59 protein-coding genes and 1 tRNA gene (2 of these 60 cut by a window edge) are annotated in these 55,192 nt (G+C 68.1%); 39 read left to right on the top strand and 21 right to left on the bottom strand.

Annotated features, from left to right (window positions below):
* The 9 genes from CD928_RS13510 to mfd all read left to right on the top strand — a co-directional run.
* Positions 1-402, top strand: the 3' portion of a protein-coding gene (locus tag CD928_RS13510; RefSeq protein ID WP_095387630.1) for an Rrf2 family transcriptional regulator. It extends 30 nt beyond the left edge of the window; the window shows 402 of its 432 coding nt (coding positions 31-432); its start codon lies off the left edge, out of view; the stop codon is at positions 400-402.
* A gap of 43 nt (positions 403-445) precedes the next feature.
* Entirely contained in the window at positions 446-1,060 is a 615-nt protein-coding gene (locus CD928_RS13505) for a thymidine kinase (RefSeq protein ID WP_095387629.1), read from the top strand.
* Complete coding sequence (locus CD928_RS13500; protein ID WP_095387628.1) at positions 1,053-1,589, top strand: GNAT family N-acetyltransferase; 537 nt, start codon at positions 1,053-1,055, stop codon at positions 1,587-1,589. The genes CD928_RS13505 and CD928_RS13500 overlap by 8 nt, the downstream gene beginning before the upstream one ends.
* 51 nt (positions 1,590-1,640) lie before the next feature.
* Positions 1,641-2,072, top strand: a complete 432-nt coding sequence (locus tag CD928_RS13495) for a DUF6491 family protein (protein ID WP_255247165.1) — start codon at positions 1,641-1,643, stop codon at positions 2,070-2,072.
* Positions 2,073-2,104: 32 nt separating this feature from the next.
* Positions 2,105-3,064, top strand: a complete 960-nt coding sequence (gene truB / locus CD928_RS13490; RefSeq protein ID WP_095387626.1) for a tRNA pseudouridine(55) synthase TruB — start codon at positions 2,105-2,107, stop codon at positions 3,062-3,064.
* Positions 3,065-3,089: 25 nt separating this feature from the next.
* Positions 3,090-3,359, top strand: a complete 270-nt coding sequence (gene rpsO, locus CD928_RS13485; RefSeq protein ID WP_095387625.1) for a 30S ribosomal protein S15 — start codon at positions 3,090-3,092, stop codon at positions 3,357-3,359.
* Positions 3,360-3,552: 193 nt separating this feature from the next.
* Positions 3,553-5,859: a polyribonucleotide nucleotidyltransferase gene (gene pnp, locus CD928_RS13480; protein ID WP_095387624.1), complete on the top strand. Its 2,307-nt coding sequence runs from the start codon at positions 3,553-3,555 to the stop codon at positions 5,857-5,859.
* A gap of 280 nt (positions 5,860-6,139) precedes the next feature.
* Positions 6,140-6,400, top strand: a complete 261-nt coding sequence (locus CD928_RS13475) for a succinate dehydrogenase assembly factor 2 (protein ID WP_095387623.1) — start codon at positions 6,140-6,142, stop codon at positions 6,398-6,400.
* Positions 6,397-9,891 (top strand): transcription-repair coupling factor, encoded by a 3,495-nt coding sequence (mfd, locus tag CD928_RS13470; RefSeq protein WP_095387622.1) that lies wholly within the window; start codon positions 6,397-6,399, stop codon positions 9,889-9,891. Before CD928_RS13475 ends, mfd begins: the two co-directional genes overlap by 4 nt.
* A gap of 104 nt (positions 9,892-9,995) precedes the next feature.
* On the opposite strand, the gene CD928_RS13465 is transcribed toward mfd, so the two are convergent.
* Positions 9,996-11,192: a GGDEF domain-containing phosphodiesterase gene (locus CD928_RS13465; RefSeq protein ID WP_095387621.1), complete on the bottom strand. Its 1,197-nt coding sequence runs from the start codon at positions 11,190-11,192 to the stop codon at positions 9,996-9,998.
* Positions 11,193-11,252: 60 nt separating this feature from the next.
* Between CD928_RS13465 and moaA the strand changes: the two genes are divergently transcribed.
* The 19 genes from moaA to phhA all read left to right on the top strand — a co-directional run bounded on the left by moaA (position 11,253) and on the right by phhA (position 29,214).
* Entirely contained in the window at positions 11,253-12,263 is a 1,011-nt protein-coding gene (gene moaA / locus CD928_RS13460; RefSeq protein ID WP_095387620.1) for a GTP 3',8-cyclase MoaA, read from the top strand.
* Positions 12,264-12,292: 29 nt separating this feature from the next.
* Positions 12,293-13,063, top strand: a complete 771-nt coding sequence (locus CD928_RS13455) for an NAD kinase (RefSeq protein WP_095387619.1) — start codon at positions 12,293-12,295, stop codon at positions 13,061-13,063.
* A gap of 81 nt (positions 13,064-13,144) precedes the next feature.
* A tRNA-Asn gene (locus CD928_RS13450) sits at positions 13,145-13,219 on the top strand.
* A gap of 52 nt (positions 13,220-13,271) precedes the next feature.
* Positions 13,272-14,006 (top strand): peptidylprolyl isomerase, encoded by a 735-nt coding sequence (locus CD928_RS13445; RefSeq protein ID WP_369679308.1) that lies wholly within the window; start codon positions 13,272-13,274, stop codon positions 14,004-14,006.
* A 69-nt stretch (positions 14,007-14,075) separates the two neighbouring features.
* Entirely contained in the window at positions 14,076-14,870 is a 795-nt protein-coding gene (locus CD928_RS13440) for an outer membrane protein assembly factor BamD (protein WP_095387618.1), read from the top strand.
* 47 nt (positions 14,871-14,917) lie between these two features.
* A complete protein-coding gene (gene recN, locus CD928_RS13435; protein WP_095387617.1) occupies positions 14,918-16,585 on the top strand; it encodes a DNA repair protein RecN in 1,668 nt (555 codons plus the stop codon).
* A 136-nt stretch (positions 16,586-16,721) separates the two neighbouring features.
* Positions 16,722-17,099 carry an endonuclease domain-containing protein gene (locus tag CD928_RS13430; protein ID WP_255247164.1) on the top strand — a complete coding sequence of 126 codons (378 nt, stop codon included), beginning with the start codon at positions 16,722-16,724 and terminating at the stop codon, positions 17,097-17,099.
* A complete protein-coding gene (locus CD928_RS13425) occupies positions 17,096-17,785 on the top strand; it encodes a GNAT family N-acetyltransferase (protein ID WP_095387616.1) in 690 nt (229 codons plus the stop codon). Before CD928_RS13430 ends, CD928_RS13425 begins: the two co-directional genes overlap by 4 nt.
* The gene (locus CD928_RS13420) at positions 17,782-18,177 is read left to right on the top strand and encodes a putative quinol monooxygenase (RefSeq protein ID WP_369679307.1); all 396 of its coding nucleotides are present in this window, start codon (positions 17,782-17,784) and stop codon (positions 18,175-18,177) included. Before CD928_RS13425 ends, CD928_RS13420 begins: the two co-directional genes overlap by 4 nt.
* A complete protein-coding gene (ligA, locus tag CD928_RS13415) occupies positions 18,174-20,318 on the top strand; it encodes an NAD-dependent DNA ligase LigA (protein WP_095387615.1) in 2,145 nt (714 codons plus the stop codon). Before CD928_RS13420 ends, ligA begins: the two co-directional genes overlap by 4 nt.
* 111 nt (positions 20,319-20,429) lie before the next feature.
* Positions 20,430-21,599: a sterol desaturase family protein gene (locus CD928_RS13410; protein WP_095387614.1), complete on the top strand. Its 1,170-nt coding sequence runs from the start codon at positions 20,430-20,432 to the stop codon at positions 21,597-21,599.
* 61 nt (positions 21,600-21,660) lie between these two features.
* Positions 21,661-22,062 carry a DUF2946 family protein gene (locus CD928_RS13405; RefSeq protein WP_095387613.1) on the top strand — a complete coding sequence of 134 codons (402 nt, stop codon included), beginning with the start codon at positions 21,661-21,663 and terminating at the stop codon, positions 22,060-22,062.
* 70 nt (positions 22,063-22,132) lie between these two features.
* Positions 22,133-24,133: a TonB-dependent receptor gene (locus CD928_RS13400; RefSeq protein WP_095387612.1), complete on the top strand. Its 2,001-nt coding sequence runs from the start codon at positions 22,133-22,135 to the stop codon at positions 24,131-24,133.
* A 13-nt stretch (positions 24,134-24,146) separates the two neighbouring features.
* Positions 24,147-25,493: a PepSY domain-containing protein gene (locus tag CD928_RS13395; RefSeq protein WP_095387611.1), complete on the top strand. Its 1,347-nt coding sequence runs from the start codon at positions 24,147-24,149 to the stop codon at positions 25,491-25,493.
* A gap of 56 nt (positions 25,494-25,549) precedes the next feature.
* A complete protein-coding gene (locus tag CD928_RS13390) occupies positions 25,550-26,215 on the top strand; it encodes a Crp/Fnr family transcriptional regulator (protein WP_095387610.1) in 666 nt (221 codons plus the stop codon).
* Positions 26,216-26,221: 6 nt separating this feature from the next.
* Entirely contained in the window at positions 26,222-26,986 is a 765-nt protein-coding gene (gene modA, locus CD928_RS13385) for a molybdate ABC transporter substrate-binding protein (protein WP_095387609.1), read from the top strand.
* Positions 26,986-27,681 carry a molybdate ABC transporter permease subunit gene (modB, locus tag CD928_RS13380; protein ID WP_095387608.1) on the top strand — a complete coding sequence of 232 codons (696 nt, stop codon included), beginning with the start codon at positions 26,986-26,988 and terminating at the stop codon, positions 27,679-27,681. The genes modA and modB overlap by 1 nt, the downstream gene beginning before the upstream one ends.
* Positions 27,671-28,291, top strand: coding sequence for an ATP-binding cassette domain-containing protein (locus tag CD928_RS13375; RefSeq protein WP_095387607.1), 621 nt, complete (start codon positions 27,671-27,673; stop codon positions 28,289-28,291). Before modB ends, CD928_RS13375 begins: the two co-directional genes overlap by 11 nt.
* A 50-nt stretch (positions 28,292-28,341) precedes the next feature.
* Entirely contained in the window at positions 28,342-29,214 is an 873-nt protein-coding gene (gene phhA, locus CD928_RS13370) for a phenylalanine 4-monooxygenase (RefSeq protein WP_095387606.1), read from the top strand.
* Between the two features lie 32 nt (positions 29,215-29,246).
* Here the strand turns inward: phhA and CD928_RS13365 are convergent, their stop codons facing one another.
* The 4 genes from CD928_RS13365 to CD928_RS13350 all read right to left on the bottom strand — a co-directional run bounded on the left by CD928_RS13365 (position 29,247) and on the right by CD928_RS13350 (position 33,311).
* The gene (locus CD928_RS13365; RefSeq protein ID WP_095387605.1) at positions 29,247-30,218 is read right to left on the bottom strand and encodes a 50S ribosomal protein L11 methyltransferase; all 972 of its coding nucleotides are present in this window, start codon (positions 30,216-30,218) and stop codon (positions 29,247-29,249) included.
* The gene (gene bla, locus CD928_RS13360; protein ID WP_176473580.1) at positions 30,215-31,117 is read right to left on the bottom strand and encodes a subclass B3 metallo-beta-lactamase; all 903 of its coding nucleotides are present in this window, start codon (positions 31,115-31,117) and stop codon (positions 30,215-30,217) included. Before bla ends, CD928_RS13365 begins: the two co-directional genes overlap by 4 nt.
* Entirely contained in the window at positions 31,107-31,796 is a 690-nt protein-coding gene (locus tag CD928_RS13355; RefSeq protein WP_095387604.1) for an SDR family NAD(P)-dependent oxidoreductase, read from the bottom strand. Before CD928_RS13355 ends, bla begins: the two co-directional genes overlap by 11 nt.
* Before the next feature lie 165 nt (positions 31,797-31,961).
* Positions 31,962-33,311 (bottom strand): methyl-accepting chemotaxis protein, encoded by a 1,350-nt coding sequence (locus CD928_RS13350; protein WP_095387603.1) that lies wholly within the window; start codon positions 33,309-33,311, stop codon positions 31,962-31,964.
* Positions 33,312-33,520: 209 nt separating this feature from the next.
* Here CD928_RS13350 and ald point away from each other — a divergent pair, with 209 nt between their 5' ends.
* Both ald and CD928_RS13340 read left to right on the top strand, forming a co-directional pair.
* Positions 33,521-34,636, top strand: coding sequence for an alanine dehydrogenase (gene ald, locus CD928_RS13345; RefSeq protein ID WP_095387602.1), 1,116 nt, complete (start codon positions 33,521-33,523; stop codon positions 34,634-34,636).
* Between the two features lie 21 nt (positions 34,637-34,657).
* Positions 34,658-34,885, top strand: coding sequence for a hypothetical protein (locus CD928_RS13340; protein ID WP_095387601.1), 228 nt, complete (start codon positions 34,658-34,660; stop codon positions 34,883-34,885).
* Positions 34,886-34,908: 23 nt separating this feature from the next.
* Here the strand turns inward: CD928_RS13340 and CD928_RS13335 are convergent, their stop codons facing one another.
* Positions 34,909-35,397, bottom strand: a complete 489-nt coding sequence (locus CD928_RS13335; RefSeq protein ID WP_095387600.1) for an Lrp/AsnC family transcriptional regulator — start codon at positions 35,395-35,397, stop codon at positions 34,909-34,911.
* A 92-nt stretch (positions 35,398-35,489) separates the two neighbouring features.
* Between CD928_RS13335 and CD928_RS13330 the strand changes: the two genes are divergently transcribed.
* The 5 genes from CD928_RS13330 (at position 35,490) to CD928_RS13310 (ending at position 39,839) form a co-directional block, all read left to right on the top strand.
* The gene (locus CD928_RS13330) at positions 35,490-36,458 is read left to right on the top strand and encodes a DMT family transporter (protein ID WP_095387599.1); all 969 of its coding nucleotides are present in this window, start codon (positions 35,490-35,492) and stop codon (positions 36,456-36,458) included.
* A 117-nt stretch (positions 36,459-36,575) separates the two neighbouring features.
* Entirely contained in the window at positions 36,576-37,019 is a 444-nt protein-coding gene (gene sdhC / locus CD928_RS13325) for a succinate dehydrogenase, cytochrome b556 subunit (RefSeq protein ID WP_095387598.1), read from the top strand.
* Positions 37,012-37,416, top strand: coding sequence for a succinate dehydrogenase, hydrophobic membrane anchor protein (gene sdhD, locus CD928_RS13320; protein ID WP_095387597.1), 405 nt, complete (start codon positions 37,012-37,014; stop codon positions 37,414-37,416). The genes sdhC and sdhD overlap by 8 nt, the downstream gene beginning before the upstream one ends.
* 1 nt (position 37,417) lies before the next feature.
* On the top strand, positions 37,418-39,220 hold the full coding sequence (gene sdhA, locus CD928_RS13315; protein WP_095387596.1) for a succinate dehydrogenase flavoprotein subunit: 1,803 nt from the start codon (positions 37,418-37,420) through the stop codon (positions 39,218-39,220).
* Between the two features lie 31 nt (positions 39,221-39,251).
* Positions 39,252-39,839 (top strand): hypothetical protein, encoded by a 588-nt coding sequence (locus tag CD928_RS13310; RefSeq protein WP_141237154.1) that lies wholly within the window; start codon positions 39,252-39,254, stop codon positions 39,837-39,839.
* A gap of 1 nt (position 39,840) precedes the next feature.
* Here the strand turns inward: CD928_RS13310 and CD928_RS13305 are convergent, their stop codons facing one another.
* From CD928_RS13305 to leuC, 5 genes are all read right to left on the bottom strand, one after another.
* Positions 39,841-40,134, bottom strand: coding sequence for a hypothetical protein (locus tag CD928_RS13305; RefSeq protein WP_255247163.1), 294 nt, complete (start codon positions 40,132-40,134; stop codon positions 39,841-39,843).
* Between the two features lie 64 nt (positions 40,135-40,198).
* A complete protein-coding gene (locus tag CD928_RS13300) occupies positions 40,199-40,417 on the bottom strand; it encodes a DUF167 domain-containing protein (RefSeq protein ID WP_255247202.1) in 219 nt (72 codons plus the stop codon).
* A 68-nt stretch (positions 40,418-40,485) separates the two neighbouring features.
* Positions 40,486-41,481 carry an NADPH:quinone oxidoreductase family protein gene (locus CD928_RS13295; protein WP_095387594.1) on the bottom strand — a complete coding sequence of 332 codons (996 nt, stop codon included), beginning with the start codon at positions 41,479-41,481 and terminating at the stop codon, positions 40,486-40,488.
* A 111-nt stretch (positions 41,482-41,592) separates the two neighbouring features.
* On the bottom strand, positions 41,593-42,183 hold the full coding sequence (gene leuD, locus CD928_RS13290; protein ID WP_095387593.1) for a 3-isopropylmalate dehydratase small subunit: 591 nt from the start codon (positions 42,181-42,183) through the stop codon (positions 41,593-41,595).
* Complete coding sequence (gene leuC, locus CD928_RS13285) at positions 42,180-43,610, bottom strand: 3-isopropylmalate dehydratase large subunit (protein WP_095387592.1); 1,431 nt, start codon at positions 43,608-43,610, stop codon at positions 42,180-42,182. The genes leuD and leuC overlap by 4 nt, the downstream gene beginning before the upstream one ends.
* A 185-nt stretch (positions 43,611-43,795) precedes the next feature.
* Here leuC and CD928_RS13280 point away from each other — a divergent pair, with 185 nt between their 5' ends.
* On the top strand, positions 43,796-44,314 hold the full coding sequence (locus CD928_RS13280; protein ID WP_095388048.1) for a sterol desaturase family protein: 519 nt from the start codon (positions 43,796-43,798) through the stop codon (positions 44,312-44,314).
* Between the two features lie 6 nt (positions 44,315-44,320).
* On the opposite strand, the gene CD928_RS13275 is transcribed toward CD928_RS13280, so the two are convergent.
* The 6 genes from CD928_RS13275 to CD928_RS13250 all read right to left on the bottom strand — a co-directional run bounded on the left by CD928_RS13275 (position 44,321) and on the right by CD928_RS13250 (position 50,263).
* Entirely contained in the window at positions 44,321-45,001 is a 681-nt protein-coding gene (locus CD928_RS13275) for a glutathione S-transferase family protein (protein ID WP_095387591.1), read from the bottom strand.
* 24 nt (positions 45,002-45,025) lie between these two features.
* Positions 45,026-46,327, bottom strand: coding sequence for a serine hydrolase (locus CD928_RS13270; protein ID WP_095387590.1), 1,302 nt, complete (start codon positions 46,325-46,327; stop codon positions 45,026-45,028).
* A gap of 82 nt (positions 46,328-46,409) precedes the next feature.
* Positions 46,410-47,870 carry a S41 family peptidase gene (locus tag CD928_RS13265; RefSeq protein WP_255247162.1) on the bottom strand — a complete coding sequence of 487 codons (1,461 nt, stop codon included), beginning with the start codon at positions 47,868-47,870 and terminating at the stop codon, positions 46,410-46,412.
* A gap of 151 nt (positions 47,871-48,021) precedes the next feature.
* Positions 48,022-48,687, bottom strand: coding sequence for a CoA transferase subunit B (locus tag CD928_RS13260; RefSeq protein WP_095387589.1), 666 nt, complete (start codon positions 48,685-48,687; stop codon positions 48,022-48,024).
* On the bottom strand, positions 48,687-49,556 hold the full coding sequence (locus tag CD928_RS13255; RefSeq protein ID WP_095387588.1) for an HAD family acid phosphatase: 870 nt from the start codon (positions 49,554-49,556) through the stop codon (positions 48,687-48,689). Before CD928_RS13255 ends, CD928_RS13260 begins: the two co-directional genes overlap by 1 nt.
* Positions 49,553-50,263, bottom strand: coding sequence for a CoA transferase subunit A (locus CD928_RS13250; RefSeq protein ID WP_095387587.1), 711 nt, complete (start codon positions 50,261-50,263; stop codon positions 49,553-49,555). The genes CD928_RS13255 and CD928_RS13250 overlap by 4 nt, the downstream gene beginning before the upstream one ends.
* Positions 50,264-50,350: 87 nt before the next feature.
* Between CD928_RS13250 and CD928_RS13245 the strand changes: the two genes are divergently transcribed.
* Both CD928_RS13245 and CD928_RS13240 read left to right on the top strand, forming a co-directional pair.
* The gene (locus CD928_RS13245; RefSeq protein WP_095387586.1) at positions 50,351-51,253 is read left to right on the top strand and encodes a LysR family transcriptional regulator; all 903 of its coding nucleotides are present in this window, start codon (positions 50,351-50,353) and stop codon (positions 51,251-51,253) included.
* Between the two features lie 69 nt (positions 51,254-51,322).
* Positions 51,323-52,141 carry a universal stress protein gene (locus tag CD928_RS13240; RefSeq protein WP_095387585.1) on the top strand — a complete coding sequence of 273 codons (819 nt, stop codon included), beginning with the start codon at positions 51,323-51,325 and terminating at the stop codon, positions 52,139-52,141.
* A 3-nt stretch (positions 52,142-52,144) separates the two neighbouring features.
* On the opposite strand, the gene CD928_RS13235 is transcribed toward CD928_RS13240, so the two are convergent.
* Together CD928_RS13235 and CD928_RS13230 are read right to left on the bottom strand one after the other, a co-directional pair.
* The gene (locus tag CD928_RS13235; RefSeq protein WP_095387584.1) at positions 52,145-52,792 is read right to left on the bottom strand and encodes an HAD-IA family hydrolase; all 648 of its coding nucleotides are present in this window, start codon (positions 52,790-52,792) and stop codon (positions 52,145-52,147) included.
* Positions 52,789-53,892 carry a DUF2855 family protein gene (locus tag CD928_RS13230; protein ID WP_095387583.1) on the bottom strand — a complete coding sequence of 368 codons (1,104 nt, stop codon included), beginning with the start codon at positions 53,890-53,892 and terminating at the stop codon, positions 52,789-52,791. Before CD928_RS13230 ends, CD928_RS13235 begins: the two co-directional genes overlap by 4 nt.
* 62 nt (positions 53,893-53,954) lie before the next feature.
* Here CD928_RS13230 and CD928_RS13225 point away from each other — a divergent pair, with 62 nt between their 5' ends.
* Positions 53,955-54,338 carry a DUF488 domain-containing protein gene (locus tag CD928_RS13225; RefSeq protein ID WP_095387582.1) on the top strand — a complete coding sequence of 128 codons (384 nt, stop codon included), beginning with the start codon at positions 53,955-53,957 and terminating at the stop codon, positions 54,336-54,338.
* Positions 54,339-54,459: 121 nt separating this feature from the next.
* Here the strand turns inward: CD928_RS13225 and CD928_RS13220 are convergent, their stop codons facing one another.
* Positions 54,460-55,146, bottom strand: coding sequence for a VIT family protein (locus CD928_RS13220; protein ID WP_095387581.1), 687 nt, complete (start codon positions 55,144-55,146; stop codon positions 54,460-54,462).
* Between the two features lie 16 nt (positions 55,147-55,162).
* On the bottom strand, positions 55,163-55,192 hold the 3' end of the coding sequence (locus CD928_RS13215; protein ID WP_095387580.1) for an SMP-30/gluconolactonase/LRE family protein. The gene runs 888 nt beyond the window's last position; the window shows 30 of its 918 coding nt (coding positions 889-918); its start codon lies beyond the right edge, outside the window; its stop codon occupies positions 55,163-55,165.

The following is a 55,192-nucleotide window of genomic DNA, read 5'->3' as shown; positions in this document are numbered from 1 at the left end:
CTGCGCATCCTGATGGCGCTATCCGCGACCGGCCGCCAGATGTCGGTCGACGAGATCGCGGGCCAATATGGCATTTCGCGCAACCATCTCGCCAAGGTCGCGCAGCGGCTGCAGGCGCTCGGCTATGTCAGCGCGCAGCGCGGGCGCGGCGGCGGGCTGACGCTGGCGCGCGAACCCGAGGCGGTGATCGTCGGCACGGTGGTGCGCGAGTTCGAGAATCTGGAGGGGCTGGTCGAGTGCATGGACCCCGCGACCTCGACCTGCCCGGTGTGTGGCGGCTGCGGCTTGCAGGGCGCGCTCGGCGGGGCGCTCGCGGCGTTCCTCACGCATCTCGACGGCTATCGGCTCACCGATCTGGTGCCGCAGCCCGGGCGCTTCCGCGCGCTGCTCGGGGTCGCCTGATTTTCGATTTGCGTGGCGCGGCCAAGGCGGTATCGCTCGGCGCATGGCCAAGCTCTATTTCTATTATGCCAGCATGAACGCGGGCAAGTCGACGACGCTGCTTCAAGCGGATTTCAACTATCGCGAGCGCGGCATGGAAACGATGCTGTGGACCGCGGCGCTCGACGACCGCTACGGCGCGGGGCAGGTGACGAGCCGCATCGGATTGATGGCCGAGGCGCATAAATTCGACCCCGACAGCGACCTTTGGGCGGCGGTGCAGGCCGAGAACGCCGAGCGTCCGCTCGCCTGCGTGCTCGTCGACGAGGCGCAGTTCCTGTCGCGCGCGCAGGTGCTCGATCTCGCGCGGCTCGCCGACGAGGCGAATATTCCGGTGCTCTGCTATGGCCTTCGCACCGATTTCGCGGCGAATTTGTTTCCCGGCTCGGCAGCGCTGCTCGGCCTCGCCGACGCGCTCGTCGAGCTCAAGGCGGTGTGCGAATGCGGGCGCAAGGCGACGATGAACCTGCGCGTCGACGAACGCGGTCGCGCGGTGGTCGAGGGCGCGCAGACCGAGATCGGCGGCAACGATCGCTATGTCGCGATGTGCCGCCGGCATTTCATGGAAAAGCGGCGCCAGGCGGCGGAGGCGCCAAGGGAGGTGGGCGCCGATGCTTGACCGCCTCTACGCCGAACTCGTCGACGGCGAGTTGAGGCTCGTCAAGCTCGTCGAAGCGCATCGCGAGCCGCTTGGCGCGGCCTGCGCCGCCGATCCCGATATCTGGCCGATCTATGCGTCGAGCTTCGACCCCGGGCATTTCGACGCCACCTTCACCGCGCTGCTCGCGAACCCCGCGCGCATGCCCTATGCGGTATTCGCCGGCGACCGGCTGGTCGGCATGACGGCTTATCTGCGGGCCGATGTGTCGGCACAGACGATCGAGATCGGTAACAGCTATATCCATCCCGATGTGCGCGGCACCGGGCTCAACGGGCGATTGAAGCGGCTGATGCTGGGCCACGCTTTCGCGGCCGGCATCCGCCGCGTCGAATTCCGCATCGACGAGCGCAACCAGCGCAGCCAGGCGGCGGTCGCGAAGCTCGGCGCCATCAAGGAAGGCGTGCTCCGCGCCGAGCGCATCACCTGGACCGGGCATGTGCGCGATACCGGCCTCTGGTCGCTGCTCGCGGGGGAGTGGCGGGGGTAGGGCGCTCGCAAGTCAGCGCCCGTTCAGCCGCGCTGTGCTAGGCACCGCGCCATGAAACAGAAACTCGCACTCTCCCTGGCCGCCATGCTGCTTCCCCTTTCTGCAGCGGCGGCCGACGAGCCCGCCCCGAAACAGGCTGCGGCCGCGTCGCGCGAGATCGGCGCCGAGGCGAGCATCGTCTTCCCCAGCGACACGACGATCCGCAACTGGCGCGCCGACCGCGAGCGCGGCATCTGGGTGCAGGACCGCCGCGGCGACTGGTATTACGGGTTGTTCGCCGGAATTTGCCGCGATGTCGATTTCGCGCAGGCGATCGGCTTCGACACCCGCGGCCAATCGCGGCTCGACCGTTTTGCGACGCTGGTCGTGCGCGGCGAGCGCTGCCCGCTGGTGTCGTTCGTGAACTCGGCGCCGCCGCCGTCGAAGGCCGAACGCGACAAGGCGAAGGACGCGGCGAAGGCCGAAACGCCGCCGCGAAATTGACAAGCCGCGCCGCACCGGCCTAGCGGCGGCGGATGAACGGCTGGATCATCCTCGACAAACCCGTGGGCCTCGGCTCGACCCAGGCGGTGGGCGCGGTCAAGCGCGTGTGCCGCGAGGCCGGGCTGGGCAAGGTCAAGGTCGGGCATGGCGGCACGCTCGACCCGCTCGCGTCGGGGGTGCTGCCGATCGCGCTCGGCGAGGCGACGAAGCTGACCGGCCGCATGCTCGATGCGAGCAAGGTCTACGACTTTACGGTGGCGTTCGGCACCGAGACCGCGGGGCTCGATGCCGAAGGCGAGGTGGTCGCGACCAGCGACGTGCGGCCGACGCTCGCCGAGGTCGAGGCCGTGCTGCCGCGCTTCACCGGCGACATCGAGCAGGTGCCGCCTGCCTTTTCCGCGATCAAGGTGGACGGCCAGCGCGCCTATGACTTGGCGCGCAAGGGCGAAGCGGTCGAGATGAAGGCGCGCAGCGTGACGGTCTTCAGCCTTCGTCATCCCGGACTTGATCCGGGGTCCCGCTCAGCGGCGCCGGAAAGCGGGGCCCCGGATCAAGTCCGGAGTGACGAGAAGGAGGAAGGGAGGCTCGACAGCATCACCTTTACCGCCCATGTCTCGAAAGGCACCTATATCCGCAGCCTTGCGCGCGACATCGCGCAGGCCGTCGGCAGCGTCGGCCATGTCACCATGCTCCGCCGCACGAAAGCGGGGCCCTTCACGCTCGACGACGCGATTTCGCTGGACAAATTGAACGCTTTCGGCCAAGGGGCCGCGCAATCAGAGATTATTCTGCCGCTGGAGGCAGGGCTGGTCGACATCCCGGCTCTGGACCTTTCCCCGGAAGCGGCAGGGGCGATCCGCCAGGGTCGCGTCTGGACCGGGGCAAGCACGCACGACGGGCTCTATTGGGGACGGGACGGCGAATATCGTCCCATCGCCCTGATAGAGGTTTCGGCGGGAACGCTGAAGGTCGTGCGGGGCTTCAATCTGTAAGCAGGATGTTCGAAGGAAGTAGTACATGTCGATTACCGCCGAGCGCAAAGCCGAAGTCATCAAGGACAATGCCCGTGCCAAGGGCGACACCGGTTCGCCGGAAGTCCAGGTCGCGATCCTGACCGACCGCATCAACACGCTGACCGATCACTTCAAGGCGCACCACAAGGACAATCACAGCCGCCGCGGGCTGCTGATGATGGTCAACAAGCGCCGCAGCCTGCTCGACTATCTTCGCAAGAAGGACGAGGGCCGCTATCAGGCGCTCATCGCGAAGCTGGGTCTTCGTAAATAAGAATTTCTGGCGGCCCCGGACTTCCGGGGCCGCTGTCATATTGGCCGCCCGCCTATGTGCGCGGCCACAGGGCCGCTCCCGCATCCGGCGGGACCGCCATAGGGGCATCAAAGCGCCCCACACCGCCCCGGGCCGGATCGCCCGGAATCAGAGGCCCCGCCCGGCATAGGGCCCGGCGGGCGAAGGAAACATCATGTTCGACGTGAAAAAAGTATCGATCGAGTGGGGCGGTGAAACGCTGACCCTCGAAACGGGCAAGGTTGCCCGCCAGGCCGACGGCGCCGTCATGGCGACGCTGGGCGAAACGGTTGTCCTGTGCGCCGTGACCGCCGCCAAGTCGGTCAAGGAAGGGCAGGATTTCTTCCCGCTCACCGTCCATTATCAGGAAAAATATTCGGCCGCGGGGCGCATCCCGGGCGGCTTCTTCAAGCGCGAACGCGGCGCGACCGAAAAGGAAACGCTGGTTTCCCGCCTGATCGACCGTCCGATCCGTCCGCTGTTCCCCGAGGGTTTCTACAACGAGATCAATGCCATCGCTCAGGTGCTGAGCTATGACGGCCACAACGAACCCGACATCCTCGCGATGGTCGCGGCGTCGGCCGCGCTCACCATCTCGGGCGTGCCCTTCATGGGCCCGATCGGCGCCGCGCGCGTCGGCTATGTCGACGGCGAATATATCCTCAACCCGACCGACGAGCAGGTCGCCGAGGGCGATCTCGACCTGGTCGTCGCCGCGACCTACGATGCGGTGATGATGGTCGAATCCGAAGCCAATGAGCTGTCGGAAGAGGTCATGCTGGGCGCCGTCCTGTTCGCGCACGACGCGTGCAAGGAAGTCGTCAAGGCGATCGTCAAGCTCGCCGAACAGGCCGCCAAGGATCCCTGGGAGATGGCGTCGTCGGACGACAATGCCGCGCTCAAGGACAAGCTCAAGAAGCTGATCGGCAAGGACATCGCCGCCGCCTACAAGCTGACCGACAAGTCGGCCCGCTCGAACGCTTTGAACGAAGCGCGCGCGAAGGCGAAGGAACAGTTCGTCGCCGACGGGCTCGACCCGCAGAGCGTGATGGCCGGCATCAAGCTGATCAAGAAGCTCGAAGCCGAAATCGTCCGCACCGCCATCCTCAAGGACGGCAAGCGCATCGACGGCCGCACCACGACGCAGATCCGTCCGATCGTCGCCGAAACGCACTTCCTGCCGCGCGCGCACGGCTCGGCGCTGTTCACCCGCGGCGAGACGCAGACGATCGCGACCTGCACGCTGGGCACCAAGGAAAGCGAGCAGATGGTCGACGGCCTCAACGGCCTGTCGTACCAGAATTTCATGCTCCACTATAACTTCCCGCCCTATTCGGTCGGCGAAGTCGGCCGCTTCGGCGCCCCGGGCCGCCGCGAAGTCGGCCATGGCAAGCTCGCCTGGCGCGCACTGCACCCGGTGCTGCCGACGAAGGACGACTTCCCCTACACGATCCGCCTGACCAGCGACATCACCGAGTCGAACGGCTCGTCGTCGATGGCGTCGGTGTGCGGCGGCTCGCTGTCGATGATGGACGCCGGCGTGCCGATCAAGCGCCCCGTCTCGGGCATCGCGATGGGCCTGATCCTCGAGGGCAAGGACTATGCGATCCTCTCCGACATCCTGGGCGACGAGGATCACCTCGGCGACATGGACTTCAAGGTCGCGGGCACGTCCGAAGGCATCACCACGATGCAGATGGACATCAAGATCGCGGGCATCACGAAGGAAATCTTCGAGGCCGCGCTGACCCAGGCCAAGGAAGGCCGCGCGCATATCCTCGGCGAGATGAACAAGGCGCTCGGCGAGACCCGCAGCGAATTGTCGGCGCATGCGCCGCGGATCGAGACGATGCAGATCGACAAGGCGAAGATCCGCGACGTCATCGGCACCGGTGGCAAGGTGATCCGCGAGATCGTCGCGACCACCGGCGCCAAGGTCGACATCGACGACGAGGGCCTGATCAAGATCTCGTCGAGCGACCTCGACCAGATCGAGGCCGCGCGCAAGTGGATCGCCGGCATCGTCGAGGAAGCCGAAGTCGGCAAGATTTATGACGGCAAGGTCGTCAATCTCGTCGATTTCGGGGCGTTCGTGAATTTCATGGGCGGCAAGGACGGCCTCGTCCACGTCAGCGAAATCAAGAACGAGCGCGTCGAGAAGGTCGCCGACGTCCTGAGCGAAGGCCAGGACGTCAAGGTCAAGGTGCTCGAGATCGACCCGCGCGGGAAGGTCCGCCTGTCGATGCGCGTCGTCGACCAAGAAACCGGCGAGGAACTCGAAGATACGCGCCCGCCGCGCGAACCCCGCGAGCGCGGGGACCGCGGCGATCGTGGCCCGCGCCGTGACGGCGACCGGGGCCGCGGCGGCCGCGATCGCGGTCCGCGCCGCGACGGCGAAGGCCGGGGCGACCGCGGCCCGCGCCGCGAACGCAGCGAAGGTCCCGAGGATCAGGGCCATGTGCCCGATTTCCTGAAGGACTGATCGCCCGCAAAGCGAACTAGGAGAGGGGCCGCGAAAGCGGCCCCTTTTTTTGGCGCGATTGACTGTTTTGGGGTGGATTTGGGCCATTCCCCTCCCTTTTAGGGAGGGGTTAGGGGTGGGTGCGCGAGCGGAGCGAGCCCACGAAAGAATGCCGCCTTCGCGGCTACCTACCCCCAGCCCCTCCCTAAAAGGGAGGGGAGAAGGTATGGCCGCAATCGGCCGTTTTCTGCATGACCGCCATGACGGTTGATACCTCGCGCAACCGCTCTAAAAGGCCGCCATGCAAGATCGCCTGAAACGCCTGAAATTCCGCGCCTGGCATCGCGGCACGCGCGAGGCCGACTATATGATCGGCGGCTTTTTCGACCGTTATGCGCCCGAATGGAGCGAGGACGAGATTGCCTGGTATGAGGCGGTCGTCGAAGAGGATGATGTCGACATCATGGCGTGGGCGCTCGGCACCGGGCAGCCGCCCGCGCATCTCGACCGCCCCGAACTGATCGCCGCGATGCGCCGGCTGGACTATATTCCGCTGCCATGACCCGGACGGCCGCCGACATTTTCGCCGCGATCGGATCGGCGTCGGCGCCGCTGACGCTGGCGCGCGCGGCCGACGGCTTCCTGCCGCTGCTGCTCGCCGATCTGGCGCGGGCGAGCGACACGCGGCTGGTTTACGTGGCGACCGACGATGCGGCGATGCAGGCGGTCGCCGACGCCGCGCCCTTTTTCGCGCCCGACCTGATCGTCCATCGCTTTCCGGCGTGGGACTGCCTGCCCTATGACCGCGCGGGGCCGTCGATGCGGGTCAGCGCCGACCGGCTGGCGACGCTGTCGGCGTTGCAGGCGCCCGCGAAGCGCGGCGAACTGATCCTGACCACCGTCGCCGCGATCACCCAGCGCACGCTCACCCCTTTTCGCATCCGCCAACTCGCGACGACGCTCGCGCCCGGCCAGCGGATCGACCGCGACGCGCTGACCGAGCTGCTCGTCTCGAACGGCTTCAATCGCGTCGACACCGTCGCCGACCAGGGCGAGTTCGCGGTGCGCGGCGGCATCGTCGACCTGTTCCCCGCGGGCGAGGAAACGGGTCTCCGCGTCGATTTCTTCGGTGACGAGATCGAGAGCATCCGCCGCTTCGACCCCGCCGACCAGCGCAGCCTCGGCCCCGCCAAGGCGCTGTCGCTGCTCCCCGCCGCCGAAACTTTGCTCGATGAAGCGACGATCAAGCGCTTCCGTTCCGCCTACCGCGAAATCTTTGGCGCGCAGGCGACCGGCGATCCGCTGTATCAGGCGGTGAGCGAAGGGCGGCGGCAGGCGGGCATGGACCATTGGCTGCCGCTGTTCGAGGAGCGGCTCGCGACCTTGTTCGACCATATCGACCCGGCAACCCCGGTGCTGCGCGGCCACCGCACCGACGCGACCGCCGAGACGCGCTTCGACGCGATCTGCGACTATCACGCGAACCGCGTCGCCGCCGAGCGCGAGCAGGCGGGCAGCTATCGCCCGCTCGCCCCCGACACGCTCTATCTGACCGAGGCCGAATGGAGCGACGCCGAGGCGGCGCGACCCGTCCATGTCGTCACCCCGTTCGACATCCCCGAAGCGCCGGCGGTGCTCGACCTCGAGACGTTCGCGGCGCGCGATTTCACGCCCGAGCGGACCGCCGACCTCAATGTCTACGACAAGGTCGCCGACCATCTGTCGGACGAGCGGCGCAAGGGGCGGCGAACGATCATCGCCAGCTATTCGGCGGGCGCGCGGGATCGGTTGTCGGGGTTGCTGCGCGAACATGGAGTGACGTCGCTCGCGCCTGCCGAAGGCTGGCAGGACGCTCTCGGCACCGCCTCGGCCGAGGCTGGCGGCGCCACCGCGATGGTCGTCCTGCCGCTCGACCATGGCTTCGCGTCCGACGCGCTCAGCCTGCTGACCGAGCAGGACATCCTCGGCGAACGCCTCGTGCGGCGGCAGAAGCGCCGCAAGAGCGCCGACGCTTTCCTCGCCGAGCTCGCGACGCTCAGCGTCGGCGATCTCGTCGTCCATCTCGACCACGGCATCGGCCGCTACGAGGGGCTGACCTCGATCCCGGTCGGGAACAGCCCGCACGACTGCGTCGCGCTTACTTACGCCGGCGGCGACAAGCTCTATGTCCCGGTTGAGAATCTCGACGTCCTGTCGCGCTACGGCGGCGAAAGCGAGGGGGTCGGGCTCGACAAGCTGGGCGGCGAGGCGTGGCAGCGGCGCAAGGCGCGGATGAAAGAGCGCATCCGCGAGATCGCGGGCGAACTGCTCGCGACCGCGGCGCAGCGCGCGCTGCGCTCGGGCGAACTGCTCGCGCAGGATGCCGCCTATCCCGCCTTCGCCGACCGCTTTCCCTATCAGGAAACCGACGATCAGGATCGCGCGATCGGCGACGTGCTCGCCGACATGGCGTCGGGGCGGCCGATGGACCGGCTCGTCTGCGGCGACGTCGGCTTCGGCAAGACCGAGGTCGCGCTGCGCGCCGCCTTCGTCGCGGCGATGGCGGGGGTGCAGGTCGCGGTCGTCTGTCCGACCACTCTGTTGGCGCGCCAGCATTACACGAACTTCGTCGAGCGCTTCAAAGGCTTCCCGATCAACATCGGACGGCTGTCGCGGCTGGTGCCCGCGGGCGAAGCGACGAAGACGCGCGACGGGCTGGCGAGCGGGCAGATCGACATCGTCGTCGGCACGCACGCGGTCTTTGCGAAAGCGGTCGAGTTTCAGCGCCTCGGCCTCGTCGTCGTCGACGAGGAGCAGCGCTTCGGCGTCGTCCACAAGGAGCGGCTGAAGCAACTCAAGACCGACGTCCATGTGCTGACGCTGACCGCAACGCCGATTCCGCGGACGCTGCAGATGGCGATGTCGGGGCTGCGCGAGCTCAGCGTCATCCAGACCCCGCCGGTCGACCGGCTCGCGGTGCGGACCTATGTGGCGCCGTGGGACCCGGTGGTGATCCGCGAGGCGCTGCTGCGCGAGCACGACCGTGGCGGTCAGAGCTTCTTCGTCACGCCGCGGATCAAGGACCTGCCCGACATCGAGGAGTTCCTGCGCACGCGGGTACCCGAGGTCAAATATGTCGTGGCGCACGGCCAGATGGCGCCGGGCGAGGTCGAGGAGCGGATGAGTGCCTTCTACGACCGCAAATATGACGTGCTGGTCTCGACCACCATCGTCGAGTCGGGGCTCGACATTCCGAGCGCCAACACGCTGGTCGTCCACCGCGCCGACCGCTTCGGCCTTGCGCAGCTCTACCAGCTTCGCGGCCGGGTCGGGCGGTCGAAGACGCGCGCCTACGCCTATCTCACGACGCCCGATCACGGCGGCATCACCGACACCGCGGAAAAGCGGCTCAAGCTGCTCGGCGACCTCGACACGCTGGGCGCGGGCTTCCAGCTCGCGAGCCACGACCTCGATATTCGCGGCGCCGGCAATCTGGTCGGCGACGAGCAGTCGGGGCATATCCGCGAGGTCGGCTTCGAACTCTATCAGTCGATGCTCGAGGAGGCGATCCTCGTCGCCAAGGCCGAGGGTGCCGGCGTGGCGCCGCCGCGCGAGGCGCTGTCGCCGGTGATCACGGTCGACGCGCCGATCCTGATCCCCGAGGATTATGTGCCCGACCTGCCGCTCCGCATGGCGCTCTATCGCCGCCTCAACGAGGCCGAGGACCGCGCCGGGCTCGACGCCTTCGCGGCCGAGATGATCGACCGCTTCGGTCCGCTGCCGCCCGAGACCGCGAACCTCGTCCAGTTGATGGAGATCAAGGCGAACGCGAAGGCCGCGGGCATCGCCAAGCTCGACGTCGGCACCAAGGGCGCGCTGGTCAGCTTCCACGGCGACCAGTTCGCGAACGTCCCCGGGCTGATCGCCTATGTCGAGCGGCTGAAGGGTCGCGCGCGCATCCGCCCCGACAACCGGCTGTCGGTCAGCGGCGAGTGGGCGAGCGCGGGCGCGCGGCTCAACGGCGCGCTGCAACTGTCGAAGGGGCTGGGAAAGCTGGCGCGGCAGGCGGCGTAAAACATCGTCATTGCGAGCGGAGCGAAGCAATCTCCAGCTATCGGCCTTGCGCAAGGCCGATAGCTGGAGATTGCTTCGTCGCTACGCTCCTCGCAATGACGGAGCTATTGTATCAAAGCGAGAAGCTCCTCCCCCGGCACCGGCCCCGATTTCAGGAAGCCCTGCCAGGTCGCGACCCCGATCTCCTTCAGCCGCGCGAGCTGCCGGTCGTTCTCGACCCCTTCGGCGACCACCAGCAGCCCCAGCGCGCGCGCCAGATCGACGATCGCGCGCACGACGATGCGGTCGCGGTCGCTGCCGTCGATCGTGCGAGTGAAGCCGCTGTCGATCTTCAGATAGTCGATCGGCAGCCGCGCGAGCAGCGACAGGCTCGAATAGCCGGTGCCGAAATCGTCGATCGCGATCGCCGAGCCGAGCGCACGGATCTGCGCGAGCTGCGCCGCCGCGCTCGCCGGGTCGCTGAGCATCGCCTGTTCGGTGAGTTCGAGCGTCAGCCGGTCGGGGTCGACCTTCGCCTGCTTCGCCATCGCGGCGAAACGGTCGGCGAAACCGGGGTCGCCGAGGTCGGCCGCGGTGATGTTGAGCGACACCCGGAGGCCGCCGAGCGCCTTCGGCCAGCGCGCGATCTCGGCGAGCGCGACGCGGTGCGCATGCTCGGTGAGTTCGCGCTCCATCCGCGCGGCGCGCGCGGCGGTGACGAGCGGCCCGGCGCCGAGCAGCCCGAGCTCGGGATGCCGCCAGCGCAGCAGCGCCTCGACCCCGGTCATCGCGCCGCTCGCGACGTCATATTGCGGCTGATAGAAGATCGCGACCTCGCCGTGCGACAGCGCCGCCTTGACCATCGCGCCGTCACGCGCCGAGGCCGGGCGCGCGAGCTGGTCGCTGGCGATGCGGAGCTGGTCGGCGATCGGCTCGTCGCGGGTGATCAGCGCCGCGGCGATGCGGATCGCGAGCCGCCCGCTCGGGTCGCCGACCATCGGCTCGGCGAGCGCGACGTGCAGCGCCCGCTCCTGCGCGTGCAGGGCGGCGAGCGACAGCGGCACCGCCGGAACGATCAGGAAGCGCGGCCCGCTCAGCCGCTCGACCACCGCCCCGTGGCCGAATTCGTCGCCGGCGAAATTCTCGAGCCGCCGCGCGACCTCTTCGAGCAGCGCATTGCCCGTCTCGGTCCCCGCGCTGTGGTTGATTCGCGCGAGCTGGTCGACCTGGACCAGGATCACGCCGACATCGGCATCGTGGCGCGCGTGCAGCCAGGTCAGGTGACGGATGCTGGCGCTATTGGGGTCGACGGAGCGATTCATCGCGCCGCCATATCAGGCTTTGCTTGCCAAGCCCTTCCCTTTTGCATCACAATCGGCGCGATGGTTATTCAATCGCCCGTAGATACTCCGCTGACCGACGGCCACGGCCGCCGGATCAGCTATTTGCGCCTGTCGGTCACCGACCGGTGCGACCTGCGATGCCGCTACTGCATGGCCGAACATATGAGCTTCCTGCCGCGCTCGGCGGTGCTCAGCATCGAGGAAATGGGCGCGCTCGCCGAGCGCTTCGTCGCGCGCGGCATCCGGCGCATCCGCCTGACCGGCGGCGAGCCGCTGGTGCGGCGCGGCATCGACATGCTCGCGGGCCGGCTCGGCGCGCTGATCGGGAGCGGACTCGACGAACTGACGCTGACCACCAACGGCATGCGCCTCGCCGACCATGCGCCGATGCTCGCCGAAGCGGGGATGCGGCGTGTCAACGTGAGCCTCGATACGCTCGACCCCCAGGCCTTCCGCCACATCACCCGCGTCGGCGACGTCGCCGTCGCGCTGCGCGGGATCGACGCGGCGCGTGCCGCGGGCCTTTCGGTCAAGATCAACATGGTCGCTCTCGCGGGGCTCAACGAGGACCAGCTCCTCCCGATGCTCGATTATTGCGCCGCGACAGGCTGCGACCTGACGCTGATCGAGACGATGCCCCTCGGCGACGTCGAGGGCGACCGCAGCGACCATTATATTCCGCTCCACCGCTTCATCGCTCCGCTCCGTGCCGAGCGCGCCATCTACCCGGTCGACCGGCGCACCGGCGGCCCGGCGCGCTATTTCGGGGTCGAGGACAGCCCCGTGACGCTCGGCCTGATCACCCCGCTCAGCGACAATTTCTGCACGACGTGCAACCGCATCCGGCTGACGGTCGAAGGGCGAATCTACATGTGCCTCGGCCAGGACGACCATATCGACCTGCGCGCCGCGCTGCGCGACGGCGGCATCGGCGCGGTCGACGGCTTGATTGATGCCGCTTTGGCTGGCAAACCCCGCGCGCATGATTTTCACATCGAACGAAAGTCCAAACCGGCGGTCGCGCGTCATATGAGTGCAACGGGCGGCTGACACGCCGACTCCAGGGGGACCGGACCACTATGCATCGCAAGATCGCGCTCGTCGCATCGAACACGCCCGCGGGCGAGGAGGCCGAGGCCGAGCTGCGTCCGCTCTACGACTTCGTCGATCTGGCCGAAGCCGACCTGCTGATCGCGCTCGGCGGCGACGGCTTCCTGCTCCACATGCTGCACCAGCTGCTCGACCAGCGGCGAAGCCTGCCCGTCTTCGGCATGAATCGCGGTACCATCGGCTTTCTGATGAACGAGTTCCGCGTCGAGGGGCTACTCGAACGCATCGCCGGAGCGCGCCCCTTCCTGATCCATCCCCTCTCGGGCGACATCACGACGATCAGCGGCGAGCGACATATCCTGCCGGCGATCAACGAGATTTCGCTACTGCGCGAGACGCGCCAGGCGGCGAAGCTCGAGGTGCTGATCAACGAGAAGACGATGCTCGAGGAACTCGCCTGCGACGGCGTGCTCGTCGCGACGCCCGCGGGCTCGACCGCCTATAATCTGTCCGCCAATGGCCCGATCCTGCCGCTCGAATCGGAAATGCTCGCGCTGACCCCGATCAGTCCCTTCCGCCCGCGGCGCTGGCGCGGCGCGCTGGTGCCCGAATCGACGAGCATCCGCTTCAACGTCCGCGAGGCGGCGAAGCGCCCGGTCAGCGCGGTCGCCGACCAGCGCGAGATCCGCGACGTGAAGACGGTATTGGTGACAACCGACCGCAGCCGGCCGTTGACCCTGCTGTTCGACCCCGACCAGGGGCTCGACGAACGCATCGCGATGGAACAATTTATCGTCTAGAGCGCAGGACCCGCCAAAACCCCCTTGATAAATATGTTCGTTGGCGGCAAAGGGGCCGCCTTGCCCGCTCCGGCGGCGTGTTCCTCGGTAGCTCAGCGGTAGAGCAGTCGACTGTTAATCGACCGGTCGTAGGTTCGAATCCTACCCGGGGAGCCACACTCTTCTAAAAGAGATTGCCTTACGCAAGGGGTCGCCAAGGCCGCCGCCTTTGGGTTATGCCAAGGGCATGCTCACGATCCTTCTCCCGCTCCTCGCGCTCGCCGCCCAGCCCGCGGCAACGCAGCCCGATTCGACGCCGCCCGCACCTGTGATCGCCACTGCGCCCTCAAACCCCGCGGTGCCCGACACGCGGCCCTATGTTGCGCTCGTCACCGACCTCGGGACGATCACCGTACGTCTCGAGGACAAGCGCGCGCCGGTCACTGCCGCCAATTTCCTGCGCTATGTCGACACGAAGCGGATGGACGGCTTCAAATTCTATCGCGCGACGCGGAGCTGGGGGCCGGCGAGCAAGCTGATCCAGGCGGGCAACCGCGGCAATGCGGCGCGGAACTTCCCGCCGATCAAGCACGAGCCGACCACCGCGACCGGGCTCACCAATTGCGACGGTGCGGTGTCGATGGCGCGGCTCAACCCCGGCGATGCGGCGACCGACTTCTTCCTGCTGCTCTCCGACATCAAGGGCTTCGACGCCGATGCCGAGGGCGGCGACGGCGCGGGTTTCGCGGTGTTCGGCGAGATCGTCGGCGGGCGCGACGTGGCCGAGAAAATCTACGCCGCGCCGTTGTCGCCGACCGCGGGCGAGGGGGCGATGAAGGGCCAGATCCTCGATCCGATGGTGACGATCAGGACCGCGCGCCGCGTTCCGGCGCCCGCCGACGCGCCGCAGGGCTGCATCGTCAAGGCGGCGAGCGCGGCGACGCCCGGCACCCCGGCGCAATAGCGGGGTGAAGCGCCGACTCCGCGCGATCATTTATTTTGCGTTCATCCGCGCTGTGGCTATACCGCGCGCATGACTCACCCCGTTTCCTCGCGCGCCGCCGTGCGCCTGCTCGCCGCCGCTCTCGTGATGACGCCCCTGCTGGCGGCCTGCGCCGGGGGGGGCGGGGTGAAGAAGGACACGCGCTATGTCGCGCGCGACGTCAGCACGCTCTATCGCGCGGCGCAGGATCGGCTCGACCGCAACCAGTACAAGCTCGCCGCCGCGCTGTTCGATGAGGTCGAGCGCCAGCACCCCTATTCGCCCTGGGCGCGCCGCGCGCAGCTGATGAGCGCCTTTTCCTATTATATGGACCGCGAATATACGCCGTCGATCGAGGCGTCACAGCGGTTTCTGGCGATCCATCCGGGCAACAAGGACGCGCCCTACGCCTATTATCTGATCGCGCTCAGCTATTATGAGCAGATCAGCGACGTTACCCGCGACCAGAAGATCACCCAGCAGGCGCAGGCCGCGCTCGGCGAGGTGATCCGCCGCTATCCCGATACGCGCTACGCCGCCGACGCGCGGGTCAAGATGGACCTGGTGCGCGACCACCTTGCGGGCAAGGAGATGGAGATCGGCCGCTTCTATCAGCGCAGTTCGAACTGGCTCGCCGCCTCGCTCCGCTTCCGCGAAGTGACCGAGAAGTTCCAGACCACCAGTCACACGCCCGAGGCGCTCTATCGCCTGACCGAATGCTATCTCGCGCTCGGCATCCCCGCCGAGGCGAAGAAGGCGGCCGCCGTCCTCGGCGCCAACTATCCGGGCAGCAAATGGTACAAGCGCTCCTTCGACCTGATGCGGAAATACGCACCGCAGGCCTGACGCATCGCGCGATAGATTCGCATTTTGTTCTGCGATAAGAGCGGGTCATGCTGACGGCGCTCTCCATCGCCAATATCGTGCTGATCGAACGGCTCGACCTCGATTTCGAGGCCGGACTCGGCGTGCTCACCGGTGAGACGGGGGCGGGCAAATCGATCCTGCTCGATGCGCTGGGCCTGGCGCTCGGGATGCGCGCCGACACCGGATTGGTGCGGCAGGGCGCCGACAAGGCGCAGGTCACTGCGAGCTTCCGAGCCCCCGGCTCCGGCACGCCGCTCGCCAACCTGCTCACCGACAACGACATCGCGCTCGAATCCGGCGAGCCGCTGCTGATCCGCCGCACGCTGAGGGCCGACGGCGGCAGCCGCGCCTTTCTCAATGACCAGCCCTGCTCGGCGGCGCTGCTGCGCGAAGTCGGCGGACAGTTGGTCGAAATCCACGGCCAGCACGACGATCGCGGCCTGCTCGCGCCCGCGGGGCATCGCGCGCTGCTCGACGCCTATGCGCGCGCCGACACCGGCGCGGTAGCCGAAGCGCACGCCGCCTGGCGCGCCGCCGAGGCGAAGCTCGCGGCGGCGCAGGCTGCGGTGAGCGAGGCGGAGCGCGACCGCGAATGGCTCGAACATTGCGTCGCCGAACTCGCGGCGCTCGCGCCGCAGCCCGGTGAAGAGGCCGAACTCGCCGAAGCGCGCGCCGCGATGCAGAAGGGCGAAAAGATCGCGGGCGATCTCGCCACCATCCTCGAAGCCTTCGACGGCAGCGCGGGCGGCCCGGCGCTGCTGCGCGGCGCGGCGCGGCGGCTCGACCGACTCGCGGGCGATCATGTGCTGCTCGCCGAGGCGCTCGCCAGCCTCGACCGCGCGATCATCGACGCCGACGAGGCCGAATCGAAGCTGCACGAAGCGGCGCGCGCGATGGAATATGATCCTGAGCGATTGGAGGCGGCCGAAACGCGGCTGTTCGAACTGCGCGCGATGGCGCGCAAGCATAGCGTCCAGCCCGACGAGCTGCCGCAGCTCGCGGGCGACCTCGCGGCTCGGCTCGACGCGATCGAGGGCGGAAGCGCGGGGCTTGCGAAGCTGGAGGCGACGGTCGCCGAGACCGTGGCGGCCTATACCCACGCGGCGACCGCACTCTCCGGCCAGCGCGTCAGGGCGGCGGCGCGGCTCGATGCTGCGGTGGCGAGCGAACTCGCCCCGCTGAAGCTCGACGCCGCGCGCTTCCAGACGCTCGTCGAACGGCTTCCCGCCGAGCGTTGGGGGGCAGACGGAATCGACCGCGTCGAATTCCTCATTTCGACCAACCCTGGCGCCCCCTTCGCGCCGCTGGCGAAGATCGCGAGCGGCGGCGAACTCTCGCGCTTCATCCTCGCGCTCAAGGTCGCGCTCGCCGAGGAGGGCGGTGCCGACACGATCATCTTCGACGAGATCGACCGCGGCGTCGGCGGCGCGGTCGCGAGCGCGATCGGTGAGCGGCTCGCCAGGCTGGCAGGCGCGGGCAAGCAATTGCTCGCGGTGACTCACAGCCCGCAGGTCGCCGCCAAGGGCGCGGCGCATTTCGTCATCGCCAAATCGAGCGAGGGAACGGTGACACGAACGGGCGTCCGCGCCCTCGACCCCGCCGGCCGCCGCGAGGAAATCGCCCGCATGCTCTCCGGTGCCGAAGTGACGGCGGAAGCGCGCGCGCAGGCGGAGCGATTGCTGGAGGTGGTGTGAGTCGGAGGCACATGCCCCCTCCTCTTCAGAGGAGGGGCAGCGAGACTTACGAGCTTTGCTCGTTAGTCGCAGCGGGGTGGTGCCCCGCACCGGCGTCCACCACCCCAACCCCTCCTCTGAAGAGGAGGGGCTTATAATGGTCAGCCGCCGCACCATGCTTGAACGCGCTGCTGCAATGCGGCGAGAGCCTACGGAGGCCGAAAAGCGGTTGTGGCGCTATCTATCCGGCGCAAAGCTGGGTGGACTGAAATTCCGGCGGCAGGCGACGATCGGCAACCGGGTCGCCGATTTCTTCTGCCCGGCAAAAGGGCTTATCATCGAAATCGACGGCAATACACATGATCGCGAACGGGATGCCGCGCTGGACCGCCAGATAGCAGCGCAATATGGCTATCGGACCATTCGCGTGACCAACGAGGACGTGCTCGGCAACATGGACGGTGTTCTGCAACATATCGAAGATGTCGCCTGCCGAGCGCCCGACCGATGGTCGTCGGGCAACACTCTATCATGACCGCGCCCCACCCCCTCGACCGCCCAGTCTGGAGCATGCTTACCGGGCGGCAGGTGCATCTGGCCGAGGGGGACCGCCGGGCGGCGGTGCGGATCGATCGGGGCTATGGACCGTTCGGAGCCGCCGCGGATCGGAGCGCCGAGGCGCAGACGGCGCTGGCTGCGCTCGTGCCCGACGATGGCGAGCTATGGATCGTCGAGGGCGATCCGTGGCCGGTGCCGCCCCGCACGCGCGAGGTGAAGCGCGCCGTGCTCGCGCAGATGGTCGCCGAGGGTGCGCCGCCGGCGGCGCGGGATAGCGAGCCGCCGATGCTATCGCTGTCCGATGCCGATGCGGTTGGGATGGCGACGCTTGCGGAGCATGCGCAGCCGGGACCATGGGGCCCGACGACGCATCGCTACGGTCCCTTCTTCGGGATTCGCGAGGGCGGCCGCCTGCTCGCGATGGCGGGGCAGCGCATGCTGATGCCCGGCATGGCCGAGATCAGCGGCGTGGCGACCTGGGCCGATTGCCGCGGACGCGGCTATGCGCGCGCGCTGATCGGCCATGTGATGCGCGCGATGGTCGCGCGCGGCGAACAGCCGTTCCTGCACAGCTATGCCGACAATGCCGGCGCCATCGCGCTCTATGAATCGCTCGGCTTTCGCATCCGGCGGCAGGTGCATGTGCTGGTGATTGCGCGGTGATCGACCGGCGCACGCACCTTGCCGCGCTGGCCGCCTTCGCGGCGGTGATGCCCGTGCGGTCCCTGCGGGCTTTGGAGAAGATCATGGAAGAAGCGCATCCCCAATATGGCCTGATCGGCCAGATGATCGCGCGGCCGGGGCAGCGCGCCGCGCTCGCCGCGATCCTGACCGAGGGCACCGATGCGATGCCGGGCAATTTCGCCTATCTGGTCGGCGAGGACGCCGAAAACCCCGACGCGCTGTGGATCGTCGAGCTGTGGGCCGACAAGGCGGCGCACGCGGCGTCGCTGCAATTGCCCGCGGTGCAGGCGGCGATCGCGAAGGGGCGGCCGCTGATTGCGGGATTTGGGTCTCGCGCCGAGTTCAAGCCGGTGGCAAAAGCCGGCGCATGAAAGATGTCGAATCGCTGACCGAGGCCGAAGCCGCCAACGAACTGATGCGGCTCGCGAAGGCGATCGCGCACCACAACAAGCTCTATCACGCCGAGGATTCGCCGGAGATCAGCGACGCCGATTACGACGCGCTCGTCCGGCGCAACAATGCGATCGAGGCTGCCTTCCCGCACCTGATCCGCGCCGATAGCCCGAACCGGCTCGTCGGCGCCGCGGTCGAGGCGTCGCCGCTCGCCAAGGTCGCGCACCGGCAGCGGATGATGAGCCTCGACAACGCCTTCGCGGCCGAAGATGTCGCGGAGTTCGTGGCGCGGGTGCGGCGCTTCCTCAATCTGAACGGGGACGAGGCGGTTGCATTGACCGCCGAGGACAAGATCGACGGCCTGTCCTGCTCGCTGCGCTACGAGAAGGGCGAACTGGTGCAGGCCGCGACGCGCGGCGACGGGACGGTAGGCGAGGACGTCACGCCGAACGTGCGTACGATCGCCGATATTCCGCAGACGCTGAAGGGTGATGCCCCCGACGTCTTCGAGATTCGCGGCGAGGTCTATATGGCCAAGGCCGATTTCGCCGCGCTCAACGAACGGCTGCTCGCCGAGGCCGAAGACCCCGAAAAGGCGCGCCAGTTCGCCAACCCGCGCAACGCCGCCGCGGGCTCGCTGCGCCAGAAGGACGCGAGCATCACCGCGTCGCGCCCGCTGCGTTTCCTTGCGCACGGCTGGGGCGAGGTCAGCGACGTGCCCGAGGCGACGCAATTCGCGATGATGAAGCGCATCGAGGGCTGGGGCGTCCCCGTGTCGCCGCTGCTGGAGCGCTTCGAGAGCGTCGAGGCGGTGCTCGACCATTATCGCGCGATCGAGGCCGAGCGCGCTGACATGCCCTATGACATCGACGGCGTCGTCTACAAGGTCGACCGGCTCGACTGGCAGGCGCGGCTGGGTTTCGTCGCCAAGGCGCCGCGCTGGGCCATCGCGCATAAATTCCCCGCCGAGCGTGCGCAGACGACGCTGGAGGCCATCGACATCCAGGTCGGCCGCACCGGCAAGCTGACCCCGGTGGGGCGGCTTACCCCCGTCACCGTCGGCGGGGTGGTGGTGTCGAACGTCACGCTGCACAACCGCGACGAGATCGGCCGCCTCGGCGTGCGGCCCGGCGACCGTGTCGTCGTCCAGCGCGCGGGCGACGTCATCCCGCAGGTGGTCGAGAATCTGACGCGCGACGAGGCGCGGGCGGACTATGCCTTTCCCGACCATTGCCCGGTGTGCGGCAGCGAGGCGGTTGCCGAGGAAGGCGAGGTCGACGTGCGCTGCACCGGCGGCCTCATCTGCAACGCCCAGAAGTTCGAGCGGCTCCGGCATTTCGTCAGCCGCGGTGCGCTCGATATCGAGGGGCTTGGCGAGAAGAGCATCGCGGAGTTTCTGGAATTGGGCTGGCTCGACAAGGGGCCGGCCGATATCTTCCGGCTGAAGGATCATCGCGATGAACTGCTTGGCCGCGAGGGGTGGAAGGACAAGTCGGTCGACAATCTGTTCGCCGCGATCGAGGCGAAGCGGCAACCCGACGCGGCGCGGCTGCTCTTCGGGCTCGGTATCCGCCATGTCGGCGCGGTCACCGCGCGCGACCTGCTGAAAGGGCTGGGCGAGCTGTCGCGGCTCCCCGAAAAGGCGGCCGAGATCCATGGCTATCTCGACGCCAACCCGCGGGCCGAGGGCGAATCGGACGGCAAATATCTCGCGCGCAAGGTCGAGGCGATCAAGTCGATCCTCGAAGTCCGCGCCGACGGCATCGGCGTCGCGGTGGGTGAGGCGCTCGGCGATTTCTTCCACGAACCGCACAATCGCGCGCTGTGGGACGACCTCCTCTCCGAAGTCGCGCCGCCGCCCTATGTGGTCGAGACGCGCGACAGCGAGGTGTCGGGCCAGACCGTCGTCTTTACCGGCAAGCTCGAGACGATGAGCCGCGACGAGGCGAAGGCGCAGGCCGAAAAGCTCGGCGCCAAGGCCGCCGGCAGCGTGAGCGCGAAGACCGACCTCGTCGTCGCGGGCCCCGGCGCGGGGTCGAAGCTCAAGCAGGCGGCTGCGCTGGGAATCAAGGTGATCGACGAGGCGGAGTGGGCGAAGATCGTGGAGGCGGCGGGTTAGCGCTTTGATCAGTATTTTTCGTCACCCCGGACTTGATCCGGGGTCGATCACGGCTTGGCGAGAATGGATGCCGGATCAAGTCCGGCATGACGAGAGTTGGGGGCGGAGAGAATGGCCAGACGCGACTATCTGAACACGCTCATGCGCGACCTCGAATCGCATACCGAGGTGCGGCGTTTCGGCAGCGGCTGGCTGTCGGGCTTCTTCGGTCTGCTGTTCGCGATCACCGGCTTCTTTCTGGTCATCGCGCTGCGCTTTCCCGACTGGTTCGCGACCCCCGAACTCGAAATCGTCAAGAACTGGACCGGCTTTCGCGGCTTCGTCCATCTGATCCTGCTCGTCAGCTACGGCCTTGCGCTGCTCAGCCTCTTGCTGCGTCCCCGGAAAGTGCTCGGGCTGACCGCGCTGATGATCGGGCTCGTCGCGGCGCTGCTCGGCGGCGCCAATGTCCAGCCCGCCGAGACGCGCGACTGGGGCATTTTCTTCGGGCTCGACTTCTTCATCGTCAATCTGCTCGTCACCGGCTTCATGTTCGCCCCGCTCGAGCGCGCTTTCCCGCACCGGCGTGCTCAAAGATTGTTCCGCACCGAATGGCGCGAGGATCTCTTCTATTATCTGGTCAGCACGATGTTCGTGCAGATACTGAGCTTTCTCGCGCTCGCGCCGCAGGCCTTCGTCAACGACCATACGTCGAGCTGGGCGGCGTTCCGCGCCGGGGTCGCGTCCTTGCCGTGGATCGTCCAGTTCGCCATCGTCCTCGTCGCGTCGGATTTCGTGCAATATTGGTTCCACCGCAGCTTCCACAAATTCCCTTTCCTGTGGGGATTCCACGCGATCCACCACAGCGCGAAGTCGATGGACTGGCTCGCGGGGTCGCGGATGCACTTCGTCGAGATCATCCTCTTGCGCTCGATCACCTCGCTGCCGCTGTTCACGCTCGGCTTCGCGCCCTCGGTGATGCAGGCCTATATCGGTTTCGTCTATGTCTGGTCATCGCTGCTCCACGCCAATGTCGGGGGCAGCTTCAACCGGCTCGGCCACTGGCTCGCGACCCCGCGTTTCCACCACTGGCACCACGGGCTCGAACGCGAGGCGTTCGACGTCAATTTCGCGATCCATTTCCCCTGGCTCGACAAGATCTTCGGCACCTTCCATCTGCCCAAGGATCGCTGGCCCCAGAATTACGGCATCCCCGAGGATGTGCCGAAGGCCTATTGGGGCCAGTTCCTCTATCCGTGGACGCGGACGGGGAAGAAGACCGACGAGACGCCGGCGGAATAAGGGGCGCGTGGACATTATGTCCGCTTGCGCCGCCTCGCCCCACGCCATAAGGCCACGCACCGTGGGCATCCTCGCCGCCTTTCGCCGTCCCGGCATCCTGCTCCTGCTGCCCGCGTTGCTCGCGCTCGCGGCGCGCGTGCTCGTCGCGCCGGGGTGGATGATCGAAACCGACAGCGGCGGGTCGATCACCGTCCGCGTCTGTTCGGACCCCGCGAACCCGGGCGCGACGCTGACCATCGCGCTCGAGAGAGATGGCGAGAAGGTCGGCGATCATGACGCGGCGCAGGACCAGCATTGCCCGTGGGGCGCGCTCGCGGTTGCGCCGATCGTTCCCGACACCCCCGCGCTGCCCGAGGCGCTCGCAAGGGCCGCGCCCGCCCCCGCCGCGATTCCCGCGCTCGGCTATGCGCCGGGCATCGCCTCGCCGCTGCCGCCGAGCACCGGACCACCCGCCTTCGCCTGAATCAGCCTGACCGGCCGGGCGCGCGCCTGCGCGCGCCGGCTCCTGCCTGCATTCAAGCGAAGGATTATCGATGCAAAGCCCTGTTACCTGCGTGGCGCCCTTGCTGGCGCTCGCCATCACGTTCGTTCCAATGCTCGCCCATGCCGAAACGGCCGAGAGCGACCAGACCATCATCGTCACCGCCACCACCGGAACCGACGCCGCCGAGGTGCGCGCGGCGAAGACGCCCGGCGGCGCCGATATCGTCGGCTATGAGGATTATGCCGACAAATCGATCGTCAGCTTGCGCGACACGCTCGCCTTCTCGCCCGGCGTCTATCTCCAGCCGCGCTTCGGGCAGGAGGTGCGGATCTCCATCCGCGGCTCGGGTTTGTCGCGCGGATACCATATGCGCGGTCTGACGCTGCTCCAGGACGGGGTGCCAATCAACCTCGCCGACGACAATGGCGATTTCCAGGAGCTGGAGCCGATCTTCTTCGATCATCTCGAGGTCTATCGCGGCGCCAATGCGCTGCGTTTCGGCTCGGGAACGCTCGGCGGTGCGATCAATGGCGTGACGCCGACCGGACGCACCGCGCGCGGCATCTATCTGCGCGCCGACGGCGGCAGCTTCGACAGCCTGCGGGGGCTGGTGTCGGCGGGTGTCGCGGGCGAGCGCGTCGATGCGTGGGGCGCGGTCAGCGCCGACACGTCGGACGGGGACCGCGACCATGCGCGGCGGCGCAGCCTGCGCTTCCACGGCAATGCCGGGCTCGCGCTGACCGACAGAATCACGACGCGTCTCTACGCGAGCTACAATAATATCGATCAGGAACTGCCCGGCGCCCTGACCCTAGGGGAGGCGCTGACCACGCCGCGCAAGGCCAATGTCGGCAGCGTCGCTGGCGATCAGGCGCGCGATATCGAATCGCTGCGGCTCCAGAACCGCACCCGCTTCGATTTGGGCGCCGCGCAGCTCGACCTCGGCGTCTTCGTCAACACGAAGAGGCTCCACCATCCCATCTATCAGCTCATCGACCAGAAGAGCCTCGATCGCGGCGGCTTCTTCCGTCTCGACTATGCCGCCGGATCGGTCGAGGCGACCCTCGGCGGCGAACTGCGCGTCGGCGACGTCCATTCGCGGCGCTTCGTCAACATTGCGGGTCGGCGGGGCGCGAAGACCTTCGACGCGCAGCAGGATGCCCGCACCGCGACCCTCTATGGGGAGATCCGGCTGAGGCCGGTCGACAGCCTGTCGCTGATCGCGGGCGGCATTTATGCCGACGGCATGCGGCGCCAGCGCGAGGCCTTCAACAACGGTCCGGTCGACAATGAAGGTCGCGCCGACTTCGACGCCTTCTCGCCCAAGTTCGGGGTGCTGCTCGAACCCGCGCCGGGGGTACAGATCTACGGCAACTACAGCCGCTCGGTCGAATTTCCGGGCTTCATCGAACTGGCGCAGACATCGGCCTTCGTCCCGCTCGATCCGCAGCGCGCGTGGACAGCGGAAATCGGTACGCGCGGCCGGAGAGGGATGCTGAGCTGGGACCTTTCGCTCTACCGCGCCGACATCAAGGGCGAACTGCTGCAATATAATCCGGGTGAGGCGGATGTCCCGGCCGCGACCTTCAACGCCGGGAAGACGCGTCACGAGGGGATCGAGGCGGCGCTGGAGTTGAATCCCGCCGATTGGTTGCGGCTGCGGCAGGTCTATACCTACAGCGACTTCCGCTTCCGCGGCGACGCCGTCTATGGCGACAACCGCCTGCCGGTCGTCCCGCGCCACGTCTATCGCGCCGAAATGCGCCTCGGCACCGACGCGCTGCACGTCGCGCCCAACGTCGAATGGGTGCCGCAGGGGCCCTTCGCCGATTACCGGGGCCGCGTTCGCACTCCTGGCTACGCGCTGCTCGGCTTCACCGTCGGCGCGCGCGTGGGGGAGGGCATTGACGCCTTCCTCGACGTCCGCAACATCACGGGAAAAAGGGCGATCGGCGACATCAGCGCGGCGATCGACGTGACCGACACCTCGGCGATCTATTATCCGGTCGAGCGCCGCGCGGTCTCGGCCGGCCTGCGCGCGCGCTTCTAAGGGGAGAATGGGGATGGCGGACGTCAACCAGCTCCCGCTCTATCGCACCATCTGGCGCTGGCATTTCTATGCCGGGCTGTTCGTCATTCCCTTCGTCCTGCTGCTGTCGGCGACCGGCGCGATCTATCTGTTCAAGCCGCAGACCGACCGCTGGGAAGAACGTGCATGGCGGGACCTGCCTGCCGCGCAAACGGTCGATGCCGACGCGCAGGTGGCGGCGGCGCTCGCGGCCTTTCCGGGCGCGCGCTTCCACTATTATCGTATCCCCGCGGCGCCCGGCGACGCCGCGGTCGTCCATATCGGGCTCGCCGACGGCACGATGCGCGATGTCGGCGTCTCGCCGCGGGGCCGGATACTCGGCGCGATCGACCCCGAGCGGCGGCTGTCGGCGGTGGTGCAGCGCATCCACGGCACGTTGCTGCTCGGGGTCGGCGGCGGCATCCTCGTCGAGCTCGCCGCGAGCTGGGCGATGGTGCTGATTCTCACCGGCCTTTACCTCTGGTGGCCGCGCGGGCGCGGGCTGGCGGGTGTGGTCTGGCCGCGCGTGTCGCTTGGCGGGCGGACGGCGCTTCGCGATCTCCACGCGGTCACCGGTTTCTGGGTTTCGGGTTTCGCGCTGGTGCTGCTGACCACCGCGCTGCCGTGGACCGATGTCTGGGCGACCGGCTTCAACGCGGTGCGCGCCGAAATGGGTTGGGTCGCAGGACCGCGGGACTGGAAGGGGGGTCTCGGCGGTCATGCCGCGCACGATCATGGCGCGATGGCGGAGATGGCGATGCCCATGCCGACCGCTTCGGCGCGCGTGCCGCTCGACACCATCCTGCTTCGCGCGCGCGGCGAGGCGATGCCCGCGCCGGCGATCGTCCAGCCGCCGGGCGCCCCCAATCTGTTCGGGCCGCCCAACGGCGATGTCTGGACGTTGACCACGCTGACGCAGAACCGTCCCTACGTGCGATCGGTCAGCTACGATCCCGAAACGGGGATCGAGGTGACGCGCAGCGGTTTCGCCGACAAGCATGTCATCGACCGCGTCGTCGGCATCGGCATCGCGTGGCACGAGGGCGCGCTCTTCGGTGTCGTCAGCCAGCTGATCGGCGTGGCGACGGCGCTCGGGATGATCCTGCTCGCCGTCACGGGCTTTCTGATGTGGCGGCGGCGGAGGCCCGATGGCGCGCTCGGTGCGCCCGCGCCGCCGCGCGATCCGGCGAAGCTCAAGGGCGTCGCCGCGATCCTCCTGCTGCTCGCGGCGTTTCTGCCGTTGCTCGCGGCATCGCTGATCCTGCTCTGGTTCGTCGACCGGCTGCTGCTGCCGCGCCTGCCGCGGGCGGCACGCTGGCTCGGGATGGCGGTGAGGAGCTGATCGACAGGGAAGGGGCGCTCGCGTTTTGCCGCTCGCTGCCGCAATTCCCGAGTGGAATGCAAAGAAGTTACCATTTCGCGCTCGCCGAGCGAACCGGGCTTTCGCAGGCCGAGCGCGAGCGGCTGGCGGCGATGGCGCCGATGCGCAGTCTCGCCGACGGTCAGTTCGTGCAGCATCAGGGCGATCCGGGCGACGCTTTCTGGGTGGTGTGCGAGGGGAATGTTCTTGCCGGGCGCCATGCCGAAGACGGATGCTTCACCGCCTTTGCCGTGCTGGGCCCCGGCGACATCTTCGGCGAGCTCGCCTTCTTCACCGGCGTGCCGCGTCAGGCCGATGCGATCGCCAGCGGCCCGGCGCGGCTGATCGCGATCGACCGGCCGCTGCTGCGCCGGCTGATGGCCGACGACATCGGCTGGGCCGAACTGCTTCTCCGCAGCCTGTCGCGCCAGCTCGCGGTCACGCTCGACATCATCGACGCCGCGCGGCGGCTGCCGACCGCCGACCGGCTCGCGCGGCTGCTCGCCGCGATGGCGGCCGACGCGTCCGACCGCTGCACGGTGCGCGCGACCCAGCAGCAGCTCGCCGACCTGCTCGGCGTCTCGCGCGTCACTTTGGGGGTGGCACTGCGCGATCTGACCGCGCGCGGGCTGGTCGAGCGCGGCTATGGCCGGATTCGGATCACCGCATCGCTTTCGCAGAGCGACAGCGCTCGTTATAGCTAGGACGCTATGGCATTCCTCCGCTCTCTTTGCCTGTTTCTCGCCGCGCTGCTGCTCGCGCCCACCGCGAGCGCCGCCGACCGCGGGCCGCTGGTGCTCGCGGCGGCGAGTCTGCAGGAATCGCTGACCGAAGCGGCCGATGCCTGGGCGGCGCAGGGGCATGCCCGGCCGGTGCTGTCGTTTGCGGCTTCCTCGGCGCTGGCGCGGCAGATCATGGCGGGGGCGCCCGCCGACCTCTTTCTGTCGGCCGACGAGCCATGGATGGACGCGGTCCAGAAGGCGGGATTGCTGCGCGGCGGCACGCGCACGACCTTGCTCGGCAACCGGCTGGTGCTGATCGCGCCGGTGGGGAGCAGGGTCCGGCTGACGCCGGCGCGCGGCTTTCCGATCGCCCGCGCGCTCGGCGGCGGGCGGCTCGCGGTAGCCGATCCCGACGCGGTGCCGGCAGGCAAATATGCGAAGGCGGCGCTGACGTCGCTCGGCGTCTGGCGCGGGGTCGCGGAGCGGCTCGCCCCGGCCGAGAATGTCCGCGCCGCGATGGCGCTGGTCGAGCGCGGCGCCGCGCCGCTCGGCATCGTTTACGCGACCGACGCGAAAGCCTCGCGCGCGGTTCGCGTCATCGGCACCTTTCCCGCGTCGAGCCACCCGCCGATCCGCTATCCGGTCGCGGTGCTGAAGGCTTCGCGGCACAAGGATGCCACGGCCTTCCGCGCCTTCCTGCTGTCGCGGCAGGCGCGCGCGATCTTCGCGCGGCACGGCTTTTCGGCCCCCTGATGCTCTCACCCGAGGAATGGAGCATCGTCGCGCTGTCGCTGAAGGTGGGCGGCGTCGCGGTGCTCGCGACGCTGCCGCTCGCCTTCGCGCTCGCCTGGGCGCTCGCGCGCTACCGCTTTCCGGGCCGCGTGCTGCTCGACGGCCTCGTCCACCTGCCGCTCGTCCTGCCCCCCGTCGTCACCGGCTGGCTGCTGCTGCTCGCCTTCGGGCCGCTCGGGCCCATCGGGCGCTGGCTCGAAAGCTGGTTCGGGGTGAGCGTGATGTTTCGCTGGACCGGCGCTGCGCTCGCGGCGGCGATCATGGCGCTGCCGCTGATGGTGCGCGCGATGCGGCTGTCGATCGAGGCGATCGACCGGCGATTCGAGGGTGCGGCGCGCACGCTGGGGGCAAGCCGCTGGCACGCCTTCTGGACGATCAGCCTGCCGCTCGCATTTCCGGGCGTGCTCGCGGCGCTGGTGCTCGGCTTCGCGCGCTCGATCGGCGAATTCGGCGCGACGATCACCTTCGTGTCGAACATCCCGGGCGAGACGCGAACCCTGCCGCTCGCCATCTATTCGGCGCTCCAGATCCCGGGGGCCGAGGCGATGGTGACGCGGCTCGCGCTGTTCTCGGTCGCGCTGTCGCTCGGCGCGCTGATCCTCTCCGAATGGCTCGTCCGCCGCACCCATGCCGAAAGACAGCGGCATGGCGATTGATATCGACGTCGAAAAGCGCCGCGGCGAGCGCATCATCGCGGCGCGCTTCACCGCCGGGCCGGGACTGACCGCGCTCTTCGGTCCCTCGGGCGTCGGCAAGACCAGCCTGTTGGCCATGGTCGCGGGGCTGCTGCGGCCCGATCGCGGGCATATCCGCATCGGCACCCGCACGCTTTTCGGTGACGATGTCGACCTGCCGCCCGAGGCGCGGCGGATCGGCTATGTCTTTCAGGACGGCCGCCTCTTTCCGCACCGGCGGGTGCGCGCCAACCTGCTCTACGGGCACCAGCTCGCGGCGCCGGGCGACCGCTGGATGGGCCTCGACGAAGCCGCCGCCTTCCTCGGCATCGGGCATCTGCTCGATCGCTGGCCGCGCAGCCTGTCGGGCGGCGAGGCGCAGCGCGTCGCGATCGGCCGCGCTTTGCTTGCCGGGCCCGAAATCCTTTTGATGGACGAACCGCTGTCGTCGCTCGATGCGGCGCGGCGCGGCGACATCATGGCGGTGATCGAGCGCATCCGCGACGAGCTGAAACTGCCGATCCTCTACGTCAGCCACGACCGCGCCGAGGTCGACCGGCTGGCGACCGAGGTGATCGCGCTCGATGGGTGAGGTCGACTTAAAGTTTCACTTGAAACCAGTTTTGTGATAGCCCGTTGCGCATGAAGAATCCCGACACCCATGTCCATGACACGCCGCCGCCGGGCGCCGCGCCCGACTGGACGATATCGCAGGACTGGGAGGCGTTCACCGCCGACGAGCATGCGATGTGGGACCGCCTTTTCGCGCGCCAGTCGGCGATGCTGCCGGGCCGCGCGTCGGAGGCCTTTCTGCGCGGCATCGACGTGCTGCGGCTCGAAAAGCCGGGCATCCCCGACTATCGCGACCTCAACGCGCGGCTGACGGCAGCGACGGGGTGGCAGGTGGTCGCGGTGCCGGGGCTGGTTCCCGACGACGTCTTCTTCGATCATCTCGCGAACCGGCGCTTTCCCGCGGGCAATTTCATCCGCACCCCCGAACAGCTCGACTATCTGCAGGAACCCGACGTCTTTCACGACGTCTTCGGCCATGTTCCGATGCTCGCAGACCCGGTGTTCGGCGACTATATGCAGGCCTATGGCGAGGGCGGCCTGCGCAGCCTGAAATTCGATGCGCTGAAACAGCTTGCGCGGCTTTATTGGTACACGGTCGAATTCGGCCTGATCCGCGAGGCCGGGGGGCTTCGCATCTATGGAGCGGGGATCGTCTCTTCCTATGCCGAAAGCGTTTTCGCGCTCGATTCGGACAGCCCGAACCGCATCGGCTTCAACCTCGCCCGCGTGATGCGTACCGACTACAGGATCGACGATTTCCAGCAGAATTATTTCGTCATCGACAGTCTGGACCAGCTGCTCGACGTGACGGTGAACACCGATTTTGCACCGCTCTATGCGGCCAATGCCGCGCTACCGTCGATCCCGATCGCCGACATATTGGGCGAGGATGAAGTGATTACGCGCGGCACGCAGGATTATGCGCTGGCGAAGAGCGGGTGACCAACGACGCCCTCTCCCCTGAAGGGGAAGTCTCACCAGCTCCCGAACGTCGCGTCCGACGGGTTCGCGCGGTGCAGCGCGCGCTCCTTGCGCCGCCAACCATAGCGCCGCCGCTTGACCAGCAGCAGGCACGGCCATTCGGCGCTCCCGCCCCGGCCCGCAAGCCGGAATCCCTGCGCGCGATAGGCGGCGAGCACCGGTTCCATCTGCCGCGCGATCAGGCCCGCGAGGATCGCGTGGCCGCCGGGCGCGGTCGCGGCGGCGATGTCGGGGGCGAGGGTGATGAGGGGGCCAGCGAGGATGTTTGCGACGACCAGATCGTAGGGCGCGCGGTGGCGGATTGCGGGATGATCGGTTCCCGGCGCGACCGCGAGCGCGAGCCGGCCGCCTCCTCGACCGAGCGCGACGCCGTTGATCGCGGCATTGTCGCGCGTCACGAGGATGCTCGCGGGGTCGATGTCCGACGCGATCGCCCGGGCGCGCGGCCACAGCGCCAGCGCGGCGAAGGCGAGCAGTCCGGTGCCGGTGCCGATATCGGCGATATTGCGCGGCGCCGCGCCGGCCCGCGCGATCCGGTCGAGCATCGACAGGCATCCCGCGGTCGTGTCGTGCCCGCCGGTGCCGAAGGCCTGGCTCGCGTCGATCAGGAAGGGCACGACGTCCGGCGGCACGCGGTCGGCATGGCTGCTCGTATGGACGAAAAAGCGGCCGGCCTGCACGGGTTCGAGCCCCTGCTGGCTCAGCGTCACCCAATCCTCCTCGGGCAGCTCCTCGACCGTGGGCGCGGCGCCCTTCGCGCTCGGCACCAGCGCGCGCAACGTTTCGATGAGCGCGGCGCTCGGCGGCGCCTCGACATAGGCGTCGAGCTGCCAGCGCGCGGCCGCTTCGTCGATCTCGCGCGTCACCACCACCGGCGCATCGGGCAGCGCGTCGAGTGCCGGCACCTCGCCCGACAGCGCCTCGGCCTCATCGCGGGTGCAGGGGAGCGAGACGAGCCAGCTCATGGCTTGCCCGCGGCTTCCTTCGCCAGCCGATCGGCGAGCCGTTTCGCGGCCTCGGCGGCATAGGTGCGGCAGCCGCCCGGGTCGGCGAGGGGGGCATCGCCCGCGAGGCGCGCGAACAGGTCGCTCGCGCCCGGATGCGGGGTGATCAATATGTCGCAGGGCAGCGCCGGCACCTTTGCGAAGGTCGCGCGCATCATTGCGACATAATCGGGATGGTCGGTGAAGCGGTAGTCGTCGCCCGACACCGCGCTCAGGCTGTCGACATAGGCGATGGTGCGGCAGTCGCTGTCCTCGCACGACCGCCACGTCCAGCTCGTGCTCCCCGGCGTGTGGCCGGGCGTCGCATGGAGCGTCAGGTCGAGGCCGGGAATCGGCAGCGCCTCGCCGTCGCGGAGCTCGCCCGCGATCTTCACGCCGCGGAAGGGCGGGATCGCGCCGCGCTGCGGGTCGCGCGCTTCGGGCTCGCCGCTCGTCAGCGTGGCGACCGCTTCATGGCGCGCATAGATTTTCGCGCCGGTCGCATCCTGCAGCGCCCTGAGCCCGCCGACATGGTCGAGATGCTCGTGGCTCGCGAGCAGGGTATGCACCTGCTTCGGGTCGAAGCCCAGCGCACGGATGTTGGCGAGGATCGCGGGCGCGGCCTCCTCGGTCGCCGCGTCGATCAGCACGAGCCCGCCCGGCGCGTCGATCAGCACCGCCGAAATGCCGCAGGTGCCGACATAATAGCTGTTGCCGAAGATCTTCGCGGGCGGCGCGGGATCGCTCCAGCCGTCGCGGCCTTCGCACGCGGCGGCAAGCGCCTGGCCTGTGGGCGCGGCGGGTGCGGAAGCGGGCGCTTCGGCCTGGGACGCGCAGCCTGCGAGCAGCAGCGCGGCGAACAGCATGGGTTTACCGGACATAGCTTGCTCCATTGGCGTCGAGCACCGCGCCGGTCATCGAGGGCGGCGCGGCGAGAGCGCACCAGCGCGCCATCTCGGCGATCTCCTCTGGCATCGCGACGCGTCCGAGCGGGATATCGGCGAGCAATTTGTCGCCGCCGCGGCTTTCGAGATACTCCTCGGCCATGCCGGTCATGGTGAAGCCGGGGCAGATGGCGAAGGCGAGGATATTCTCGCGGGCATAGGCGCGCGCGATCGTCTTGGTCATCGCGACCATCCCCGCCTTCGACGCCGCATAATGCCAGTGTGCGGGACTGTCGCCGCGATAGGCGGCGCGGCTCGCGATATTGACGATGCGGCCGCCGCGCGCGCCTTGCTGCCAGTGGCGCACCGCGAGGCGGCAGAGCTGCGCGCTTGCGGTCAGATTGACCTCCAGCGTGCGATTCCAGCCGGCGAGCCAGTCGGCATCGCTTTTGTCGATCGGATTGGTCTCGAACACTCCGGCATTGTTGATCAGCACGTCGATGCGGCCGTCGAGGCGATCGAGGCTTTCGGCCCACAGCCGCGCGGGAGCGTGGGGGTCTGCAAGGTCGCCGTCGGCGCTGGAAAGCGCGACGACCTTCGTCGCGTCGGTGGTCAGCGCATCGGCGATCGCCGCGCCGATGCCGCGGCTCGCGCCGGTGATCAGGATATGTGTCATGCCGCGGCTTTAGCGGCCGGCGAGGTTCAGCGCAAAAGGGGCGGTCAAAAAATTCCGTTCGCCCTGAGCCTGTCGAAGGGCCGTTCTTCCTTCTTCGGGCGTGGAAGGGAAGAACGGTGCTTCGACAGGCTCAGCACGAACGGGTTTTGAAAATTCTTGCCTTCGTCAAGCCACCCGGCGGCTGAACTCGCTCGCCGCCTGTTCGAGCGACTGGAGCCGCTCGCCCATCTTGGCGAATTTCTCGCTCAGCACGCTGATCTCGCCCGCGACCATTCCCGAATCGTTGCGGATGCTGGCGATGGTCGACGACATCGAATCGGCGGCGAGCGCGGTCTCGTCGACCGCGGCGGTGATCGAGGTGACCGTCTGCGCCTGCGCGTCCATCGCGTCGCGGATGCGTTCGGCCGATTGCTGGACCTCGACGATCGTCGCCTGGATCGACTGGTTGGCGCTCACCGAACCCTTTGTCGCCTGCTGGATCGCGGTGATCTTGCCCGCGATATCGTCGGTCGCGCGCGCGGTTTCGTTGGCGAGGCTCTTCACTTCCTGCGCGACGACTGCGAAGCCGCGGCCCGATTCGCCGGCGCGCGCCGCCTCGATCGTGGCGTTGAGGGCGAGAAGGTTGGTCTGTCCCGCGATCTCGCGGATCAGGCCGAGGATCGATTCGATCGATTCGGCGTGGCGCGACAGCGCTTCCGACATGGCGACCGCTTCGCCCGCCTGTTCCGACGCGCGGGTCGCGACGCTGGCCGAGGCTTCGACCTCGCTGCGCGCATCCTCGATCGCGCGGATCAGCCCGGCGGCGGTCGACGCCGCCTCGCGCATCGCGATCGCCGACTGCTCGGACGCCGCGGCGACCTCGCTCGTCTTGGCGATCATGCCTTTGGCCGCGAGATCGGCCGATTCGGCCTGGCTCGCGAGTTGCTGGCGCACTCCGTCGGTGTCCTGCACCAGCGTCGCGATCGAGCGGTCGAAATCGCCCGCCAGCGCCTGGCGCTCGCTCGAGATCGCGGCGCGCTCCAGCTTTTCGGCATAGGTCTGCATGATGTCCATCTCGAGCAGCGCGAGGCGGTTGATCGCGCTCGTCAGCCGGACGATGCGGTCGGTGTCGCCGGCGCAGGCGTGGACGACATGCTCGATGGTCAGCCGCTGGCTTTCGCCGAGGCACGACAATACCGAGGCGAGCGGCACGCCGACGCGCAGCGCCATATGGGTGTTCTGGCAGGCGATCGTCGCCGATTCCTGGCCCGCGGGATCGGAATATTTGACCAGCATGTGCCGGGTGCTGCCGCGCACATAGGCTTCGAGCAGTTCGCCTTCGGCCTTGCGGACGTGGGGCAGCGCGTTGAAGGCGGTCCAATAGGCGCGGCCGATCGGCTCCTCGTGGCCCACCACCATCTCGGCGATCTCGCGCGCATCCGCGGCAAGCCGGCCATCGAGGTCGTAATAGGGAAAGCGATCGGCCATCAGCACCGGATCGATCTGCTGCTTATGAATCGGATTGTCCTTCACCATGATCCCGTCCCCCGAGGCCAAATCTTGGATGCGCGGCGTCTGCCGTCCGCCTGCGTCCGCGAAACTGGTGAACGGGATATGCTGCGGAACCGGTAAATTCGCCGTTAACCCGGCAGGGCGAATTTGGTGATTGGAGCACCGATGAGCGCTATACTTCGAGGGCGCGGCGCGGTTATTGGTTGCAGGTGAAACCGGTCGGAGACGAAACCATGATCATCGGCACCCCCAGGGAAATCAAGAATCACGAATATCGCGTCGGCCTGACCCCCGAAAGCGCGCGCGAGCTGGTCGTGCACGGCCACCGCGTGCTGGTCGAGACCGGGGCGGGCGAAGGCATCGGCGCGCACGACCGCACCTATGAGGATGCGGGCGCGGAGATCGTCGCGACCGCCGCCGAGATTTTCGCGACGGCCGAGATGGTGGTGAAGGTGAAGGAGCCGCAGCCGGCCGAGCGCGCGATGCTGCGCCCCGGCCAGATCCTCTACACCTATCTCCACCTCGCCCCGGACCCCGAGCAGACGCGCGACCTGATGGCGTCGGGCGCGGTGTGCATCGCCTATGAAACCGTGACCAGCCCGCACGGCGGCTTGCCGCTCCTCAAGCCGATGAGTCAGGTCGCGGGGCGCATGTCGATCCAGGCCGGCGCGACCGCGCTCGAAAAGGCGCACGGCGGCCGCGGCGTGCTGCTCGGAGGCGTCCCCGGCGTCGCGCCGGGCAAGGTGTGCATCATCGGCGGCGGCGTCGTCGGCTTCAACGCGGCGCAGATGGCGACCGGGCTCGGCGCCGATGTCACCATCCTCGACCGCGATCCCGAAGTGCTCGAACGCGTCGGTACCTTCTTCGAATCGCGGGCGAAGACCCGCTTCTCGAACCGCGCCAACCTCGCCGAATGCGTCGCCGATGCCGATCTCGTCATCGGCGCGGTGCTGATCCCGGGAGCCGAGGCGCCCAAGCTCGTCACCCGCGACATGCTGAAGACGATGCGCCCCGGATCGGTGCTCGTCGACGTCGCGATCGACCAGGGCGGCTGCTTCGAGACGAGCCATGCGACGACGCACGCCGAGCCGACCTACGTGGTCGACGGCATCGTCCATTATGCGGTCGCCAACATGCCGGGCGCGGTCGCGCGCACCAGCACCTATGCGCTCAACAACGTCACGCTGCCGCACGCGCTGCGCATCGCCGACCTCGGCTGGAAAGAGGCTTTGCGCCGTGACGTGCATCTTGCGCAGGGCTTGAACGTTTGGAATGGCAAGGTGACGTTCGAGGCGGTAGCCGAAGCGATCGGAACCGACTATGTGCCCGTCGACCAGGCGCTAAGTTGAGCAAGAAAGTAGAGAAGACAAATGACGGACCAAGGCCAGCCGACTCCTCCCCCGAACGAAGACGAGGAAAATGAAGTGCTGCGCGCCGCGCGCGAGCGCCACGAGCAGCAGGAAGCCCTCGAAGCGGCGGAGGCCGAGGCCAAGGGCGGCAAGCGCGGGCGTGGCTGGAAAGCCGCCGCGGGTCTCGGCATCGGATCGGCGGCGGTGATCGCGGCGCTGCTCTACGCGAACCGCGACAAGATCAAGTGACGCGGCGAGGCCGCTGAACGCGCTCAGGCGATCCATATCTCCGCGCCGGTCTTCACCCGGCTGAGCGCGATCAGGCTGCGAAAGCTCGCCACCGCGTCATTGTCGGCGAACAGGCGCCGGCTGATCGCTTCATATTCGATCATGTCGCGGGTTACGATCACCAGCACGAAGCTGATCCCGCCGGTCACATAATAGCATTGCTGCACTTCCGGCGCCGCGAGGAACAGCGCTTTCGCGCCGTCGACCGTGGGCGGGCGCTCGTCGATCAGATGGACCTCGACGACCGCGGTGATCGTCATGCCGAGGGCGCCGGTGTCGACGATCGCGACATTGCGTTCGATGATCCCCGCCGCCTCCATCGCGGCGATGCGCCGCTGCACCGCCGCCGCTGACAGGTTCACCGCTTCGGCGATTTCGCGCTGCGGCGTCTTGTTGTCGCGCTGAAGGATGCGCAGGATCGCGCGGTCGAAGCTGTCGAGCCTGCGCTCGCCGGATGCTCTGGGTCGGCCCATAGCCGAGTATTTGTTGCATTTTATCCCCGAAGCAAGCGTCCTTCGCTCGCTTCGTCGATGCTATCCCCCGCCCATCGACAGCAAGGATCGCCATGAGCATCGCCATCGCCGGCGCGTCCGGCACGCATCGAATCGGAGCCGGCCTCGCGTGCGGCATGGGGGCGGGCGCCTTGTGGGGGCTGGTGTTCCTCGCGCCCGAACTGGTGCGCGGCTTCACCCCGCTGCAGCTCGCGATCGGGCGCTATCTCGCCTTCGGCGCGATCGCGTCGGTGCTGATCGCGCCGCGCTGGCGCACGCTGGCCGGCCGGCTCGCGCGCCGCGATTGGGTGGTGCTGGGCTGGCTCGCGCTCGCGGGGAACACCCTCTATTACATCTTTCTTTCGGCGGCGGTGCAGGCGGGCGGGATCGCGATGACCTCGCTCGTCATCGGCTTCCTGCCGGTCGCGGTCACCCTGATCGGCAGCCGCGATCACGGCGCCGTTCCGCTGGCGCGCCTCGCGCCGTCGCTGCTCCTCTGCGCGGCGGGAGCGGCCTGCATCGGCTGGCAGGCGATCGGCGCGCCGGCGTCGGACGATGGCGGCGCGGGAAGGGTCGGTCTGCTGTGCGCGGTGGGAGCGCTCGTGTCGTGGACCGCCTATGCGGTCGGCAACAGCCGCTGCCTCGCGCGCCTCGATCATGTCTCGGCGCACGACTGGAACCTGCTGACCGGCGTCGTCACCGGCGCGCAGGCGCTGGCGCTGATCCCGCTCGCGCTGCTCCTCGAGCCGATCGGCCATGACACGGCCACCTGGCTTCGCTTCGCGGGCGTGTCGGTCGGCGTCGCGCTTCTCGCCTCGATCGCCGGCAACGCGCTGTGGAACCGGATGAGCCGCCTGCTGCCACTGACGATGATCGGGCAGATGATCCTGTTCGAAACGCTCTTCGCGCTGCTCTATGGTTTCGCCTGGGAAGGGCGGCTGCCGACGCCGCTCGAAGTGGCGGCGTTCGCGCTGGTCGTCGCCAGCGTCCTCTCCTGCATCGCCGCGCACCGCCGGCACCCGCCCGCCGCGCTCGCGAGCTGAGCGCCCGGCGTCGCGAGGCAAATTTTCCCCATTCGCCCCCTAAGCAATTGCATATCGCGGCGGGAAGGCTTAACCGGCCCGCATCGACCGGATAGAGTCAGAAGATACGGGGCTGATATGGCTGGCAAGGAACCGGGCGGGCGACCGCTCTCTCCACACCTCGGGGTGTATAAATGGGCGCCGTCGATGGCGGTCTCGATCTTCCACCGCATAACCGGCGACGGGCTCGCGATCGTCGGGGCGCTGATGTTCCTCTGGTGGCTCGGCGCGATCGCCGCGGGTCCCGACGCATATGCGGCGTTCGTCGCCTGCGTGTGGCACGATCCCGCCGGCGGCACCTTTCACATGGTCACCAATATATTGGGGAAGGTCGTGTTGATCGGCTTGACCTGGGCCTTGTTCCAGCATCTCTTCTCGGGGCTTCGCCATCTCGTTCTCGACACCGGCGCGGGCTATGAACTGAAGACAAACCGGCGGTGGTCGATCGCGGTCTTCGTCGGCGCGATCCTCGCGACCGCCGCGACCTGGCTCACTATCTTTGCGGGGACGATCAATGGGTAATGGTACGCGTCTCGGCCGTGTGCGCGGCCTCGGCCCGTCGCATCACGGCACCGGCCACTGGCTGCAGCAGCGCTTCACCGCGCTCGGCAACCTGCTGCTGGTTACCTGGTTCGTCGTCTCGCTTCTGCGCCTGCCGCTCACCGATCATGGCGCGGTCACCCGCTGGGCGTCTAATCCGACGGTTGCGCTCGGCCTGATCCTGATGGTCGCCAGCGTCTTCTGGCATCTTCGCCTCGGCCTCCAGGTGATGATCGAGGATTATGTCCACGGCGAAGCGACGCGCCTGCTGTCGCTCGTCATCCTGAACTTCTACGCGATCGGCGGCGCGGCCTACGGGATTTTCGCCATTATCCGGATCGCTCTGGCGCCCGCCGCGCTCGGCCCGGGGGGCATGTAAGATGACCGAAGCCTATAAGATTATCGACCACAGCTATGACACCGTCGTCGTCGGCGCCGGCGGATCGGGCCTGCGCGCGACGATGGGCAGCGCCGAAGCGGGCCTGAAGACCGCGTGCATCACCAAGGTGTTCCCGACGCGCAGCCACACCGTCGCGGCGCAGGGCGGCATCGCCGCGAGCCTCGGCAACAACAGCCCCGACCATTGGCAATGGCACATGTACGACACCGTCAAGGGTTCCGACTGGCTCGGCGACCAGGACGCGATCGAATATATGGTGCGCGAGGCGCCGCAGGCGGTCTACGAGCTTGAGCACGCGGGCGTGCCGTTCAGCCGCAACCAGGACGGCACCATCTATCAGCGCCCGTTCGGCGGCCATATGCAGAATATGGGCGAAGGCCCGCCGGTGCAGCGCACCTGCGCCGCGGCCGATCGCACCGGCCACGCGATGCTCCACGCGCTCTATCAACAGAGCCTGAAATATGACGCGGACTTCTTCGTCGAATATTTCGCGCTCGACCTGATCATGGAGGATGGCGCGTGCCGCGGCGTCGTCGCGCTGTGCCTCGAGGACGGCAGCATCCATCGCTTCCGTTCGCAGGCCGTCGTGCTCGCGACCGGCGGCTACGGCCGCACCTATTTCACCGCGACCTCGGCGCACACCTGCACCGGCGACGGCGGCGGCATGGTGCTGCGCGCCGGCCTGCCGCTGCAGGACATGGAATTCGTCCAGTTCCACCCGACCGGCATCTATGGCGCCGGCGTGCTGATCACCGAAGGCGCACGCGGCGAGGGGGGGTATCTCACCAACTCCGAAGGCGAGCGGTTCATGGAACGCTATGCCCCCTCGGCGAAGGACCTTGCGTCGCGCGACGTCGTGTCGCGCTCGATGGCGCTCGAAATCCGCGAAGGCCGCGGCGTCGGTCCGCACAAGGACCATATCTACCTGCACCTCGACCATATCGACCCGAAGGTGCTGGCAGAACGCCTGCCGGGCATCACCGAAAGCGGCAAGATTTTCGCCGGGGTCGATCTGGCCCGCGCGCCGCTCCCCGTGGTGCCCACGGTCCATTATAATATGGGCGGCATTCCGACCAACTATCATGGCGAAGTCGTGACGCTGAAGGACGGCGATCCCGAACATGTCGTCCCCGGCCTGTTCGCGGTCGGCGAGGCGGCGTGCGTGTCGGTCCACGGCGCGAACCGCCTGGGTTCGAACAGCCTGATCGACCTCGTCGTCTTCGGCCGCGCGACCGGGCATCGCTTGAAGGAACTGATCAAGCCCGGCGCCGCGCAGCCCGCACTGCCCAAGGATAGCGCCGATCTCGCGCTCGGCCGCCTCGACCATTTCCGTAATGCCAACGGCGGTTCGCCGACGGCGGAAATCCGCACCGAGATGCAGCGCGCCATGTCGCAGCACGCGGCGGTGTTCCGCACCGACGAGCTGATGGCCGAGGGCAAGGAAAAGCTCGCCAGGACCTATGCGCGGATGCAGGACGTTCATGTCACCGACCGCGGCCTGATCTGGAACACCGACCTCGTCGAAACGCTCGAGCTCGACAATCTGATCGCGCAGGCAACGGTGACGATGCACTCCGCCTTCAACCGCAAGGAAAGCCGCGGCGCCCACGCGCACGAGGATTTCCCGAACCGCGACGACGCGAACTGGATGAAGCACACCGTCAGCTGGTTCGACGGCTGGGGCGGCAAGGGCGGCGGCGTGAAACTCGATTACCGCCCCGTCCACGAATATACGCTGTCGGACGACGTCGAATATATCAAGCCGAAGGCGCGGGTTTATTGAGACGCTGGGCTCCCTTGGGCTGGGCGCTTTCGTGCTGCTCGGGACGGGGACCGCCATAGGGCAAACGTCGGATGGCGCACAGCGGTTGATTGCACTCACGCGCGAGACGACTGCCCGCTACTCGCTCGTCACCCTGAACCGGATTCGTCGTTCCGACGGTCGGATTGTCGAGGAGTGGTCGGCAGAGTATCACGACGGTACATTGCATCGGGTGGAAACGCCGCGGGACCGGATTGTCGCCGATTGCGCGGCGATGAGGGGCAGCTATGCCGATCTTCGCAAAGGCAAGCTGATAGAGAATATGTCGGTGGCGAAGGCCGCGTGCGGGATCGAGGCCAACACGCCGATCCTGTCGGCGCGGATCGAGGGCAAGCGCGAAAGCCGTTTCGGGCCGACCACGCATCTTGTCATTCGCGATCCCAATTTCATCCGGACTTATGACGTGGACAAAAATGGAGCTTTGCTGGGCGCGACGATTTCGGATCACAGTGGACAGCGGCTGCTCACCAATTGGGCAGTCTATTTGAGTTCCGACGTGCCGCCCGACATTTTTTCGAAGGACTCTCTCGGCCGCAGTGTCGTGCCCGAGCGCTTCAAGCAGCCTCGGCCTGCGAACTGATCTATTCCCCGAACAGGCTCTTCATCGGGTCGAGGTCGGAAAAGGGCTGGTCGACCTCGAGCCCCATCAGCCACAATTTCTGGCATGCGATCAGGAAGAACATGATCGCGATGGTCCAGACGATGATCGTCTTGATGACCTGCCATCGCCGCGCCTCATAGGCGGCCTTGGCGCGCGCCTTGTGATCGATGCCCAGCTCGCCCTCGAACTCGGCGACGAGCTGCGCGCGGCGGGTGCGCGAGATATTCGCCACGCTCGCGGCACTTGCTTCACCCATCGAACGGCGAGTCGCCATCAATCCCACCTTGCGCCCGGTTCAGTCGAGCCTCGCACGATAGGCGAAAGCCCCTGACAAAGCGTTAACCGGCGTCGGGCAGGGTCACCCCCACGAGCTTGGTCCGCCCGGTCGCGCCGCGGATCAGCGTCAGGTCGCGGCGCGCGCATCCGAGCGCCGCGGCGAGCAGCTTCAGCACCGCTTCGTTCGCGGCGCCATCGGCGGGCGGCGCGGTCACCCGCACCTGCACCACGCCCTCCGCAATGGCGACCGTGTCGCGGCTCGCGCCCGGCGTGACGCGCAGTTCGAGCCGGCCCGTCGGCGCCGCGAGCGCGCGCAGCGCTTCGGTCAGCGCCGGGTCGGGGCGATATTTCAGAGGGTGATGACCAGCTTGCCGACCGCGCTGCGATCGCCGAGCTTGGCGATCGCCTTGCCGCCGTCGGCGAGCGCGAAGGTTTCGGTGACCCGCGGCTTGATCTTGCCCTGCTCCCAAAGCTGGAACAGCCGCGCGATGTTGGCGCGGTTGCGCGCCGGTTCGCGCGCGACGAAGGCGCCCCAGAAGACGCCCGCGACGTCGCAGCTCTTGAGCAGGGTCAGGTTGAGCGGCAGACGAGGGATGCCCGCGGGGAAGCCGACGACGAGGTAGCGGCCCTCCCACGCGATCGAGCGCAGCGCCGGCTCGGCATAGTCGCCGCCGACCGCGTCGTAGACGAGGTTGGCGCCGTTCGGCCCCACCGCTTCCTTGAACTTGTTCGCGAGGTCCTTCGACTGGTCCTTGTCGAACGGCTGGCGGCCATAGATCACCACTTCGTCGGCGCCGGCAGCCCGTGCGATCTCCGCCTTCGCCTCGCTCGACACGCCGGCGACCACCCGCGCGCCGAACGCCTTGCCCAGCTCGACCGCGGCGATGCCGACCCCGCCCGACGCGCCGAGGACCAGCAGGGTGTCGCCTTCCTGGATGTGTCCGCGATCGACGAGCGCGTGGATGCTGGTGCCATAGGTCATCAGCAGCGATGCGCCCTCGGCGAAATCATGGCCTTCGGGCAGGTGATAGACATTGTGGACGCCGACCGCGACGGCTTCGGACATGCCGCCGTTGCCGCAACCCGCAAGCACGCGGTCGCCGACCTTGAACTCGGTCACGCCTTCGCCAACCTCGGCGACCAGCCCCGCGACTTCACCGCCCGGCGCGAAGGGGCGCTCGGGGCGGAACTGATATTTATCCTCGATGATCAGCACGTCGGGGAAATTGACCGCGCAAGCCTTCACATCGATCACGATCTGCCCCTTGCCCGCGGTCGGGCGCGGCAGTTCGCCCAGCGTCAGCGTTTCGGGGCCGCCGGTCGCGGTCGACAGAAGAGCTTTCATCATTGTCTCCTTTTCTTCGTTGTGGCGGCACCGGCCCGCTCCCCCACCCGGCCTCCCACAGCGTATCCTGAGATGGGAGGCCGGGTGGGGGAGCGGGCCGGTGCCGTTACCTCATGCCGCCGGTCGCATCCAGGGACGCTCGGCGTCGAGCTTTTGTTCATAGGCGCCGATCGCGGCGTCGCTTTTCTCGGTCAGCGAAATCTCGTCGAGCCCTTCGAGCAGGCACATCTTGCGGAACGGGTCGATCTCGAAGGCGAAGCGGTCCTGGAAGGGCGTGGTCACCGTCTGCGTGTCGAGGTCGACATGGATGGGGTCGGTCGCCGCGACCTCCATCAGCCGGTCGATCGCCGCCTGCGGCAGAACGACGGGCAGGATGCCGTTCTTGACCGCGTTGCCCGAAAAAATGTCCGAATAGGAGGGCGCGATGACGACGCGGATGCCAAGGTCGCCGAGCGCCCACGCCGCGTGCTCGCGGCTCGATCCGCAGCCGAAATTATCGCCCGCGATCAGGATCGGCGCGCCTTGATACTCGGCGCTGTCGAACAGATTGCCGGGGTCGGCGCGCAGCGTCTCGAACGCGCCGCGTCCCATGCCTTCGCGGCTCGTCGTCTTCAGCCAGTGCGCGGGAATGATCACGTCGGTATCGACATTCTTCAGCCCCAGGGGAATAGCGCGGCCCTCGACCTTTTCCAGCGGGGTCATGCCATCAACTCCCTGACGTCGGTCAGTCGGCCCGTGACCGCCGCCGCCGCCGCCATCGCGGGGCTGACGAGGTGGGTGCGCGCGCCGGGCCCCTGGCGGCCGACGAAGTTGCGGTTGCTGGTCGATGCGCAGCGTTCGCCCGCGGGTACCTTGTCGGGGTTCATCGCGAGGCAGGCCGAGCAGCCCGGCTCGCGCCATTCGAGTCCGGCATCGATGAAGATTCGGTCGAGCCCCTCGGCCTCGGCCTGGCGCTTAACGAGGCCCGATCCAGGGACGACGATCGCCCATTTCACATTGGCGGCCTTGTGGCGGCCTTTGACGATCGCGGCCGCGGCGCGCATGTCCTCGATGCGGCTGTTGGTGCAACTGCCGATGAAGATATTCTCGATCGGCACGTCCTGCATCCGCATGCCGGGTTCGAGCCCCATATAGGCGAGGCTTTTGGCGGCCGCCGCCTGCTTCGACGGGTCGGCGAAGCTCGCGGGGTCGGGGACGATGCCGGTGATCGGCACGACATCCTCGGGGCTCGTGCCCCAGGTGACGCTCGGCGCGATGTCGGCGGCGTCGATGACGACGATCTTGTCGTAGGTCGCGCCCGGATCGGTCGCGAGGCTCTTCCAGTAAGCGACCGCCGCGTCCCAATCGGCACCTTTCGGCGCATAGGGGCGGCCCTTCAGATAGTCGAACGTCGTCTCGTCGGGCGCGATCAGTCCGGCGCGCGCGCCGCCCTCGATCGCCATGTTGCTGATCGTCAGCCGGCCCTCGATCGACAGCGCGCGGATCGCGCTGCCCGTATATTCGATGACGTGGCCGGTGCCGCCCGCCGCGCCGATCGTCCCGGTGATGTGGAGGATGATGTCCTTCGCGCTGACGCCGGGTCCGACCTCGCCCTCGACGCGCACTTCCATCGTCTTGGCGGGCTGGAGCAGCAAGGTTTGCGTCGCGAGCACATGCTCGACCTCGCTCGTCCCGATGCCGAAGGCGAGCGCGCCGATGCCGCCGTGGCAGGCGGTGTGGCTGTCGCCGCAGACGATCGTCGTGCCGGGCAGCGAAAAACCCTGCTCGGGTCCGACGACATGGACGATGCCCTGCTCGGGCGCGACCGCGTCGATATAGCGGATGCCGAAATCGGGTGCGTTCTTTTCGAGCGCGGCGAGCTGCGCCGCGCTTTCGGGGTCGGCGATCGGCAGCTTGTTGCCGTCCGCGTCGAGCCGCGCCGTCGTCGGTACATTATGGTCGGGCACCGCGAGCGTCAGGTCGGGCCGGCGCACCGTGCGCCCGCTCGCGCGAAGCCCCGCGAACGCCTGCGGGCTGGTGACTTCATGGACGAGGTGGCGGTCGATGAAGATCAACGAGGTACCGTCGGGGCGCCGTTCGACGACGTGCGCGTCCCAGATTTTCTCATAGAGGGTGCGGGGCCGAGTCATGCGGTCCACTTAAGCCGGTTGCACAACAATGCAAGCCAGTGGCGATCGAAAACGCAATTTTCGGTCGCGATACACCGTCGCCCCCGCGAAGACGGGGGCCGCCGTCGGCCTTGGCCGGCATGTCGGCGTAAAACGATAGCGGCCCCCGCCTTCGCGGGGGCGACGAGTTGGTCTATAACGGCATCATGTCCACCCTCGCCATCATCGCTCTCGTGATCGCCACCGTTGCGGCGATGGAGGGCGTCGCCTGGGCGAGCCACAAATATATCATGCACGGCTTCGGCTGGGCGTGGCACCGCGACCATCATGAACCTCACGACCATCGTCTGGAAAAGAACGACCGCTTCGCGATCGCTGGCGCGGGACTCAGCATATCGATGTTCGCGGCCGGCAGCCCGATGATCATGGGCGCAAGGGCGTGGGAACCGGGGACGTGGATCGGGCTCGGGATTCTCCTCTACGGCATTCTCTACACGCTGGCGCACGACGGGCTGGTCCACCAGCGCTGGTTCCATTGGGTGCCGCGGCGCGGCTATGCCAAGCGGCTGGTGCAGGCGCACCGGCTCCACCACGCGACGCTCGGCAAGGAAGGCGGGGTCAGTTTCGGCTTCCTGCTGGCGCGCGATCCCGCGACGCTGAAGGCCGAACTGAAGGCGCAGCGCGAGGCGGGGGTCGCGGTGGTGCGTGAGGCGTTGGCGGACTAGCTCCGGTCAGGCCGTCCGATAATCCGCGGTGATCACCCCCGCCGCCGCCAGCTCGGCCTCGTGGCTCTCCTCGCGCCAGCTCTCGGCGAGCGCCTGCCGTTCCCATTCCAGCATCGCGGGATGCGCGAGCATCGCGTCGACCCATGCCTGCCCGGCGCCGACGTCGAGGCCATAGGTGCGGATGCGGAAGGCGACCGGAGCGAAAAAGGCGTCGACCGCGGTGAAGGCGTCGCCCGCCAGCCATGGGCCGCCGAAGCGGCCGAGTCCCTCTTCGAAAAGTTCGCGGACCCGTGCGACATTGGCTCTCAACGCGTCCGACATCGGCTTCGGTCGCACGCGGACGCCGACGTTCATCGTGCAATCATTCCGTAACGCCGAAAAGCCGCTGTGCATCTCGCACGCCGCGCACTGCGCCCAGGCGCGCGCGTCGGCGTCGGTCGGCCAGACGCCATCGTGCCGGTCGGCGAGGTAGAGGGCGATGCCGAGCGAATCATGCACGGTTCGCCCCTCGTCGAGCAGCACGGGCACCTGTCCCGTCGGCGAGAAGCTGCGGAACTCGTCATAGTTGATCGGGCTGGTAAAGGGCTCGATATGGTCCTCGAACGCGATGTCGAGCGCCTTCATCAGCACCCATGGGCGCAGCGACCAGCTCGAATAATTGCGGTTCGCGGTGATCAGTTGGTACATGCGGGTCGCCTTCTTACCTTGCCTTCAGCCGGTTTGGGAGGTTTTCGCCGACCTTCCGGCCATTTCGTCTTTGGCCTTGGGCAGCTTGCTCAGGTCGAGCCAGCGCGCGTCGTCGCGCTTGTGATAGCTGTCGATCACCGCGAAGGGGATGCGGAAGGGAAATCCCCAGTCGCTGTTCCACATCGCGACGACGCCGGTTCGCGTCGCCGGTTCGAACATCAGCGTGGCGCGATAGCCCGAAACCGCGCCCGAATGGCCTTCGAGCCGGCGGCCGTCATAGGTAAAGCTCCGCCAGCCCAGGCCATAGTCCGCATCGCTGGTGGCCTGGCGCAGGGCGCCGCCATAGAGCCGCGCCGTGCCCACGCGGGGGCGATGGGCGATCTCCAGGACCGCCTTCGGCAGCACCTCCGGGCGCTTTCCCATCATCGCCTGCATCCAGCGCGCGAAATCGACGACATCGCTTTCGACACCGGCGGCAGCGGGAACGCGCCAATAGGATTCGGTGAGCGGCAGGATCGTTCGGCCGCGGTGCGGCCGCGCCCAATCCCTGGCGCCCGTCAGCCGCTCCATCCCATATCCCGCGCTGACCATGCCGAGCGGGAGGAAGAGCCGGTCGCTCACCGCGTCGGGGAAGGATTTGTGCGCGGCCTGTCCCAATATCTCGCTCGCGGCGTCGAAGGCGATGTTCTGATAGGTGTGGCAGGTTCCGGGTTCGCATTGCAGCGGTGCATTGACGAGACCCGCGCGAAGCAGCGCAGGGTTCTGCCCGGCCTCCAGCCGGTCGTCATAGGCATTCTTGGTCAGGCCCGTGCGCTGGGCCAGAAGCTGGCCGAGCGTGACGTGCGCCTCGGCGCCGCCGGGAAGGTGCAGCGACGTGCGCCACGCGGCGATGGGGCGGTCGAGGTCGACGGTGCCGTCCCGCGCCATCGCGGCGGCGAGGGCGCCCGTCGCGGTCTTCGACACCGAGGCCCAGCGGAACAGGGTGTGCGGCGTGACCGGCGCCCCGGTCGAGCGGTCGGCGACGCCATAGGTGCGAACGAAGCGCAATTTGCCGTCTTCCACCACCGCGACCGCGAGCCCCGCCATTTCGGGGCGCTGCGCCAGATCGGACAATTGCCGGTCGAGCGCGCGATAGTCGATCCGGCCGCGCCATTCGGCGGGCGTGTCGGGCAGGTCTTCGGGAGCGTTGATCGGGATCGCGATGCTGGCGAGGGGCTGGCCGCCGCCCGAGGCGTGAAGGCCGAACCAGCCCAGCCCCAGTGCGGCGACCGCAAGGGGGGCAAGAAGAAACCGCAGCGCGGATTTGTTACGGGATCGCGACCTCATATTCGGCCGCCCTCTTAGCCGCGACTTTCCCCCTCGTCACCCCCAACGAGCCGGTAGGAAGGATGGATGGGGCGAGCGGGGGTCAGCGGTTTTCGGGCAGTGTCGCGATCCATTGCGCGAGCGCACCGGTGTCGCGCAAATCGCCCGGATAGGGATGTACCGGACGCAGCGGCTCGTTCGAGCCGCGCGTGCGGCCGCGATAGACCTTCATCGGCACCGCGATGCGGGTGAGGCCGCTCGGCAGAACGTCCTGCCGCACGTCCATATAGAGGGTGTCGGCGCTGGTCTCCTGCCCGACCTGGATCGCGCCGAGCGCTTTCCACAGGTCGGCGGCGTCGAGGCACGCGGAGGCGCAGCCGCTGTCGGTGACGAAATAGACCGGCCCCGCGGGCGGAGCGGGCGGTTCGCCGGGGGTTTTCGCGAGGTCGGCGGGCTCGACCGAGCGCCATAATGGCTCACCGCGATCATGGGCGGCCGTGACGCCGCTTACGGTCGCGTCGATCCAGCGCTTCATGTCGTCGGATGTGCCCGGCGCGTCGCGGACATGGTCGCCGAACTCGGTCAGCGTCTTCACATTGTCCGCCGAGGCGCGCCAGTCGACGCTGCTCGTACTGGGCAGCGCCTCGACGCGCTGCTTGCCCCAGAGGATCGCGGCGATCTGCGCCGACCAGTCGGAGGAGCCGCCATTGTTGCCGCGCAGATCGAGCACGATGCGCGGCGCGGCGGCAATCGCGGCGCGGTCGGCGTGCATCGCGTCGATCAGCGGCCCGAGCGCCTTGGCATCGGCCGAATCGGGATCGCCGTCGAACCCCGATAGCGCGAACCAGCGCGTCCCATCGGCCAGCGTGCGCGCGGCGATCGGCGCGCGCGCCATCTGGTTGGTGTCGCGCACCCGCGCGGTCAGCGTAGCGTTGTCGATCGGATGCCAGTCGAGCGTCACCTCGCGCGCCATATCGCCCACACGGAAGCGGCAGCGCACCGGGCGCGCGATAAAGGGATTGCCCTGATCGACGAACAATTGCCCGCCGCGCAGCATGCGCCGCGAAGCGAGGAACCAGCGTCCTTCGAAGGCGCCGACATTTTCGGCCGCGAGCCGGTCGGCGGGCTTGCCGTCGCAGCCTTCGAGCACCGCGCCGAGCGGGACGGGCGCGTCGTCGGCGCGCGTCTTCACCACCTGCGCCACGCCCTCGAAGCCGGTCAGGAAGCCCGGCCAGCGCGCGGTGAAAGGCGGCGCCTTGTCGGTCGTGCCATAGCCCAGATGACCGTCGTCGAACGAGGCGGCATAGGCCTTGAGCGCGTAATAATAGCCGGCGAAATCGCTGGCCTTGCCCGCGCGCGCCACCGCCAGGGCGAGGCCAGCGTCGTTGCGCTTCGAAAAATCGGGATCGAGCGTGTTGACCGGGCCCGGATGGTTCGCCGCGATATCGTCGTGCATCGCCTGCGCGTCGGTTCGCAGCGTCGCGGCCCAGTCGCGGGGCGGGGCAGGATCGGCGGGCGCGGCGTCCGGCGCGAGGACGAGCAGGGACAGCAGGAGCATCGACATGGCCTCATGCTATCGCCGCTGTATTATATTTACAATACAGTTGATAAATCCGTCATTGCGAGCGAAGCGAAGCAATCCAGAGTGGCGCAAACCGCCCTGGATTGCTTCGCTTCGCTCGCAATGACGCAAAATGGCAGGCGGGTGTTTCGGCTCAGGCCGTCTCCAGCGCCACCTCATAGGTCGCGGTCGTCTTCGCCGCGACCTCTTCCGCCGTCACACCCGGCGCCAGCTCGATCAGCCGGAACGGGCTCGCATGGTCGGCGCGCTTGAAGACCGCGAGGTCGGTGACGATCATGTCGACGACATTCCTGCCGGTCAGCGGCAGCGTGCAGGCGGGGATGAACTTGGCCGATCCGTCCTTCGCCACATGCTCCATCACGACGATGATCTTCTTGACCCCCGCGACCAGGTCCATCGCGCCGCCCATGCCCTTGATCATCTTGCCGGGCACCATCCAGTTGGCGAGGTCGCCATTTTCGGCGACTTCCATGCCGCCCAGCACGGCGAGGTCGATATGGCCGCCGCGGATCATCGCGAAGCTCTGCTCCGACCCGAAATAGGCGGTCTGCGGCAGCTCGCTGATCGTCTGCTTGCCGGCGTTGATCAGGTCGGGGTCCTCGTCGCCCTCATAGGGAAAGGGGCCGATGCCGAGCATGCCGTTCTCCGACTGCAGCGTCACCGTCATGCCCGCGGGCACATGGTTGGCGACCAAAGTCGGGATGCCGATGCCGAGGTTGACATAATAGCCGTCCTCGAGCTCCTGCGCGGCGCGCGCCGCCATGTCGTCGCGGGTCCAGCCCTTTGTTTCGTCGGCCATTATTTCGGCTCCCATGCGGTGTCGGAGGGGAAAAGATCGTCCCAGCCCAGCCGGTCCCACGGACCATAGACGGGGTTGGGGAAAAGGAACCAGCCACGGTTCCACAGTTTCGCGGCGGCGGGGCCGGTCGCGAGCGCGATGCGCGCGGCGGGCGCCAGCGCCTTGTCATTGAACTGCTGGCTGAAATCGCCGAGCTGGTCGCCTGCCATCGCGATCACGCAATATTTCGACGCGATCGCGCTGCGGCGCCCGTCCTTGCTCGACCCGCCGGCGTCGTCGCCCGCGAGGAATAACGTTTCGCCATGCCTGAATTCGCCGAGGCCCGCCGCGCGCAGCGTCGCTTCCGCGCCTTCGGCATTGGCGGCGCTGCGGTTGGTGTTGGCGATCACGGTGACCCCCGCAGCGCGCAGCGCGGTCACCATCTCGACCGTTCCGGGCATCGCCTTGGCGGCGCCGGCGCCGGTTTTCTCCCAGCTATCCCAAATCTTGGGATCGAAGGCGATACGGCGCTCGGCCATGTAGCGCGTCGCGCCGAGGTTCCAGATCAGCGTCTCGTCGGCGTCGAACACCGCGGCGAAAGGCTTGTCGCCGCACGGCTCGAAGCGCGGCGCGTCCATGCTCGCGCCGGGCGCCAGCACGACGCTGTCCTGCGGCCGCTGCTTGACGCGCTCGGCCACATAATCGGCGATCCGTGCATTGACGGCGCGCACCGCGACGGCGGCCTCGGCCGAACCGTAGAGATATTGGAGCGCGGTGGTCGGTTTCGCCGGCTCGGTGGGGGAGGCGGGCGCCGACGCGACCGGCGCGTGTCCCGCGCTCGCGCAGCCCGCGAGGAGCAGGCCCAGCGACAGGGCGAGGGCGCGCCTCACGCCGCTTCCCGCGGGCGCACGGTGCGGAATTCGATCTTCTTGTCATAGGGCGCGCCAAGGACGAGCCGCTTCACATAGATGCCGGGCAGGTGGATGCCGTCGGGGTCGAGGCTTCCGACCGGCACGATCTCCTCGACCTCGGCGACGCAGATTTTCGCCGCGGTCGCCATCGGCTGGTTGAAGTTGCGCGCGGTCTTGCGGAAGATCAGATTGCCGCTCTCGTCGGCCTTCCATCCCTTGATGACCGCGAGATCGGCGAAGATGCCGCGCTCGAGGATATAATCCTCTCCGTCGAAGCTCCGCACCTCCTTGCCCTCGGCGACCGCGGTGCCGACGCCGGTTCTGGTATAGAAGCCGGGAATCCCCGCTCCGCCCGCGCGGCAGCGCTCGGCGAGTGTGCCCTGCGGGCAGAATTCGACCTCGAGTTCGCCCGCCAGATACTGCCGCTCGAACTCCTTGTTCTCGCCGACATAGGAGGAGATCATCTTCTTGATCTGCCGCGTGCGGAGCAGCTTGCCGAGGCCTTCGCCGTCGATGCCGGCATTGTTGCTCGCGATGGTCAAGTCCTTGACCCCCGAATCGCGGATCGCGTCGATCAGCCGCTCGGGAATGCCGCAGAGGCCAAAGCCGCCCGCGCAGATCTGCATCCCGTCGAAGAGGAGGCCGTCGAGGGCTGCGGCTGCGTCGGGGTATCGCTTGTTCGCCATGAATCGGCCTCCTGCTGCTGGCGGCGCGACATTGGCGCATCCGACATATCAATTCTAATCATAGTGTTTTTAGATTATCCATAAGCGATGTCGATCAATCGAATCGCGCTCTACCATCTCGAAACCCTGCTGTGGATCGACCGGCTCGGCACCTTCTCGGCCGCCGCCGAGCGGCTCAACACGACCCAGCCCGCGGTGTCGGCGCGGATGCGCGAGCTCGAACAGCGGCTGGGCTCGGCGCTCTTCCGCCGCGACGGGCGCGCCATGTCGCTGACCCCCGCGGGGCGCAAGCTGGTGCGCGACTGCGCGCCGCTGCTCCGCGACATGGAGCGCGCGCTGCTCGGCAGCGGCGGCTTCGCCGAGGCGAGCGGGGTGGTGCGGATCGGCGCGGGCGAGATTGCGGCGGCGAGCTGCCTGCCGCCCTTCGTCGCGGCGCTGAAGGAAGAGATGCCGGGGGTCGGCCTCGAAATCGAGATCGACCTGACCGCGAATTTGATCCAGCAATTGCTCACCGGCCGCACCGACATGGCCTTCGCCGCGGGGCCGGTCGCGCATCCGGCGCTGACCTCGCGCCCGATCGGCAAGGTCGCGCTCGTCTGGCTCGCGAGTCCGGCGGTCGCCGCGGCCTTCGATGCGGGCGGCGAGGCGGCGGCGATGCCGGTCTGGTCGCTCGCCAGCCACTCGCCGATCCACGGCCGGATGCGCGACGCGATCGACGCCTCGCGCATCGCGCCGCGCTCATTGAACCTCTGCAACAACGCCCGGATGATGATCGACATCGCGCTCGCGGGCGGCGGGGTCGGCATTTTTCCCGAACCGATGGTGCGCGCCGAGGTCGCGCGCGGCGCGCTCGTCGAACTCGCCGGCATGCCGCCGCCGGCGCCGGTTGAATTCCATGTCGCGATGCGCGTCGCCGATACCGAGCCGGTGCTGGTGCGCATCTTCGAACAGGCCGCGCGCCTGCGCATCGCGCCGGCCACGGGGATTTGACGCCGATCAATGACCTCGGGCGCGCATCCGCGCATTCTGCTATGGTGAAGCAGCCCAAGGAGATCGGATATGCGCTCGATACTCGTTCATGCCGACAATGATTCCGCTTTCGAGGGCCGGCTGCAGGCCGCGCTCGACCTCGCGCGATGGTTCGAGGGCCATGCGACGCTGCTGATCGCGACCCCGCTCCGGCAGTTCATCAGCTTCGATCCCTTCGGCGGCACCTATTTCTCCGCCGAGGCGCTCGCCGCAGCGCAGGCCGAGGATCTGACGCTCGAAAGCCGGTTGGCCGACCGGCTTGCGGGCGAGGATGTCCCCTGGGACATCGCGATGTCCGACGGAGATGTCGCGGGTGCGCTCGCTGCCGCCGCGACCTTCGCTGATCTTGCCATCGTCAGCCTGCCCGCTGCCGAGGGTGAGGGACGGGGGGACCTGCCGCTGCTCGCCGGCGACGTGGCGCTGGCCGCGCCAGTTCCCGTCCTCGCCCTGCCGCGCGATACGAAGGCGCTCGTTTTCGAGGCGCCGGCGATGGTCGCGTGGAACGGCAGCACCGAAGCGGCACACGCGCTCCGCGCCGCCATCCCCCTGCTGCATGGCCGCGCCGTGACGCTCGTCGCCATCGATACGGGCGATGCCGACGCGGACGGCTTTCCCGCGACCGACGCGCTGCGCTATCTGTCGCGTCACGGCATCCACGGCGAGTTGCAGACCGTCGCCCGCGGTGCCGATGCGGTCGGCGAACGGCTCGTGGCCGAGGCGGCGGCGATGGGCGCAGGGCTGCTCGTCATGGGCGCCTTCGGCCGCAGCCGCCTTCGCGAAACGCTGTTCGGCGGGGTGACGCGCCACCTGCTGTCGCACAGCCGGACGCCGCTCCTCCTCGCCCATTAGGTTCTAGGGCAGCGGCATTTCCAGCGCCGCCGACAGGTCGGCGAGCGCCTGTTCGCCGCTCGTCACCTTGATCGCGTGCATGCCGAGCATCGCCGCCGGCTTGCAGTTGATGCCGAGGTCGTCGAGATAGACGCAGTCGGATGCCGCGACGTCCAGCGCCTCGCACATCATCCGGTAGATCGCGGGGTCGGGTTTGCGCACTCCGACCTTGCTCGATTCGACGACATGGTCGAAGCGCGCCATGATCGCCGCGATCTCGGCCGCCGCGCCGTCGCTGCGCGCCATGCCCGCGCCTTTTCCCGAGGGCACATTGTTGGTGATGCAGCCGATCGTGAAGTCCTTTGCCTTCAGCGTATCGAGCGCCGCGACCATCGCCGGGCGCACCGCGCCGGCGAGCACCGCGAGCACCGCTTCGCCCTCCAGATCGTGCCCCAGCGCGCGCGCCTCGTCGGCGAAGGCGCGGTCGAAAGCGGCCGCGTCGATCTCGGCGCGCTCGAACTTCGCCCACGCGTTGCCGTCGGGGTCGCGCGCGTTGACGCGGCGCACGAAGTCGCGCGGCAGCCCGCGCTCCTCCTCCAGCCGGTTGAACGCCTCGAAGGGCGAGGCGGTGATGACGCCGCCGAAATCGAAGATGACGGTCGTGAAGCTCATGGCGCGATCAATAATCCTGTCTTGGGGTCCGCCGCGCCCGACAGCATTTCGCGATAGGCGTCAAGCGCCGCCGCGCCGCCCGCGTGCGTGTCCGGCCGCGCGAGCTGCGGCGCGACCTCCATGAAGCCGAGCCACGCCTCGCCGACCCGCTGCCCGAACGCCGCCCCGCCCCAGTCGCCGATCCGCTTCTGCACCCGGCCGGGCGCGAAGAAGCCCTGGCGCTCGGGCCCCGGAAGCCCGGCGGCGTCGGCCTGCGCGTCCCAATGCGACTTGCCGACGATGATCGAGGCCTGGAGGCTGGTCCCGAAATGGCTGTGCACGACGCGCGTCACCGCGCCATTGCCCGCCATGTCGACCAGCGCGCTCGGCGTTGCCGCGTTCAGCGTCATGATCTGGTCATAGCTGATGACCCGGTCGTAGATGCGCTGCGCATCGAGCGCGGCGACGTGGGCGGCGCTCGTCAGGCCGATCGTCTCGGGCCGCGCGCCGCCGCGGCGCGCGAGCGAATAGCCGAGGCCGATCGCGGTCTTGCTCGACGCGCTCGCGATCAATATCTGGTCCGCGCCATAGTCGCCGTCGTCCTCGAACTGGTCGGCGATCAGCCAGCCGGTCAGGAACAGCGGGCGAAAGATCGGCCAATAGTCGTGATGCCCGGCGCGATAGTCGGGCAGCGCCTCGATCCGCTGATACTGGTTGTAGATCGGGGGCAGGGCGGCCCGGCGCGGGGTGACGTCGGTGAAGCCGCCGGGCCCGGCGGCACCGGGGGTCAGCACCGCATGGCTCGCCATCGGATAATAGCCGTAGAAGCGGTCGCCGACCGCGATGCCGTCGGCCGCGCTTTCGGTGACGGTCGCGAAGCCCCAGACCGGCAGGCGCCCGGGCTCGCCCCGCTCGGCGAAGAAATCCCAATAGCCCTGATCGTTCCCGAACAGGCCCGACGGCTTGCCGAACACCGCATAGGTGATGTTGTTCGCGGTCATCGCATAAAGGTCGGTCGCGACCCGGATTTGTCCCGGCGCGAGCGGCGCGGGCGCCTCCTCGACCAGCGTCGCCGTGGTGATATCGTCGCGATCGATGTCGATCGCCCAGCCGTTGTGCATGCGGACCCCTCCGATTGTCTTGGCCCTTGCCTGCGGGCGCGGGACGGGGGATAGTCATACAGATGCCACGATCCCATACAATCGCGGTCAAGCGCATATATGAACCGGCCGAGCCCGGCGACGGCGCGCGCTTCCTCGTCGACCGGCTGTGGCCGCGCGGCGTGTCGAAGGAAAAGGCCGACCTCGCCGCATGGCTGAAGCCGCTGTCGCCGAGCGACGCGATGCGCGAGCAGTTCCACCACGCCACCGCCGGCAGCGACGCGGCGTGGAACGCGTTCCGCAAGGAGTATTTCGCCGCGCTGGATGCCGGCGGCGGCGAGGCTGCGGCGGCGCTCGCCGAAATCGATGCCGCGATGAAGGCGGGGCCAGTGACCCTGCTCTATGCGGCGAAGGACGAGGATCGGAACAACGCCGTCGCGCTGCGCGAGTGGCTGGAGGGGCGCTAGAGCCCTCCTGTTGGTTTCGTCATTGCGAGCGGAGCGAAGCAATCTCCAGCTATCATTTGCGCTGTGCCGGTGGCTGGAGATTGCTTCGTCGCTCCGCTCCTCGCAATGACGGGGATTATATTCAGCCCGCCGCCTCGAACAGCGACCCGATCGCGATCGTCGCCGCCATCGCGAACGCGCCCCAGAAGCTGACGCGCAGCACGGCGCGCGCAATCGGCGCATTGCCCGCCCAGGCGCCGAGCACACCGAGCACCGCGAGAAAGACCAGCGACGCCGCCGAGACTGTCCACGGCAGCGAACGGCCGGCGTCGAGCAGCACGACGAGCAGCGGCAGTGCCGCGCCGATCGAAAAGCTCGCCGCCGAAGCCGCCGCGGCCTGCACGGGACGCGCGCGCATCTCGCGGCTCAACCCCAGTTCGTCGCGCAAATGGCTGTCGAGCGCGTTGTGCGCGGTGAGCGCCTGCGCGACCTCTTCGGCGAGCGCGCGGTCGAGCCCGCGCCCCTCGTAGATCTGCGTCAGTTCCTCAAGTTCGAATTCGGGCTGCGTCTTGAGCTCGTGGCGTTCGCGCGCGATGTCGGCCTTTTCAGCATCGCCCTGCGAGCTCACCGACACATATTCGCCCGCCGCCATCGACATCGCGCCCGCGACGAGCCCCGCGACTCCGGTGACGAGGATCGACGCCTGCGCCGCGCCCGCCGCCGCGACCCCGGCGATCAGGCTCGCGGTCGAGACGATTCCATCGTTGGCGCCGAGGATCGCGGCGCGCAGCCAGCCGATCCGCTCGACGGCGTGGGTTTCGCGGTGCATACCCCCTCGTCCTTCCTCAATATTGCAGCTTCAACCCCGGCCGCGC

Source organism: Sphingopyxis sp. GW247-27LB (assembly GCF_002277025.1).
In the GTDB taxonomy this organism is placed as follows: Bacteria; Pseudomonadota; Alphaproteobacteria; order Sphingomonadales; family Sphingomonadaceae; genus Sphingopyxis.
This window is presented reverse-complemented; position numbering and strand designations above follow the sequence as displayed.

Coding starts and splice junctions, on each gene's coding strand:
- CD928_RS13500 (WP_095387628.1), top strand. CDS start 1,053: ATGCTTGACCGCCTCTACGCCGAACTCGTCGACGGCGAGTTGAGGCTC.
- CD928_RS13295 (WP_095387594.1), bottom strand. CDS start 41,481: ATGAAAGCTCTTCTGTCGACCGCGACCGGCGGCCCCGAAACGCTGACG.
- leuD (WP_095387593.1), bottom strand. CDS start 42,183: ATGACCCCGCTGGAAAAGGTCGAGGGCCGCGCTATTCCCCTGGGGCTG.
- sdhD (WP_095387597.1), top strand. CDS start 37,012: ATGGGTAATGGTACGCGTCTCGGCCGTGTGCGCGGCCTCGGCCCGTCG.
- CD928_RS13465 (WP_095387621.1), bottom strand. CDS start 11,192: ATGAATCGCTCCGTCGACCCCAATAGCGCCAGCATCCGTCACCTGACC.
- CD928_RS13240 (WP_095387585.1), top strand. CDS start 51,323: ATGCGCTCGATACTCGTTCATGCCGACAATGATTCCGCTTTCGAGGGC.
- CD928_RS13400 (WP_095387612.1), top strand. CDS start 22,133: ATGCAAAGCCCTGTTACCTGCGTGGCGCCCTTGCTGGCGCTCGCCATC.
- CD928_RS13390 (WP_095387610.1), top strand. CDS start 25,550: ATGCAAAGAAGTTACCATTTCGCGCTCGCCGAGCGAACCGGGCTTTCG.
- CD928_RS13430 (WP_255247164.1), top strand. CDS start 16,722: ATGGTCAGCCGCCGCACCATGCTTGAACGCGCTGCTGCAATGCGGCGA.
- CD928_RS13395 (WP_095387611.1), top strand. CDS start 24,147: ATGGCGGACGTCAACCAGCTCCCGCTCTATCGCACCATCTGGCGCTGG.
- rpsO (WP_095387625.1), top strand. CDS start 3,090: ATGTCGATTACCGCCGAGCGCAAAGCCGAAGTCATCAAGGACAATGCC.
- moaA (WP_095387620.1), top strand. CDS start 11,253: ATGGTTATTCAATCGCCCGTAGATACTCCGCTGACCGACGGCCACGGC.
- CD928_RS13475 (WP_095387623.1), top strand. CDS start 6,140: ATGCAAGATCGCCTGAAACGCCTGAAATTCCGCGCCTGGCATCGCGGC.
- ald (WP_095387602.1), top strand. CDS start 33,521: ATGATCATCGGCACCCCCAGGGAAATCAAGAATCACGAATATCGCGTC.
- mfd (WP_095387622.1), top strand. CDS start 6,397: ATGACCCGGACGGCCGCCGACATTTTCGCCGCGATCGGATCGGCGTCG.
- truB (WP_095387626.1), top strand. CDS start 2,105: ATGAACGGCTGGATCATCCTCGACAAACCCGTGGGCCTCGGCTCGACC.
- CD928_RS13330 (WP_095387599.1), top strand. CDS start 35,490: ATGAGCATCGCCATCGCCGGCGCGTCCGGCACGCATCGAATCGGAGCC.
- CD928_RS13305 (WP_255247163.1), bottom strand. CDS start 40,134: ATGGCGACTCGCCGTTCGATGGGTGAAGCAAGTGCCGCGAGCGTGGCG.
- CD928_RS13220 (WP_095387581.1), bottom strand. CDS start 55,146: ATGCACCGCGAAACCCACGCCGTCGAGCGGATCGGCTGGCTGCGCGCC.
- recN (WP_095387617.1), top strand. CDS start 14,918: ATGCTGACGGCGCTCTCCATCGCCAATATCGTGCTGATCGAACGGCTC.
- phhA (WP_095387606.1), top strand. CDS start 28,342: ATGAAGAATCCCGACACCCATGTCCATGACACGCCGCCGCCGGGCGCC.
- CD928_RS13335 (WP_095387600.1), bottom strand. CDS start 35,397: ATGGGCCGACCCAGAGCATCCGGCGAGCGCAGGCTCGACAGCTTCGAC.
- ligA (WP_095387615.1), top strand. CDS start 18,174: ATGAAAGATGTCGAATCGCTGACCGAGGCCGAAGCCGCCAACGAACTG.
- CD928_RS13235 (WP_095387584.1), bottom strand. CDS start 52,792: ATGAGCTTCACGACCGTCATCTTCGATTTCGGCGGCGTCATCACCGCC.
- CD928_RS13280 (WP_095388048.1), top strand. CDS start 43,796: ATGTCCACCCTCGCCATCATCGCTCTCGTGATCGCCACCGTTGCGGCG.
- modB (WP_095387608.1), top strand. CDS start 26,986: ATGCTCTCACCCGAGGAATGGAGCATCGTCGCGCTGTCGCTGAAGGTG.
- CD928_RS13270 (WP_095387590.1), bottom strand. CDS start 46,327: ATGAGGTCGCGATCCCGTAACAAATCCGCGCTGCGGTTTCTTCTTGCC.
- CD928_RS13355 (WP_095387604.1), bottom strand. CDS start 31,796: ATGACACATATCCTGATCACCGGCGCGAGCCGCGGCATCGGCGCGGCG.
- leuC (WP_095387592.1), bottom strand. CDS start 43,610: ATGACTCGGCCCCGCACCCTCTATGAGAAAATCTGGGACGCGCACGTC.
- CD928_RS13230 (WP_095387583.1), bottom strand. CDS start 53,892: ATGCACAACGGCTGGGCGATCGACATCGATCGCGACGATATCACCACG.
- CD928_RS13340 (WP_095387601.1), top strand. CDS start 34,658: ATGACGGACCAAGGCCAGCCGACTCCTCCCCCGAACGAAGACGAGGAA.
- CD928_RS13495 (WP_255247165.1), top strand. CDS start 1,641: ATGAAACAGAAACTCGCACTCTCCCTGGCCGCCATGCTGCTTCCCCTT.
- CD928_RS13425 (WP_095387616.1), top strand. CDS start 17,096: ATGACCGCGCCCCACCCCCTCGACCGCCCAGTCTGGAGCATGCTTACC.
- CD928_RS13410 (WP_095387614.1), top strand. CDS start 20,430: ATGGCCAGACGCGACTATCTGAACACGCTCATGCGCGACCTCGAATCG.
- CD928_RS13350 (WP_095387603.1), bottom strand. CDS start 33,311: ATGGTGAAGGACAATCCGATTCATAAGCAGCAGATCGATCCGGTGCTG.
- bla (WP_176473580.1), bottom strand. CDS start 31,117: ATGTCCGGTAAACCCATGCTGTTCGCCGCGCTGCTGCTCGCAGGCTGC.
- CD928_RS13365 (WP_095387605.1), bottom strand. CDS start 30,218: ATGAGCTGGCTCGTCTCGCTCCCCTGCACCCGCGATGAGGCCGAGGCG.
- CD928_RS13260 (WP_095387589.1), bottom strand. CDS start 48,687: ATGGCCGACGAAACAAAGGGCTGGACCCGCGACGACATGGCGGCGCGC.
- CD928_RS13265 (WP_255247162.1), bottom strand. CDS start 47,870: ATGTCGATGCTCCTGCTGTCCCTGCTCGTCCTCGCGCCGGACGCCGCG.
- CD928_RS13375 (WP_095387607.1), top strand. CDS start 27,671: ATGGCGATTGATATCGACGTCGAAAAGCGCCGCGGCGAGCGCATCATC.
- CD928_RS13275 (WP_095387591.1), bottom strand. CDS start 45,001: ATGTACCAACTGATCACCGCGAACCGCAATTATTCGAGCTGGTCGCTG.
- CD928_RS13505 (WP_095387629.1), top strand. CDS start 446: ATGGCCAAGCTCTATTTCTATTATGCCAGCATGAACGCGGGCAAGTCG.
- sdhC (WP_095387598.1), top strand. CDS start 36,576: ATGGCTGGCAAGGAACCGGGCGGGCGACCGCTCTCTCCACACCTCGGG.
- CD928_RS13245 (WP_095387586.1), top strand. CDS start 50,351: ATGTCGATCAATCGAATCGCGCTCTACCATCTCGAAACCCTGCTGTGG.
- pnp (WP_095387624.1), top strand. CDS start 3,553: ATGTTCGACGTGAAAAAAGTATCGATCGAGTGGGGCGGTGAAACGCTG.
- CD928_RS13455 (WP_095387619.1), top strand. CDS start 12,293: ATGCATCGCAAGATCGCGCTCGTCGCATCGAACACGCCCGCGGGCGAG.
- sdhA (WP_095387596.1), top strand. CDS start 37,418: ATGACCGAAGCCTATAAGATTATCGACCACAGCTATGACACCGTCGTC.
- CD928_RS13225 (WP_095387582.1), top strand. CDS start 53,955: ATGCCACGATCCCATACAATCGCGGTCAAGCGCATATATGAACCGGCC.
- CD928_RS13250 (WP_095387587.1), bottom strand. CDS start 50,263: ATGGCGAACAAGCGATACCCCGACGCAGCCGCAGCCCTCGACGGCCTC.
- modA (WP_095387609.1), top strand. CDS start 26,222: ATGGCATTCCTCCGCTCTCTTTGCCTGTTTCTCGCCGCGCTGCTGCTC.
- CD928_RS13440 (WP_095387618.1), top strand. CDS start 14,076: ATGACTCACCCCGTTTCCTCGCGCGCCGCCGTGCGCCTGCTCGCCGCC.